The following is a 49,620-nucleotide window of genomic DNA, read 5'->3' as shown; positions in this document are numbered from 1 at the left end:
CACGATGGAGGCCTTGCGCGCCCTCAAACGACGCCTCGCCCGCATCGTCTTCAACCTCCTCCGACCCACCGACCAGACCGCCGCGGCCTCCCTGCCGCAGGCGGCTTGACATAGGAGCAACCCATGACAGACCTGTCCGCCCCGCTGAGCATGTCGGTGCAGGATCTCGACGACCGCACCGGTTTCGATCCGACCTTCCTCGGCATCGACGTCCCCGTGCCCGCCCTGGCGGCGGACCTCCCGACCGTGCTGCTCCCCTACCTGCACTACAGCGTCCTGTTCCGTCCGGACCGGCGCTTCGCCGCCCTGACGGCGCTGGACATGGACGGCGCACTGCTGACCTCGATCGAGCGCGCCGACGACTGGGAGCTCGACCCGCGGATCGCCGCCGAGCTGCAGGCCGGGCCGCCGGTGTACAGCCGCAACGACCTCGACCGCGGTCACCTCGTGATGCGGGCGTCCTCCACCTGGGGCGCGACGGAGGAGGAGGCGCGACGGGCGAGCATCGACACGTTCTTCTTCACGAACGCCGCGCCGCAGGCAGCGAAGTTCAACCAGGGCAAGAAGCTCTGGCTGGGCCTCGAGGAGTACGTGATGGACCATGCCGGCGATTTCGACCGGAAGCTGATCGTGTTCGCCGGCCCGGTGCTCGATCCCGCCGATCCGCCCTACCGCGGCATCCAGGTGCCGCTGCGGTTCTGGAAGGTGGTCGCGTTCGTGCAGGACGGCGCCCTGGCCGCCACCGGCTACCTGCTCGACCAGTCCCCGCAGCTGCCCGACCTCACGGCAGCCTTCGCGGAGGCCGAGGCGACCGGCCAGCCCCCGCCGCTGGGCGAGTACCGCACGTTCCAGGTGCCGATCGCCGACATCGCCACGATGGCGGGCCTCCGGCTCGACCAGCTGATCGCCGTCGACCGGCTGCCGGCCCCCGTGGCACCGATGGAGACCCCACCGGAGCCCGGCCAGGTCGCCGGCGGCTGGGTGGAGCTGGAGACGCTGGACGACGTCCGGCTCGGCTGACCTCTGGACAGGCAAGTGTCTGCTTGCCTATGGTGTCCGTCGTGGGCGACGTGTTCAAGGCCCTCGCGGACCCGACCCGGCGGGCCATCCTCGACGAACTCCAGGAGCGGAACGGCCAGACGCTGTTCGAGCTGATCAACCGGCTGGTCAGCAAGCACGGGCTCAGCTCGTCACGGCAGGCCGTCTCGCAGCACCTGGACGTCCTCGAGGCGGCCGGTCTGGTGCGCACCCGCCGCGAGGGCCGCTACAAGTTCCACGACCTCGACACGTCGCCGCTCACAGCCATCACCGACCGGTGGCGGATCCAGTCCTGAAAGGAACGGCCATGCGGATCAACCTCGCCAGCGTCCTCGTCGACGACCAGGAGAAGGCGCTGCGCTTCTACACCGACGTGCTCGGCTTCGTGAAGAAGACCGAGGTCCCGCTGGGCGAGCACCGGTGGCTCACCGTCGTCTCCCCCGAGCAGCCCGACGGCGTCGAGCTGGTCCTCGAGCCCGATGAGCACCCGGCCGCCCGACCCTTCAAGGAGGCGCTGGTCGCCGACGGCATCCCGTTCACGTCCTTCGCGGTCGACGACGTGCAGAAGGAGTACGAGCGGCTGACCGCCCTCGGCGTCACGTTCACCCAGCCGCCGACGGAGATGGGGCCGGTGACCACCGCCGTCCTCGACGACACCTGCGGCAACCTGATCCAGATCGCCGCGATGTGACCGCCTCGTAGGTCTTTGCAGGTCTTTCGGCCTCGACAACGAGGCCGGAGCCGGCCCTACCCTGCGCACATGAGCACGGCGATCTCCGTGGCGGGGCTGGTCAAGACCTTCGGCGCCACGCGCGCCCTCGACGGCCTCGACCTGGAGGTGACCACCGGTGAGGTGCACGGCTTCCTCGGGCCGAACGGTTCGGGCAAGTCGACCACCATCCGGGTGCTCCTGGGCCTGCTGCGCGCCGACTCGGGCGCCGTCTCGCTGCTCGGCGGCGACCCCTGGCGCGACGCCGTCGCCCTGCACCGCCGGGTGGCCTACGTGCCCGGCGACGTGACCCTCTGGCCGCAGATCACCGGCGGGGAGGCCATCGACCTCCTCGGCCGGCTCCAGGGCGGGCTCAACAGGGCGCGGCGCGAGGAGTTGCTCGAGCGCTTCGACCTCGACCCGCGCAAGAAGGCCCGCAGCTACTCGAAGGGGAACCGGCAGAAGGTCGCGCTGGTCGCCGCGCTGTCCTCCGACGCGGAGCTGCTGATCCTCGACGAACCGACCTCGGGGCTCGACCCGCTCATGGAGGCCGTCTTCCAGGACTACATCCGGGAGGCGCGGGCCCAGGGCCGCACGGTGCTGCTGTCCAGCCACATCCTCGCCGAGGCCGAGGCCCTGTGCGACCAGATCAGCATCATCCGCCACGGCCGCACGGTGCAGAGCGGCACGCTCACCGAGCTGCGCCACCTCACCCGGACCTCGATCACGGCCGACACCGACCGCCCGGTGACCGGGCTCGGGAGCCTCCCGGGCGTGTACGACGTGCTGTCCGAGAACCACCGGGTCCACTTCGACGTCGACAGCGACCACCTCGACGGCGCCGTCCGGCACCTGACGACGTTCGGCATCCGCTCGCTGTCCAGCGCGCCCCCCACGCTGGAGGAGCTCTTCCTCCGGCACTACGGCGACGAGCTGCCGCCCGAGGTCACCGGCGGCGAGGCCGTGCCGGCCGGAGCCCCGCAGTCATGACCACCGTCGCGGAGCGCGCGGCGGCGCCGCCGACGACGACACCCCGCGGGCTGGCGCTGGCCGGCACGGGCACGCTGGTCCGGTTCGCGCTGCGTCGCGACCGCATCCGCCTGCCGGTCTGGATCCTGACGGGCGCGGCGATGGTCGCCTTCCAGTCCCTGGGCAGCCAGACGTTCTACGACACCCCGCAGGCCCTGGCGGCCTACCGCGCCTCCGTCGGCAGCAACGCGGCCACGATCGCCCTGGCCGGCCCGCCGGTCGGCCTGGACACCGTGGCCGGCGCGGTGGCCTTCGAGATCTCGGCGTTCGTCATCCTGATCGCCGCGCTGATGGCGATGTTCACCGTCGGGCGGCACACCCGCGCCGACGAGGAGGCCGGGCGCACCGAGCTGGTCCGCTCCGCCCGCGTCGGGCGGCATGCGCCGCTGCTCGCGGCGGTGATCGTCGCGGCCCTGGCCTGCGTCGCCCTGGCGCTCGCCACCGGCCTGTGGGCGACGGCGACCGGCCTGCCCGCGGCGGGGTCGTTCATGCTCGGGGCCTCGATCGGGGCCGGGGGACTGGTGTTCACCGGCATCACCGCCGTCGTCGCGCAGGTCACGTCCACCGCCCGTGCGACGTACGGCATCGTCGGGCTGCTCTTCGGCGTCTTCTTCGTGCTGCGCGCGGTCGGTGACATCAACGGCAACTTGCTGGTCTGGACGTCGCCGATCGGCTGGGCGCAGGCCGTGCACCCGTTCTCCGACGACCGCTGGGCCCCGCTGCTGCTGTGCGCGGCGGGGACCGTGGCGCTCGTCGCTGTCGCGGTGGCCCTGCTCGACCACCGCGACCTCGGCTCGGGCATGCTCGCCGACCGCCCCGGCGCACCGCACGCGAGCCGGGGGCTGAGCTCCCCGATCGGGCTGGCGCTGCGGCTGCAGCGCGGGTCGCTCATCGGCTGGACGGTCAGCCTCGCCCTGCTCGGCCTGGTCTACGGGGGTCTGGCGGAGTCGGTCGAGACGTTGCTGGCCGACAACGAGGAGGCCACCGCGTTCTTCCCCGAGATCACCTCCGCAGGCCTGGTCGAGGGGTACCTGGCCACCACGTTCTCGATCAACGCGCTGCTGGCGGCCGCCTACGGGGTGTCCTCCGTGCTGCGCGCGCGGACCGAGGAGGCCGCCGGAAGAGCCGATCCGGTGCTGGCAACGGCGACCGGCCGGGCCACGTGGTTGGCCAGCCACGTGGTGATCGCCCTGCTCGGGTCCTTCCTGCTGCTCGCGGCCTCCGGCGCGACGACGGCCGCCATGCGGGTCGCGGCCACCGGGGACGCCGACGAGTTCGGCCGGTTGTTCGACGCGGCCCTGACCTACGCGCCGGCCGTGTGGGCGGTCGCGGCGGTCGCCGTCGCCCTCATCGGCCTCGCCCCGCGGGCGGCGGTCGCCGGCGCCTGGGCCGTCGTCGCCTACGTCGTGATCGTCGCGATGTTCGCCCGGGCGCTGGACTGGCCCGACTGGGTCGACGACGCCTCGCCCATCGGCTGGACCCCGTCGGCCCCGATCGACGGCTGGACGCTCGCGCCGGCGGTGGGCCTGGGCGCCGCCGTCCTCACGCTGCTGGCAGTCGGCTTCGTCGGCTTCCGGCAGCGCGACCTCACCACGGGGTGAGCGGAGTCAGCCGTTGCGGGTCGGCGGCTGGCCCTGGTCGAGGGCCTCCTGGGCCTGCTCCGGGTCGTAGGCGCACGCGTCGCCGACGTCGGTCAGCGGGTTCTCCTCCGCCTGCGTCGGCTCGGCCGGCTCCTCGCTGGGGGAGCTGGGCGCGGGCGTCGACGGGGCGGTGGTGTCGGGCTCCTGCTCGGCCGGGGTGGGCGCCGCGAGCGCGTCCTCGACGATCTGCCGGATCTCGTCGTAGTCCGGGTAGGCCGGATCGATCAGGTTCGCGTCGAACACCACGCTGCGGACCCCGGCGTCCTTCACCAGGAACGCCAGGTCGACGAAGTCGTCGAGGGCGCCCTGCGGGATGTCGGTGCTCACGATGTCCTGCGTCGTCGCCGCCAGCTCCTGGTACTGGGCGAGCAGCGTGACCGGGTCGCCGGCGTCGATGATCGCGTTGATCGTGCACCGCTGGCGGGCCATGCGGTCGTAGTCGGTCAGCCCGAAGCGGCCGCGGGCGAAGGCGAGCGCGGTCGGGCCGTCCATCTCCACGTCGCGGCCGGGCCGGATGTAGGCGTCGGGCAGTGCACCGGTGCCCGGATCGCCGCCGACCGGCACCCAGTAGTTGACGTTCACCGTGATGCCGCCCAGCGCGTCGACCAGCTGGCTGAAGCCGTCGAGGTTGACCAGCACGAAGTAGTCGATCGTCAGGCCCAGGGCCTCGCCGACGCCGAGCTTCAGGAAATCGGCGCCCGGGTCGTCGGTCGGGCCGAGGATGTCGGGGTACTCCGCCGGGCCGTTGCGGTACACGGCGTTGAGCAGGCTCTCGCTCTCGGTCCCGGCCCAGAACCCGTCCGGGTAGACCTCCGACAGGGGGCTGTCCTCCGGGAAGGGCAGCTCCTCCAGGTTGCGGGGCAGGCTGAACAGCGTCGTCTCACCGGTCTCGGTGGAGATGCTGGCGACGATGACGGTGTCGGTGCGGACGCCGTCGCGCCCCTCGCCGCCGTCGCCGCCCAGCAGCAGGACGTTCACCCGCTCCTGGTCGCCGAAGGGGTCCGGGGTGTCGACGACGGTCGCCGACTCCCCGTCGTCGAAGACGCCGGCGATGAGGTCGCGCTGCACCAGCACCAGCCGGCCCGCGTACGCAGCCGGCGCCACCCCGGCCACCACGACGGCGGCCACGACGAGACCGCCGACCAGCGCACGCCCGCCGGACATCCGCGCCGGCCGCAGCATCCGGTAGCCGGCGACGACCACCACGGCCCAGAGCAGCGCGAGGACGCCGAGGCCGACGACCACCCACATCAGCGAGCCGGTGTCGACCAGCGTGCGGACGGCGGTCCGCCGTCCCCCGGTCGCCAGCCAGGCTCCCCCGGCGAGCAGCAGGAGGAAGGCCGCCAGCGTGACCCCGCCGAGCACGCGCCGCCCGGCGGCGAGGAACGCCGACCCCGGGACCACGGCACCGAGCACCGTCAGGCCGAGCGCGGCGCCGAGCGAGGAGGCCCTGCGACGTCCGCGACGCGGGGAGATGCTCCGCGGGAGAGGGGTCGCGCCGTCGGTCGGCTGTGCGGCGGGGCGGGCGCTCACCCGGCGGCCGTCGCTCGGTACTCCCCGGTCATCCGGCCATGATCGCACCGATTCCTGTGGAGCCGCCCGCCGTTCGCCCCCCGGGGTGGGAGCGGGGTCACTCCGCAGCTCCCGGGACGACCTCGGGTCGACGGGTGATCACGCACCGTCCGGGGCACTCTGACAGTGTCACTGTCGTCGGTTACGGGGGCGTAGGTTACGAAGCCGTAGGTCGAGAATCCCGGAGGTCGTCATGTCCCGGACCAACCCGCAGAGCGCCGTCCTGATCGAGTTGGAGCCGGTGGTGGCGGCCAACCTCGACCGGCACCTGGGCCTGGCCCGGGAATGGCACCCGCACGACTACGTCCCCTGGTCGGAGGGGCGCGACTTCGCGTTCCTCGGCGGTGAGGACTGGGCGCCCGAGCAGTCGCGCCTCGACGAGACGGCCAAGGCCGCGATGATCACGAACCTGCTCACCGAGGACAACCTGCCCAGCTACCACCGCGAGATCGCCACCCGCTTCGGCCGCGACGGCGCCTGGGGCACCTGGGTGGGCCGGTGGACGGCCGAGGAGAACCGGCACGGCATCGCGCTGCGCGACTACCTCGTCGTCACCCGCGGCGTCGACCCCGTCGAGCTGGAGCGGGCCCGGATGGACTACATGACCACCGGCTACGACTCCGGCGACAAGACCGCGCTCGAGGCGGTCGCCTACGTGTCGTTCCAGGAGCTGGCCACCCGCGTCTCGCACCGCAACACCGGCCGCGCCACCGGCGACCCGATCGCCGACAAGCTGCTGGCCCGCATCGCGACCGACGAGAACCTGCACATGGTCTTCTACCGCAACCTCGTCGACGCGGCCTTCGACATCGACCCCGACGAGACCATGCGGGCGGTGGCGAACGAGGTCATCAACTTCCAGATGCCCGGCGCGAACATGGCGGGCTTCCGCAAGAACTCGATGCTGATCGCGAAGGCCGGCATCTACGACCTGCGGCTGCACCACGACGAGGTGGTCGCGCCGATCCTGCGCAAGTGGCGGGTGTTCGAGCGGACCGACTTCGGTCCGGCAGGGGAGCAGGCGCGCGAGGAACTGGCCGCCTTCCTCGTCGGTCTCGACGCCCAGGCCACGAAGTTCGTGGAGAGCCGCGAAAGGATGCGCGCCCGACTCACATCGTCGGCCTCCGGCCGACACCGCGACCAGGTGCCGTCCCCCTGACGCGCTGAGCCGCTGCGTCGCGCCTGCGCGGAGACCCTCCGGGCCCCCACTCGGCACGACAGGACACGATGTCCTCATGCGTCTGGCGACCTGGAACGTCAACTCGATCCGCAGCCGAGCCGACCGGGTGGCGGCCTTCCTCCAGCGCCACGACGTCGACGTGCTGGCCCTGCAGGAGACCAAGTGCCGGGACGACCAGTTCCCGGAGATGATGTTCGACGCGCTCGGCTACGAGGTGGCCCACGTCGGCCACTCGCAGTGGAACGGCGTCGCGATCCTGTCCCGGGTCGGCCTCGAAGACGTCGAGATCGACTTCCCGGGGCAGCCCTGCTGGTCGGGAGGTGGGGCGGGTGTGGCTGATCAGCAGACCGAGGCCCGGGCCCTGGGCGCCACCTGCGGCGGCGTCCGGGTGTGGAGCCTCTACGTGCCCAACGGGCGCACGCTGACCGATCCGCACTACACCTACAAGCTGGAGTGGCTGGCCGCCCTGCGGGCGACGGCCGGCGACTGGCTGGCCAAGGACCCGGAGGCCCAGGTCGCCCTCGTCGGCGACTGGAACATCGCGCCACAGGACGACGACGTGTGGGACATGAGCGCGTTCGCCCACTCCACCCACGTGTCGGCACCGGAGCGGGCCGCGTTCCGCGCGATCGTGGACGCCGGGTTCGCCGACGTGGTGCGGCCCTTCGCGCCGGGGCCGGGCGTCTACACCTACTGGGACTACGTCCGGCTCCGCTTCCCGCGGCGCGAGGGCATGCGGATCGACTTCATCCTGGGCTCCCCCGCCCTCGCCGCCCGGGCCTCCCGCGCCCTGATCGACCGCGAGGAGCGCAAGGGCAAGGGCGCCAGCGACCACGCCCCGGTGATCGTCGAGCTGGCCGACTAGCTCCGGACGCCGAACGGCCCCGCACCCGGGTGGGTGGGGGCCGCCGACGTCCCGTGTCCAGAACGGTCGGGCGCTACTCGTAGCAGTTCTGGTTCTCGTACTGCAGGGTCAGTTCGACGACCGTCGCGTCGGCGAAGGCAAGGCGGTACACGGCCTGGCTGTTCCCGGGCACGCGGGCATAGCCGCGCCCGGTCGCGCCGTTCAGCTCGAAGTCCGGATATGCCCGCTCCACAGCGGCGAGCGAACTGCCGATGGCGATGCCCTCGGGCGTCTGGACACCCGCGTATGCATCGATGGTCGCAACGCCGAGGGTCTCGGAGTGCAGGACGATCGCCTCGCCGGCGGGCGCACCCGCCAGCGCAGAACGCCAGAGGCACTGGTCGCTGTTCGGCTCGTTCCGGAACGGCTCGACCAGGCCCGTGGTCTCTGCCTGGTCCCGGTTCATGCCGAGCTTCAGCGAGCCGAGGCCGTCCGGGCCCAGTACGGGGACGGCGGGTTCGTCCTCGAGGCCGCAGTCGAGGTCGGGGTCGGAGTCGCCTGCGGGGTCGGGGTCGGAGTCGCCTCCGGTGTCGGCGCGGGGGTCACGGCCGGCGTCGGAGTGACCTCAGGCGTGACGGATGGCGTGACCTCCACCGTCGTCGGGCCGGCCGGGCCGCCGTCCGAGCGGGCGAGCAGCGACGAGCCGACCGGGATGCCGGCGGCGATGACGACCACGGCCGCGACGGCGGAGACGATCCCCGCCCGCTGACGGCGCTGGTGCTGACGGCGCTGCACGAGCTGGTCCAGCAGGTCGGGGGAGGGCGCGCCGACCAGTTCGGCGTCGCGGTGCAGGGCGGTGCGCAGGTCCTGGTCGTTCATCGTGCTCCCTCCGTGGCGAGGCTCGTCGCGCTGGGCTGGTCGAGCAGGTCGCGCAGTCGCGCCAGGCCACGGGACGCCTGGCTCTTCACCGAGCCGAGCGAGCACCCGAGGACGTCGGCGGTCTCGGCCTCGGTGAGGCCCTCGTAGCAGCGCAGCACCACGACGGCGCGCATCCGCGGCGGCAACTGCTCCAGCGCCTGGAGCGCACGGCCGACATCGATCGAGGTCGACTCGCCGACCGAGTGCTCGGGGAGCTGGTCCAGCAGCACCTCGTGCACCCGCCGCCGGCGACGCCAGCTGGTGTGCGTGGTGACCAGCACCCGGCGCACGTAGGCGTACGCCGCCGCGCGGTCGTTCAGCCGGCCCCAGTGCCGCGACGTGTTCAACAGCGCCGTCTGCAGCAGGTCCTCGGCCTCGCCTCGGTCCGACGTCAACAGGAACGCGACCCGCAGCAATGCGGGCGACGATTGTGTGACGAACTCGGCGAACTCGTCGTCGAACTCCCTGCCCACCGCAGCTCCCCCTCATCGGCGGCCCGGGCGGGCACGCTTCCACCCTCTAGACACGCTCGTCGGGGACGGCGGGGTTGAGAGGCAGACGGGAATTCTCGGAGGTCATCCGTCGGGGGGAGGCGAGGACGCGCGGACACGGGGTCGCTGAGCCGGGTGTGACGGCGCGGTCACGTAGCCTGGCGTCCCGTGCTCGTCCTGCTGCCGCCGTCGGAGACCAAGCACCCCGGTGGCGACGGCCCCCCGGTCGACCTCTCCTCCCTGACCGCCCCGGAGCTCACCCCGGTGCGCACCGAGCTGGTCGAGGCGCTGGTCAAACTCGCCGACGACGTCCCCGCCTCCCGCGCCGCCCTCGCGCTGTCCCCGAAGCAGGACGACGAGATCGAGCGCAACGCCGCGCTGTGGACCAGCCCCACCCTGCCCGCGCTGCAGCGGTACACCGGCGTCCTCTACGACGCCCTCGACGTCCGCTCTTTGACGCGGGCGCAGCGCGCCCGTGCCGACCGCCGGCTGGCCGTCGGGTCCGCACTGTTCGGCGTGGTCGGCGGCGCCGACCTCGTCCCGGCCTACCGGCTCTCCGCGGGCTCGACGCTGCCCGGCCAGCCGACCCTGCGCGCGCTGTGGAAGCCGGCGCTCTCCCCCGTGCTCGCCGCCGTCGACGGCCTCGTGGTCGACCTGCGCAGCGGCTCGTACGCGGCCCTGGCCCCCGTACCCGGCGCGGTCACCCTGCAGGTGCTCAGCGAGCGCCCCGACGGGACCCGCTCGGTGGTGAGCCACTTCAACAAGGCGCACAAGGGCCGCGTGGCCCGGCTGCTGGCCGCCTCGACCGCCGAGCCGGGCGACGTCGTGGGGCTCCGGAGGCTGCTGAGGCGCGCGGGGTTGCACGTGGAACATGACGGCGGCACGGCGCTCACGCTGGTCGTCCCCACCGCCGAGGCGTGAGCCGGAGCGCACATCACAGCTGGTTGGTTGCGCGCAACCGACGCGACGTGACATAACTGGTCGCGGGGGCTCGAACCATGCGGCCCGACGGTTCGGGCATGCCGGCTCTCGTACGCCGGCCAGAAGGGCATCGGTGGACGAGACCGCGAACCGCACGGTCGACCAGTACCGCTCGGCTCCGGGGGACGCGAGCACGGGACTGGATCGGCTGGCCACGCTCGCCGCGCGCCTGCTCGGGGCGCCCTCGGGCCAGATCTCGTTGCTCACCGACGTCCAGTTCGTCGCCGGCGGCGCGGGACTCCCGGCCGGCGCCGTGGGGAGCGAGTCGCCGCTCGCGGAGTCGTTGTGCACCGTGGCGGCGGCCGACAGCGGACCGCTCGTCGTCGGGGACGCCCGCACCGACCGCCGGGTACAGGGCCTCCCCCCGGTCACCTCGGGTCAGGTCGGCGCCTACCTGGGCCTGCCGCTGACCGGCCGCGACGGGCAGGTCATCGGCGCCCTGTGCGTGTTCGGACCGGAGCCCCGCGGCTGGTCGGACTCCGACATCGCCACCCTGGTCGAGCTCGCCGACGCCGTCGTCACCGAGCTCGAGCACACCGCCCTGCGGCGGCAGTACGAGGGCGACCGGCTGCGCTGGCAGCTGGCGATCGACTCCGCCGGTATCGGCGCCTTCGACTGGGACCTGGTCACCGGGCGGTTGACCTGGGACGACCAGCTGATCGCGATGTTCGGCTACGCCGCAGAGGACTTCGACCAGAGCATCGAGGCGTTCAACGCCCGGCTGCACCCGGACGATCTCGCGCGCGTCGGCGAGGCGCTGCAGAACTGCATCGCCACCTGCGGGGAGTACGAGGCCGAGTACCGCGTGGTCCGGCCGGACGGCGAGATCCGCTGGGTCCACGCCCGGGGGCGGGCCCTGCCCGGCCCGCACCGGCAGGCCGTCCGGCTCCTGGGCGCCGCCTACGACACCACCGGCGACCGTGCCGCCGCCGGCCGCGTCACGCGGGTGCTGGAGGCCATGCCCGCCGGCTTCTACAGCCTCGACCGCGACTGGCGCTTCACCCACGTCAACGCCGAGGCCGAGCGGCTGCTCGGTCGCTCCCGCGAGGACCTGCTCGGCCGGGTGCTGTGGGACGAGTGGCCCGCGGCGATCAACAGCATCTTCGAGGACAGCTACCGCACCGCCGCCCGGACCGGGGAGCCGGTCGCCTTCGACGCCTACTACCCCGCGCCGCTGGACGGCTGGTACGAGCTGCGGGCCTGGCCGAGTCCCGACGGCCTCTCCGTCTACTTCCTCGAGGTCACCGAGCGTCGCCGGATGCAGCAACAGGCCGAGGACGCCGCCCAGCGGCTGGCCCTGCTCGCCCGGGTCAGCGCCGAGCTCGCCGGCACGCTGGACGCGACGACGGCGACGTCGCACCTGCCGCGCCTGGTCGTGCCGGCCCTGGCCGACTTCTGCATCGTCACCGTGATCGACCCCGACGGACGTCCGCGCGACGTCGGTTCCTGGCACGCCGACCCGAACGCCCGCCCGGTCCTCGAGCGCTACGCCGAGCTCCGGCTCGACGCGGCACCCGTGACCTCGCCGCTCGTGCGCGCCCTGTCGACGGGTGCCGCGGTGCACGAGCAGCTGCCGGCCCTGGTCGACATGCTGGCGCCGGGCGAGGCGCGCGAGCTGCTGCAGCTGCTGGCACCGGCGTCCGCGGCCGTGCTGCCGCTGCGCGGGCGGGGCCGCACGGTCGGCCTGCTCACCCTCTACTTCGGCCCGGGCAACGTCGCCCACGCCGCCGACCTCTCCACCGCTCAGGACGTCGCCGACCGGGCCGGGCTGGCACTGGACAACGCCCGCCTCTACAGCGCCCAGCAGCAGCTGGCCGAGGGGCTGCAGCGCAGCCTGCTGACCGAGCCACCGGAGCCCGACCACGCCGAGATCGTGGTCCGCTACGTGCCGGCCGCCGAGGCCGCCCGCGTCGGCGGCGACTGGTACGACGCGTTCCTGCAGCCCGGTGGGGCGACGGTGCTCGTGATCGGCGACGTGGTGGGTCACGACACCGAGGCCGCGGCCGCCATGGGCCAGCTGCGCGGGCTGCTGCGCGGCATCGCCACGTACAGCGACGCGGCCCCGGCCGAGGTGCTGCGCGGGCTCGACGCGTCGATGACCACGCTGCAGATGCGCACCCTGGCGACCGCCGCCGTGGCCCGCTTCGAGCAGACCCCCGACGAGCTCGAGCGGGGGGTCACGCGGATGCGCTGGGCCAACGCGGGCCACCTCCCCCCGCTGGTGATCAATCCCGACGGCACCGTCGCCGAGCTGGCGTCCTGGACCGGGGACCTGCTGCTCGGGGTCGACCCCGACACCCGGCGTCGCGAATCGGTGGTCACGCTGGACCGCGGCTCGACCGTCCTGCTCTACACCGACGGGCTCATCGAGCGCCGGGACGCCGACCTCGACACCGGCCTCGTCCGGCTCCGCGACACCCTCGTCGAACTGGCCGACCGGCCGCTGCAGGAATTGCTGGACACGCTGCTCGACCGGCTGGTCGACGGCCGCCCCGAGGACGACGTCGCGCTGGTCGCCGTCCGCCTGCATCCGCAGGACCGGCCGCGTCCGCCCGAGGCCGGCCCGATCAGCGTGCCCCCGACGGTTCCGCCGGACCCGGCGAACTAGGAGCGGTCGCGGCGGATCGTCGCCTTCCGGCCCTTGATCATCGTCGCGCGCAGCGCCCGGACCACCTCGTCGGCCGCCCCCTCGGGCACCTCGACCAGCGCGAACCGCTGGTGGATCTCGATCGCCCCGACGTCCCGCCCGGTCAGCCCGGTCTCCCCCGTGATCGCTCCGACCAGGTCGCCCGGGCGCACTCCCGCCTCCCGGCCGAGCCCGACGAACAGCCGCGCGCGGGGGCCGTCGGCGCGCCCGCGGGCCGGCCGCTCGGCGCCGCGGCCGGCCGGCTTCCCGCCCGGCTTGTCCGGCCGGAAGGAGACCTGCGGGATCTCCTCGTCGTCGTCGGTGCCGCCACCGGCCTCGTGCGCGAGCTTGACGGCGGCGAGGGCGACCTCGACGAGGTCGAACTCGTCGGTGAGCGTCTCGACGACCACCCGGAACCGGTCGAGATCGTCGGTGAGGAGGCTCTCCCGCAGGGCGGCGCGGGTCAGGTCGAGCCGGCGGGTGCGCAGGTCGGCGACCGTGGGCACCTGCTCGATGGTGATCGGGGCGCCGGCGACCTTCTCGATTGTCTTGAGCATCCGGTGCTCGCGCGGCTCGGCGAGGGTCACCGCGACCCCCTCGCGGCCGGCCCGCCCGACGCGGCCGATCCGGTGCACGTAGGACTCGGGCGCCGACGGGACGTCGTAGTTGACTACGTGGGTGAGCTGCTCGATGTCCAGGCCGCGCGCGGCGACGTCGGTGGCGACCAGGAGGTCCGCCGTCCCACCGCGCAGGCGGCCCATGACGCGGTCGCGCTGCTCCTGACTCATCCCGCCGTGCAGTGCCTCGGCCCGGTAGCCCCGCCCGTTGAGTGTCTCGGTGAGGGTGTCGACCTCCTCGCGCGTGCGGCAGAAGACGATGGCGGCCGCCGGCGCCTCGATGTCGAGGATCCGGCCCAGCGCCGCGGGCTTGGCCGCGCGCGGGACGACGTAGGCCGTCTGCCGCACGCGCGGTGCCTGCCCCGGGGCGGCCTTCTCGCGACCGATCGTGATCCGCACCGGGTCGCGCAGGTGGCGCCGCGCCAGGCTGTCCAGCCGGCGGGGCATGGTGGCCGAGAACAGCACGGTCTGCCGGCCGGCGGGCGTCTCGTCGAGGATCGCCTCGAGGTCCTCGGCGAAGCCCATGTCGAGCATCTCGTCGGCCTCGTCGAGCACGACGGTCGCCACGTCGCCCAGGTGCAGACTGCCGCGCTGCAGCAGGTCGAGGGCGCGACCCGGCGTCGCGACGACGACGTCGACACCAGTCTCCAGCGCGCGCAGCTGCCGGCCGATGGGCGCGCCGCCGTAGACCGGCAGCACCCGCGCGCCGAGCTCCCGCCCGTAGCGGTGCAGCGCCTCGGACACCTGGACGGCGAGCTCGCGCGTGGGCACCAGCACCAGCGCGGCGGGGGCTTTCTCGCGGCGGTGGGCCGCGAGCCGCTGCAGGACCGGCAGGGCGAACGCCGCCGTCTTCCCGGTGCCGGTGGCCGCCTGGCCGAGCAGGTCCCGGCCCTCGACCAGCGGGGGCACCGCCTCCTGCTGGATCGGTGTGGGTTCCTCGTAGCCCAGGGACGTCAGGGCCGCCAGCAGCTCGGGCCGCAGCCCCAGATCCTCGAAGGTGGTGCCCGCGCCGGTGTCTCGTTCGCCGTCCATCGGCGCCCATCGTTCCCTCGCCGCCCGTCGGGCGCTCGGGCGGGGGCTGCGCCGGCGCATGGGAGGCTCGGGGACGTGACCACCGCCGACGACGACGTCTGCTTCCGCCCCGCCACCGAGCTGGCCGCGATGCTGCGCGCCCGGGAGATCTCGGCCCGCGAGCTGCTCGATGCCCACCTCGACCGGATCGACCGGTGGAACCCGGCGGTGAACGCCGTCGTCACGCTCGACGTCGAGGGGGCGCGGGCGGCTGCCGACGCCGCGGACGCCGCGCTCGCCGCCGGCGAGCCGGTCGGCCCGCTGCACGGGCTGCCGGTGGCGCACAAGGACACCCACGCCACCGGAGGCATGCGCACGACCTGGGGCTCGCCCCTGCACACCGACACCGTGCCGCTGCGCGACGAACTGGTGGTCGCGCGGCTGAAGGCGGCCGGGGCGGTCCGCGTCGGCAAGACCAACGTGCCCGAGTTCGCGGCCGGCTCGCACACGTTCAACCCCGTCTTCGGCGCGACCCACAACCCCTACCGGCACGGGCTGTCGGCGGGTGGCTCGTCCGGCGGTGCTGCGGCGGCCCTCGCCGCCGGGTTCGTGCCGGTGGCCGAGGGCAGCGACATGGGCGGCTCGCTGCGCAACCCGGCCGGCTTCTGCAACGTCGTCGGGCTGCGACCGACGCCGGGCCGCGTGCCCACGTGGCCGGCGGCGATCGGCTGGTCGCAGCTGTCGGTGCAGGGCCCCATGGGGCGGACGGTCGCCGACGTGGCCCTGCAGCTGTCGGTCCTGGCCGGTCCGGACCGCCGGGTGCCGATCGCGCTGGACGACGACCCGTCCGCGTTCGCCGCCCCCCTGCCCGAGCGTCTCGACGGCCTGCGCGTGGCCTGGGCGCCCGACCTCGGCGGCCGGGTGACCGTCGACCCGACGATCGTCTCGGTGCTGGCCGCGTCGGTGCCGGTGTTCGAGGAGCTGGGCGCGACCGTCGACGACGCCTGCCCCGACCTGTCCGGCGCCGACGAGGTGTTCGGCACCCTGCGCGCCTGGCTGTTCGAGGCGACGTTCGGCGACCTGGCGCGCCGGCACCCCGACAAGGTGAAGGAGTCGATCCGCTGGAACGCTGAGATGGGCGCCACACTCAGCGGCCCCGACCTCGCCCGCGCGGAGACGGCGCACACGAAGCTCTACGAGCGGATGGTCGCGTTCTTCGAGCGCTACGACGTGCTGCTGGCGCCCACCACGCAGGTGCTGCCGTTCCCCGTGGAGATGGAGTACCCGACGGAGATCGCCGGCGTGCACCAGGACAACTACCTGGAGTGGATGCGCTCCTGCACCCTCATCTCGGCCACCGGCTGCCCGGCACTCTCGGTGCCCGGCGGTTTCACCCGCGACGGCCTGCCCGTGGGCCTGCAGGTCATCGGTCCGCCGCGCGCCGACCGCCGCGTCCTCGAGACCGGCCATGCCTTCGAGCAGGCGACGGGGTTCGGCCGCCGCCGTCCCGCCCTCTGAGAAAGGACCCCGTGCCCCCCACTACTCGCAGGCTCGCGGCGGGTCCCTGCACGGGGCCTCACACAGAATTCTTGCCGGATCTACCGTTGTCTAGCGATGGAACTAGAGCGCCCTAGCTGCGACTAGGCGCGGCGGCGGAGGCCGCGCAGCGTCCGGACGGCGACCAGCAGCTCGGCCAGCTCCTGGCGGTCCCCCGTCGTGATGTCGGCCAGCTGCGCCGCCGCCCGCTGCTGGGCGCCGTCCCACTTCCCGACCCACGCGTCGACCAGGGCCGGGGCCTTGTCGCTGTCCTTGCGGCGGAGCGTGAGGACGTCGGCGGTCAGCGCGGCGTGCTCGGCGGCGAGGTCGTCCCGCAGGGTGGCCCGGGCCATCGACGGCCAGCGCCGGTCGCGCGGCAGCGCGATGACCAGCTCCCGCAGCGGCACCAGGCCCAGCCGCTCGGCCAGGCACTGCATGACGTGCCCGGCCAGCGCGATCGGGGCGCCGGTCTGCTCGGCGACGACGGCCAGGTCCAGCGCGGCCGGCATCAGCGGTGCCGCCGCCGCGTCGGCGGCCAGGTCGGCGGGCACGCCCGCGGCCTCGAGCCGGCCCGCGCGCTCGGCGTAGGCCGCGGCCTCGGCGCCCAGCAGCCAGCCGGGCAGGCCGCTGCGCACGGCGGCCACCGCCGTGGCGAACCGATCCGTCACCTCGCCGACCGGGGCCGGCGGGTCCGCGACAACCGACGGCAGGCGCAGCAGCCAGCGGGCGGTGCGCTCGGCCAGCCGGGTCGCCTCGGTCCGCAGCTCCACCTGGACCGCCGCCGACACCTGGTTGTCCAGCGGGCGGACGGCGTCCCACATCCGGTCGATCCCGAAGACCTCGCGCGCCACGGCATGCGCGCGGACGACGGTCTCCAGCGGGACACCGGTCTCCTCCGCGAGCCGGAACAGCCCGGTGACGCCGGCGATGTTGACCGCGCGGTTGGTCAGCGCGGTCGCGATGATCTCGCGCCGGAGCGGGTGCCCGGTGATCGCGGCGGGGAAGCGTTCGCGCAGCCGGGCGGGGAAGTAGTCGACGAGCAGCCGCTCCAGCGCCGGGTCGTCGGGCAACGTCGACTTCAGCACGGCCGCATCGGTTTGCAGCTTCGCGTAGGCCAGCAGCACGGAGAGCTCCGGGCCGGTGAGCGCATGCCCGTCGCGCCGCCGCTCGGCCAGCTGCCGGTCGTCCGGGAGCGCCTCGACGCTGCGCACCAGCCGACCGGAGCGCTCCAGCGCCCGCAGGAAACGCTCGTGGGCGTCGAGCAGGCTGCGCGCGGACGTGACCTCGGCGGCCAGCGTCGCGTTCTGCGCGTGGTTGTTGGTCAGGACGGCGGCCGCGACGTCGTCGGCCATCTCCTTGAGCAGCTCCGCGCGCCCGGCCGGATCGAGCGTGCCGTCGTCGACCACGCGGTTGAGCGCGATCTTGATGTTGACCTCGTGGTCGGAGGTGTCGACGCCTGCGGAGTTGTCGATCGCGTCGGTGTTCACCCGGCCGCCGTGCAGCGCGTACTCGACGCGGCCGCGCTGGGTCAGCCCGAGGTTGCCGCCCTCGCCGACGACCCGCACCCGCAGCTGCTCGCCGTCCACCCGCACCGCGTCGTTGGCCTTGTCGCCGACCTCGAGGTGGCTCTCGACGGCAGCCTTCACGTAGGTGCCGATCCCGCCGTTGAACAGCAGGTCGACCGGGGCCAGCAGGATCGCCCGGATCAGCTCCACCGGCGACAGCGCCACGACGTCGTCGGCCAGGCCGAGCGCGGCGCGCATGGCGTCGGACACCGGCACCGCCTTGGCCGTCCGCGGCCAGACGCCGCCCCCGGCGCTGATCAGCGAGCGGTTGTAGTCGGCCCACGACGAGCGCTGGAGCCGGAACAGGCGGCGGCGCTCGGCGAAGGAGGTGGCGGCGTCGGGGGTCGGGTCGACGAACACGTGCCGGTGGTCGAAGGCGGCGACCAGCCGGATGTGCGGGGAGAGGAGCATGCCGTTGCCGAACACGTCGCCGGACATGTCGCCGACGCCGACGACGGTGAACTCCTCGCGAGCGACGTCGACACCCATGGCCCGGAAGTGGCGGGTGACCGACTCCCAGGCGCCGCGGGCGGTGATGCCCATCGCCTTGTGGTCGTAGCCGACCGAGCCGCCGGAGGCGAAGGCGTCGCCCAGCCAGAATCCGCGCTCCAGGGCGACGGAGTTGGCCAGGTCGGAGAACGTCGCCGTCCCCTTGTCGGCCGCGACGACGAGATAGGTGTCGTCGCCGTCGTGCCGGACCACCCGCGGCGGCGCCACCACGGCGCCGTCGACCAGGTTGTCGGTCAGCGACAGCAGGGCGCCGATGAACTCCTTGTAGCACTCCTGCCCCTGCGCGAGCACGGCGTCGCGCGATGCCCCGTCGGGCAGGGGCTGCTTGACGACGAACCCGCCCTTGGCCCCGGTCGGCACGATGACGGTGTTCTTCACCATCTGCGCCTTGACCAGGCCGAGCACCTCGGTGCGCAGGTCCTCGCGCCGGTCGGACCAGCGCAGCCCGCCGCGCGCGACCGCACCGAAGCGCAGGTGCACGCCCATCACCCGCGGGGAGCTCACCCACACCTCGCGGGCCGGCCGCGGCTCGGGCAGGTCGGGCACCGCCTTCGGGTCGAGCTTGAGGGCCAGCGGGGTGGGCCGGGGGCCGTTCACGGCCGGTCCGTTCATGGCGTAGTACGTCGTCCGCTGGGTGGCGGTGACGGCCGACAGCAGCGCGGTCAGCACCCGGTCGGCGTCCAGCGACTCGACCTCGCCGATCGTGCGGCGCAGCGACTCGACCAGCTCGGCCTCCCGGCCGGCCCGGCCGGCGGAGCGCTCGGGGGAGAACCGGGTCTCGAACAGCAGCACCAGCCGCGCGACGACGTCGGGATGCGCGGCCAGCGTCTGCTCGACGTAGCGCTGCCCGAACGGCAGGCCCGCCTGCCGGAGCCACTGCACGTACGCGCGGATCACGGTGACCTGGCGCCAGTTGAGGCCGGCCAGCAGCACCAGCGCACCGAGGCCGTCACCCTCGGCCTCCCCGCGCCAGACGGCGCCGACGGCGTCGGTGAACCGCTCGGGCAGCGAGCGCAGCAACGGCAGCTCCACCGCGGGGACGGCGACGCCGAAGTCGTAGATCCAGGTCGGCGGGGCGCCGATCCGCTCGATCTCGTAGGGCCGCTCGTCGACCACGGAGACGCCCATGTCCTGCAGGACCGGCAGCACCTCGGACAGCAGCAGCCGCTGACCCACCCGGTAGACGCTCAGCCGGCGCTCGCCGGGCGCCGCGCCCGGCGGCGTCCACAGCCGCAGCGACAGCTCGCCCTCGCCCAGTCCGTCGAGCCGCTCGAGGTCGGCGACGGCCTGCTCGGCGGAGAAGTCCTCCTGGTAGGCGGCCGGGAAGGCGTCGGCGACGCGCGCGAACATCTTCTCCGCGTCGGCGCCGTGCCGGGCGACGAGCGCATCGGAGAGGTCGTCGGTCCAGCTGCGGGCGGCGGCCGCGAGCTCGGCCTGCAGCGCCTCCCCGTCGACCGACACCGGCTCCGGGGTGCCCCGCCGGGTGACCGGCACCCGGACGACGAAGTGCAGGCGGGCGAGCACCGACTCGGTGGACCGCGCGGTGTACTCGACGCTCGTGCCGCCCAGGCGCTCGAGCAGCAGCTGCTGCATCGCCAGTCGCACCTCGGTGGTGTACCGGTCGCGCGGCAGGTAGACCAGCGCCGACCAGAACCGGCCCGTGGGGTCGCGGCGGAGGAAGAGCCGGGTCTGCCGCCGCTCCTGCAGGTGCAGGACGCCGAACGCGACCGGGAGCAGCTCGTCGGCGCCGACCTGCAGCAGCTCGTCGCGCGGATAGGTCTCGAGGACCTCCAGCAGCTCTTTGCCGGTGTGGCTGTCGGCCGGCACGCCGGAGCGGGTGACCACCTCCTCCACCCGCCGCCGCACGAGCGGCACGTCGAGGACGCTGCTCGTGTACGCCGCCGACGGGAACAGCCCGACGAATCGGTACTGCCGTTCGCCGCCACCGTGGGGCAGGCTGACCGCGACGAGGTCCAGCCATGCCCGGCGGTGCACGGGGGAGCGGGCGTCGGCCTTGGTGACCGTGAGCAGGTGGTGGCGCGGGGTGCGGGCGGCCTCGGGCAGCCGGACCACCGAGGCGGTCATGTCGGTGTCGCTGCGCAGCACCCCCAGGCCGGTGCCGGCGACGGCACGCGACGACGGCTTCCCGCGGCTCTGCACGAGGTCGACATCGCGGGCGCCGAGGAACACGAAGTTGCCGTCGGCGAGCCAGCGCAGCAGCGCGGCGGCCTCGGCGGGGTCGTCGGCGGGGTCGCTGCCCGGGGCCGGTGTGGTGTCGGCGGCCATGGTGTCCAGCCGGCCGGCGATCTCGAGGATCCGGGCGCGCATGCGGGCGGCGTCCTCGTCGACCGCGCGCACGTCGTCGAGCACCGTGCGCAGGCCCGAGACCAGGTCGGCGGCGGCCTCCTCGTCGACCGGCCCGTCGAGGACGACGGCCATCCAGGACTCGGTGAGCGCGTCGGCCCCGCAGTCGGCGGCGTCGGAGCTGTCGCAGAAGGCCTTCATCCGACCGGTGACGTCCCGCCGGACCACCACGACCGGGTGCACGACGTGCGCCAGCGCGGCACCCTGCCGCACGACCTCGGCGGTCACCGAGTCGACGAGGTAGGGCATGTCGTCGGTGACCAGCCGGATCACCGCTCCGCCGCCACCCGCCGGACCGCCCCGGCCGTCGGTGAGCAGGTGGACGTCGACGGTCGCCTTGCCGGGCGGACGGACCTCGGCGAGCTTCAGGTGGCCCAACGCCAGCCCGGCGAGCTCGGCGGGATCGTGCCCGAGCACCTCGGCGGCGGGCTCGCTCCAGTAGTAGCGCTGGAGCAGCGCCGGCAGGTCACCCGGGACGCAGCCGCCGGGCAGCGTCGACTTCGGACCGAGCTCGGAGACCGCGACGGACGCCGCTCGGTCGAGGAGTTCACGCTTCTCGCTGCGGGCGGCCTCCAGTGCGGCGAGCTCGGTGGGAGCGCCGTCCACGGAGCCGCCGTCCGGCTGCACCGGGGTCTCCGGAGCGACACCGGTGATGGTGGCCATGACCGGCCACGCTACTGCCCGCTGAGACCGCCGTCACGGCGGCGCGGCGGGGTGTCAGATCAGCGGTCGAGCACCTGGTCGAAGATCCAGCCGGCGACGGCCAGGATCAGCCCGCCGAGCACGGCGGTGCCGAAGCCGTCGATGGTCAGGCGCTCGGTGAGCGCGGCCGTCAGACCGAGCAGCGCCGCGTTGATGATCAGCAGGAACAGGCCCAGCGTGATCACCACGAACGGCAAAGACAGCAGCCGGAGGACCGGGCCCACGATGGCGTTCACGACGCCGAAGATCAGCCCGATCCACAGGTAGGTGCCGAACTCGCCGAGCGGCCCCTCCGGGTTCGGGACGATGTCCAGCCCGGGCAGGACGTCGTACCGCGTCAGGCCGTAGAACACCGCGGCCAGCAGGACGACCTTGATCGCGAACTTGATCACGCGTGAACGCTAGCGGTGGACGGTCCGCCGTAGGGGGATCTCCCGGCTTCTCGCGCCGTCTAGCGTCGGAACTAGACAGCGACAGATCACTCTCGACGCGACACGCGCTAGGCCGTTCTACCGATGTCTACGGATCCGGCTAGAGAACGCCATACGGTCCTCGACATGGATCCCGTGCGGAACCCCTACGCCCCCGGCGCCGGGCAGCGGCCGCCCGAGCTGGCCGGCCGGGACACCGAGCTGTCGGCCTTCGACGTCGTGCTGGAGCGGATCGCGCACGGCCGGCCCGAGCGCTCGCTCGTGCTCACCGGCCTGCGCGGCGTCGGCAAGACGGTGCTGCTCAACCAGTTGCGGTCGGCGGCGATCAGCCGCGGCTGGGGCACCGGCAAGATCGAGGCGCGGCCCGAGCAGTCGCTGCGCCGCCCGGTCTCCTCCGCGCTGCACATGGCGCTGCGCGAGCTGGGGCCCCGGCACAAGGACCCGGAGTCGATCGAGGAGGTCCTCGGCGTCCTCAAGGCCTTCGCCCTGCGGGAGTCGGCCGACTCGAAGGTGCGCGACCGCTGGCAGCCGGGCATCGACGTCCCCGCCGCGACCGGGCGGGCCGACTCCGGCGACATGGAGATCGACCTGGTCGAGCTGCTCAGCGACGCCGCGGGCGTGGCCGCCGACATCGGCAGCGGCATCGCCCTGTTCATCGACGAGATGCAGGACGTGCAGCCCGACGACGTCTCGGCGATCTGCGCGGCGTGCCACGAGCTGTCCCAGCAGGGCGCGCCGCTGATCGTCGTCGGCGCGGGCCTCCCCCACCTGCCCGCCGTCCTCAGCGCCTCCAAGAGCTACTCCGAGCGGCTGTTCCGCTACCTGCGCATCGACCGCCTCGACCGCGAGGCCGCCGACCGCGCGCTGCTCGCGCCCGCCGCGCGCGAGGACGTCGACTTCGAGCCGGCCGCGCTCGACGCCCTCTACGACGCCGCCGACGGCTACCCGTACTTCGTGCAGGCCTACGGCAAGGTCACCTGGGACGTCGCCGCCTCCTCCCCCATCACCGCCGGCGACGTCGCGATGGCGTCCCCCGTCGCCGAGGCCGAGCTCGCGGTCGGTTTCTTCGGGTCGCGCTACGACCGCGCCACGCCGGCCGAGCGCGAGTACATGCACGCGATGGCCGAGCTGGGCGGCCCGAACGGCGCGGCGGTGGCGACGTCGGAGGTGGCTGTCTCGCTGGGGCGCAAGCCCGCGTCGCTCTCCCCCGCGCGGGACTCGCTGATCAAGAAGGGCCTGGTCTACTCCGCCGAGCGCGGCCAGATCGCCTTCACCGTCCCCCACTTCGGTCGCTACCTGCTGCGCCACCCCGACTGAACGAGGTAGGGCAGCACGGCCACGACACGGGCAGCACCTCCTTGGCAGCCGGTTGCGGGATGACCACAATCGCTCTCGTCCTCGACGGCGGCGGCAGCCTCCCGAGCGGGCCGCTCCAACAGCGGGGCCCAGCAGCGGGCGGCCGGGGGAGGGCACCAGCGTGGACGACAGGAACGACCTGCTCCCGGAGATCCGGGACCCCTGCCCGGTCGCGGACCCGTTCCCGCACCGCCACGTGGGGGAGCGGGACGTCCACGCGGTCGCGCCCGTGCTCGGGCCGTTCCTGGACGCGATGCCCGCCGCGTTCTGCCTCCTCGACGAGGACTGGCGGTTCCGCTACCTGAACGAGGCCGCCGAGCGCCTGCTGCAGCGCTCCCGGGCCGTGCTGCACGCGACGTCGATGTGGGACGCGTTCCCCGGCATGCGCGGCGGCGTGTTCGAGGCCAGCTACCGGTCCGCCGTGGCCTCCGGCGAGCCGGTGACGTTCGAGGCCGCCCATCCCGGCACCGGGCACGGCTCGTTCGAGGTCCGCGCCTGGCCGGGGCCGGGCGGGGTGGCCGTGTACCTGCTCGACGTCACCGACCGCCGCCGCGCGCAGGACACCGCCCGGCAGGTGGTGGAGCGCGCGGCGCTGCTCGCCGAGGTGCGCGCCGAACTCGCGATCGCCCAGGACACCGAGTCGGCCCTCGCCCGCCTGGCCCGACTGGTCGTGCCGACGCTCGCCGACGGCTGCATCGTGACCGTCGTCGACCGGGAGGGCCGCGTCCACGACATCGGCTCGTGGCACGCCGACCCGGGCCGGCGCCCGCTCATGGAGCAGTACGCGCAGGTCCGCCTCGACACGCTGCCCAGCGCCTCGCCGGTGGCCCGCGCGCTCGACGCCGGGACGCCGGTGACCGAGTCGGTCGCCGCCGTGCTCGACCTGATGGTGCCGGGCCCGGCCCGTGACCTGCTCGTCCGTCTCGGCCCCTCGTCGGCGACGGTGCTGCCCCTGACCGCGGACGAGCGCACCGTCGGCGTCCTCACCCTCTACCAGGACGCCGGTCGCACCGTGCCGGCCGAGGACCTCGCCACCGCCCGGCAGGTCGCCTCGGCCGCAGCCCGGGCCATCGCGCGCGTCCACCGCCAGAGCCAGCAGGCACTGCTGGCCGAGGCGCTGCAACGCAGCCTGCTCACCGAGCCCCCGGACCTCGGCAGCACCGCGGTGTGCGCGCGATACGTGCCGGCCGCCGAGGCGGCCCAGGTGGGCGGCGACTGGTACGACGCGTTCCTCCAGCGCGGCGGCGACCCCGTCGTCGTCATCGGTGACGTGGTCGGCCACGACACGGAGGCCGCCGCGGCGATGGGGCAGCTGCGGGGTCTGCTGCGCGGGATCGCGCACTACAGCGGGGCCGGCCCGGCCGAGGTGCTGCGCGGCCTGGACGAGGCGATCGCGGACATGCACACCGACACGCTGGCCACGGCCGCGATCGCCCGCTTCGAGCGGACCGGTGACGGGGAGCCGGGGTGGGGCCGGGTCCGCTGGGCCAACGCCGGACACCCGCCGCCGATGCTGGTCGCGCCCGACGGGGCGGTGCAGGTGCTGGGCGGCCCGGACGGTGACCTGCTGCTCGGCGTCGACCCCGGCAGCATCCGGGCCGAGCCGGTCGTCGCGGTCGAGCCGGGATCGACCCTCTTCCTCTACACCGACGGGCTGATCGAGCGCCGCGACCGCACCATCGACGACGGGATGGACCGGCTGGCGGGGCTGCTCCGGGCACTGGCCGGCGGCCCCCTGGAGGAGATGTGCGACGCCGTCCTGGCGCGCATGCTGCCCGCCACACCGCAGGACGACGTCGCCCTCGTCGCCGTCCGTCTCAGCGCGGGCCCGGGCTGACCGCGGCCAGGATCACACCGTCGCGGCCGAGGAATCTCTGCTGCGCGACGGTTGGACCCCCGCCCGGCGGGGCAACCCGGAACTGCGTCGGACCGCTGACCTGAGGGGGAGGCCATGGGACGGCTCACGTGGCCGTTGCGAGCGTTGCCCGACGGACGGGGCGATGTGTGGCGCTGGGACCTGGGTGCGGTGGCCGAACTGCCGTCGGCCCGTGCCTCCCTGCGCGACCGCCTCGGCTGCGTCGGGTTCCCGGACGACGAGGAGGACCCCTCCGGTGAGCGACTGGTGCTCGCCTTCGACGAACTGGCGTCCAACGCCCTGCGACACGGCGCCTCGCCCGTCGTCGCGACGGTGATCGCCGGCAGCGGCGGCTGGCTGCTCGACGTGAGCGACCGTGCGCCCGACTCGATGCCGGCCCCGGCGGTCGACCGCGACCCCGCCCAGGGCGGGATGGGGCTGCACCTGGTGGCGCGGCTCTCGGTGGCCCACGGCTGGTACGTCGACGACGGCTGCAAGCACGTCTGGGCCTGCCTGCCCAGCACCGTCGAGGACCGCGAAGCCGCGTACGTCTGACCCCTGAACGCCGCGACCCCCGATGCCTGCGCATCGGGGGTCGCTGAGCGTCTAGCGGTGGATCAGTACGGGAGGACCAGGGAGAGCGCGCCCTTGCCGTAGCCCTGCACCTCGAGGGCGACGTCGAGCCGGTTGAAGCCGGCCAGCATCCCCTCGATGTCGCCCGGCAGGTCGTCGCCGGGTGCGTAGAGCTTGTGCAGCTTCGAGTGCGGTGCGCCCGGGGTGTTGAACAGCGCCGAGAGCACGTTGACGACCTCGTGGAGGGCCTCGACCAGCATCCCGCTCAGTTCGCCGTCCTCCTCGACGGCGTCCTGACAGCCACCGGGCGGCAGCAGTGCCAGGGCGCCACCGGTGTAGGCCGACGCCCCGAGGTCCATCACGCAGATCGCGTTGACGGCCATGTGCGGGTCGACGTAGACCGCCACCGAGACCGGACGGTCGGGGGCCGGGGTGACCGGCGCCCCCGTCGCGACGGTCACGGACCGGCCCACGAGGCCCTCGAGCATCTCTCGGACGTCCTTGGCGGCGGGCAGCAGCACGGTGCCGTTGCTCATGCGATCACCCCGTCCAGGTGCTCCTTGAAGGTGTCCTCGGTGAACGGCTTCGCGATCAGGAACAGCGCGCCGGCGTTCGCCGCCTTCTCGCGCATCTCGGGGGAGCCCTCCGAGGTCACGAAGCCGAACGGCACGGCCGAGCCGGACGAGCGCAGCGCCTGCAGGCACTCCAGGCCGGTCATGTTCGGCATGTTCCAGTCGGACAGGACGAGGTCCGGCTTCTCCGAGGCGACCTTGTCCAGGGCATCGCGCCCGTCCTCGGCCTCGACGATGTCGTGGTCGTCGTATCCGGCCTGGCGCAGCGTGCGGATGACGATCTGCCGCATGACGCGGCTGTCGTCGGCGACCAGGATCTTCACAGTGACGCTCCGTTCTCGGGGAGGGCGGGGATGGCGCCCTCGTTGTGCGGTTGTGCTCCCGGCAGCGGCGGCAGAGCGCCCTGCACGGAGATGGTGAGCGGCTGGCCACGCCACAGGACGTCCAGCCGGCAGACGTCGGCCGGGTTGCGGACCGCGGGGGCGTCCCCGACGTCCGGCAGGCTCAGCCCGGACGGCCCGGGCAGGGCCGCCTTGACGTTGCCGCCGACGACGTTGGCGATCTCGCCGAAGGCGTCGGCGACGTCCTCGTCCTCGAGCTCGTCGGGGGCGTGGTCGCCGAGCAGCGCCCGGGTGAGGTCCGCGGCGGTCTCGCGGGCGGTGGTGAGGACGACGCTGCCGGTCCACGGACCCACGACGTCGACCCAGCTGGACAGGGCGTCGGCGGGCAGCTCACCGGGGACGGGCACGAGGAACTCGTCCTCGCCGACCAGGGCGGTCCACGCGTCCTCGGCGATCGACTGGACGGTGGCCTCGTCGATCAGCTCGGTGATGACGGGGCGGCCGTCGGCGGCGCGACGGCGCTCCCCGGTGTCGACGGTGCTCACAGTGCAGCCTCCTGCGGGAGCAGGCCGAGCAGCGCGAGCTTGTCGCGCAGTGCGTCGGCGGTGAACGGCTTGATCACGTACTCGTGGGCGCCGGCGGCCAGGGCGCGCACGATCTGGGTGTGCTCGCTCTCGGAGGTCACCATCATGATCGTCATGGCCCGGTAGGCGGGGTTGGCGCGGACGGCGGAGACGAACTGCAGCCCGTCCATCACCGGCATGTTCCAGTCGACGGTGACCAGGTCGGGCACCCAGCCGTCGGCGAGCACGTCGAGGCCCTCGCGGCCGTCCCCGGCCTGGTTCACCTCGAACCCGAGGTTCTCGAGAGTTCCGGAGACGATCCGGCGCATCGCGCGCGAATCGTCGATCACCAGAGCACGCACGTCAGGCCCCCTTCAGTGGGCGGTAGGCAGAGCTGCGGCCGATGACGACCCGTTCCCATGAGTCGTCCACCCCGAGCGTCGTCTCTGCCGCACCGAGGAACAGCCACCCGTCGGGGCGCATGAGGTCGCGCACCCGGCGGAGGATCGCCTGCTTGGTCGGCAGGTCGAAGTAGATGAGCACGTTGCGCAGGTAGACCACGTCGAACGGGCCGAGGCGGGGGAGGGGAGCGGCGAGGTTGCACTCGCTGGCGCTCACCATCCGCCGCAGGGTGGGGGAGACCTCCCACTCGGTCCCGGCCCGCGTGAAGTGCCGGACGAGCATCGGCGCGGGCAGGCCGCGGTTGACCTCGAGCTGGCTGAAGCGGCCGGCCTTGGTGCGCTCGACCATCTCGCGGGACAGGTCGGTCGCGGTGATGGCGACCCGGGTGGCCGCGTTGGGCAACGAGTCCTCGAGCAGCATCGCGATCGTGTACGGCTCCTGGCCGCTGGAGCAGGCCGCCGACCAGATCTGCAAGCGCTCGTTGGGGCCGCGGGCGGCCAGCAGCGCCGGCATGACCGTGGAGGTGAGCGCGGTGAACGGGTCGCCGTCGCGGAACCAGGACGTCTCGTTGGTGGTGAGCGCCTCGACGATCTGCCGGGTCTTGTCGGGGTCGGGGCGGGTGCGCACCGACTCGACGAACTGGCTGACGTCGGGCATGCCGAGCTGCCGGGCGATCGGCAGCAGCCGGGCCTCCACCAGGTACTCCTTGCCCGGCTGCAGCACGATCGCGCTCTCCTTGTGGACGAGCGCGCGCACCCAGTCGAAGCTGGTGGCGGTCAGGGTCATCGGGCTCCTCCGGCGAGCACTGCGCCACTTCGGCCCGGCGTGACGCCGGCCAGGTGACGGGTGATGGCTTCTGCGATGCGGTCGAGGGGCAGGATCTCGTCGGCGAAACCGGCCTGGCTGACCGCGCCGGGCATGCCCCAGACCACCGACGTCGCCTGGTCCTGCACGATCACGGTCCCGCCGGCGGCGCGGACCTCGCCCGCGCCGTTGCGCCCGTCGGCGCCCATGCCGGTGAGGACGACCGCCAGGACGGCGCCGTCGTACGCGGCCACCGCGGAGCGGAACAGCGGGTCGACGGCCGGGCGGCAGAAGTTCTCCGGCGGGCCCTGGTTGAGCCCGGTCTGCAGACGTTGCGCCCCTGGCCGCCCGACCTCGCGGACGACGAGGTGGTGGTCGCCCGGCGCGAGGTGCACGACCCCTGGCACCAGCGGGCTGCCGTCGGAGGCCTCCACGATGCGCAGCGCGCAGAGGCGGTCCAGCCGCTGGGCGAACTGCCGGGTGAAGACGGGGGGCATGTGCTGCACCAGGAGCACGGGCACGGGGAGGTTCGCAGGCAGCTGCGGCAGCACCTTGGCCAGCGCCTCGGGGCCGCCGGTGGAGGAGCCGATGACCAGCACGGCGGGCTTCTTGCCGGGGCCGGTGCGCGGCGCCGCCGGGCGCGGCGGCGCCACGGGGGCGGCGGCCCGCGCCGGGCCGGGGGTCACGGGACGACCGGTGAGAACCTTGATGCGGGGGATGAGCTGCTCGCGCACGCTCTCCATCGACTGGCCGACGCTGCCGACGTTCGCCGGCTTCGTGACGTAGTCGTTGGCGCCGGCGGCGAGCGCGTCGAGGGTCGCCGAGGCACCGCGCTCGGTGAGCGTGCTGAACATGACGATCGGGACGCGATTGCGGGTGGCGCGGATCTCCCGGACCGCCTCGATGCCGTTCATCTCCGGCATCTCGATGTCCATCGTGATCAGGTCGGGCTTGAGCTGGTCCAGCTTGGCCAGCGCCACCTTGCCGTTCACGGCGGTGCCCACGACCTCGATACCCGGGTCGGCGGACAGCACGTCGGTCACGATCTTCCGGACGACGACGGAATCGTCGACGACCATCACCCGGATCGGGTTCACGCGGTGTCCTCCTGCTCCCTGCTGGGCCAGCCCAGCAAGGCTGTCGTTTCTGTATCGGCAGCCGCCGGCTTCGCTTGAGCGCAGCAGGGCAGACGGCCGGAACTCTCGACAGAGAACATCGGCGGCGCACAACCGGTCTTCACGTCAACGGCGGCCCTCCCCCCGGAAGAGGGGCGGCGGCCGGGCGGCTGTGCGGGGTGGGCCGGGTCAGGCCGTGCCGGCGACCCGGCGCGCGGGGGCGAGGAGCACCCCGAGGGATCCCTCGTCGAGCAGGTCGGCCATCACGGTCCCCTGCACGCACCCGGCGACGGCGTTCCAACAGCCCGACGCTCCGTCGGAGACGCTGAAGCCGCCGTCGAGGAACGCCTGGACGGCGAGCAGCTGCGCCGTGGCCAGGGCGCGGGTGCGGCCCGAGACGTGCGCGGCCCACGAGGCCTCGTGCATGGCGGTCGCCCACGGCCGGTGCTCGGCGCGGCCCTCGTCGACGGCGTCCCGCCAGTCGGCCCGACCGGGGGAATCCAGGCGGGCGAGCCCGCCCAGGAGCGCCTCGACGTCGGCGGTGGCCGGGCCGAGGTCGGCCGCACGGTCGGTCACGGCACCGGCATCGATCACCCGGTCGAACGCCGCGGTGAGCTCGCGCCGGACCAGCGGGGGCAGGACACCGGCCGCCCAGTAGCCGACGGCCGCGTCGGCGAGCACGTCGGCGGCCTCCTCGGCGGCGCGGGTGGGCAGGACGGCGACGTCCTGGTGCTCGGGGCCCAGCACGTCCTCGCGCACCAGGCGCTCCAGCGTGGGGGCGTCACCGATGGTGCCCTGCTCGAGCTGGGCGACCAGGACCGCGGCGCGGTCGGCGCCGGCGGAGGCCGTGCGCACGGAGGGGACGCCGGCGGCCAGCTCGCGGGCCCGCCGGGAGCGCACCGCCAGCACGCCACGCTGCTCGGCCTGCATCCCGCGGGCGGGGTGGGCGTCGGCGACGCGGGCGAGGTCGGCGGCGTCGGCGAGCAGCCCGGTGAGGAGCACCTCGGCGACCGCGCGACCGCCGGGGAGGCGGACCAGATCGAAGCCCAGCGTGGCGGCACTGACCAGCGAGTACGGCATGGCAGCGCCTCCAGCAGGCATCCGGCAACGGGCCAGATCATGCTGACGGACGCCGCCCGGGTGCGCCATGCGGCCGTCACCCCAACGCAGGAGAGCGCTGGGGTGACGGCCGCGTGTCCGGGCTATCCGCGTGAGCGGGCGACTGCGCTCAGTAACTGAACCGGGACACCGCGGTCCGTAGCTCGGCGGCCATGCGGGAGAGCTCGTCGACCGCCGTCCGGGTCTGCCCGAGCGCCTGATTGGTCGAGTCGGCCGCCTCCGAGACCCCGCTGATGTTCTCCGCGATCTGTCCGGAGCCCTGCGCGGCCTCGGCGACCGAGCGGGACATCTCGGTCGTCGTCGCCGTCTGCTCCTCGACCGCGCTGGCGATGGTCAGCTGGTAGTCGTTGATCTGACCGATGACCTCGCTGATCCGGCCGATGGCGGCGACCGCCCCGGAGGTGTCGCCCTGGATGGCCTCCACGCGCCGGGCGATGTCCTCGGTCGCCTTGGCGGTCTCCTGCGCCAGCTCCTTGACCTCGTTGGCGACCACGGCGAAGCCCTTGCCCGCCTCGCCGGCGCGGGCGGCCTCGATGGTGGCGTTGAGCGCCAGCAGGTTGGTCTGCTCGGCGATCGAGGTGATGACCTTGACGACGTCGCCGATCTCGCGCGACGAGTCGCCCAACCGGCTCACGGTCGCGGTCGTCGTCTCGGCCTCGGCGACGGCGGCCGCGGCCACGCGCGCCGCCTCGTTGGCGTTCTGGGCGATCTCGCGAATGGACGCACCCATCTCGTCGGCTCCGGCGGCCACCGTCTGCACGTTGCGGCTCACCTCGCCGGCAGCACCGGCGACGACCCCCGACTGCGCCGAGGTCTCCCCGGCCGAGGCCGAGATCTGCGCGGACGAGGCCGACAGCTCCTCCGAGGAGGCGGCGACGGCGTCGGCGGACGCGGCCACCATCGTGACGACGTCCCGCAGCGACACCATCGCCTCGTCGAGGGCGGCCGCGGTGCGGCCCACGTCGTCCCGGTGGTCCAGCCCGGTCGGCCGGGTCAGGTCACCGGCGGCCAGCCGCTGCACCGAGGTCCGCACGCGGTCGAGGCTCCGGCGGATCCCCAGGGCGACGGACATCCCGCTGAGCACGGACAGCACCGCCCCGGCGACCAGGACGACGAGGAGGAGGGTCGCCATCCGCGACTCGGCGTCGGCGGCGGCCGTGGCGCCGTCCTGCGCGGCCGCCTGGGCCGCGGTCGAGAGCGCGGCGAGGCCGTCGACGACCTGGCCGCTCAACGGGCCGACCTGGCTCTCGCGCAGCTGGTTGAACTCGACGACCCGACCCTCGGCGGCCAGGACGTCCAGCTGGGCGGCCAGGTCGAAGTAGGTGGTGACGTCGGCCTGGACCTGGTCCAGTCCGGCCAGCAGCGCCCCGGTGGGCGAGGTGCGGGTGCGCAGCCCCTCCAGCGACGCGACCAGGGCGGCCTCGGCCGCGTCACGCTGCCCCTGGTACTGCTCCTTGAGCTCCGGCGTGGGCGCCGACGTCCGGTTCAGGCTGGCGAACCGGAAGGAGATGTACTGGTAGCGCGCCTCCTGCGCGAGCTGCACGCCGACCGTGTTCTGCTCGAACATCGCCTGCGTGCGGTCGGCCTCCGACGAGAGCGCGACCAGCCCCAGGACCCCGACGAGCAGCGCCACCACCACCGCGAGGCCGACGGCCAGGTTGATCTTGAGCAGCACGCTGAGGTCGCGGAAACGGCGACCGATCGCGCGGGGGACGGCGCGGACGAGGCTCATGGGCTTGATCTCCGGACTGCGGGGGTGCGGAGGCGCGAAGATGCGCCTGACACCGCTATCGGCAGTTCTCCGGGCGATCGTGCTACTGGGCGACGTCGCGGCGATCGACGTGATGTGGATCGCACGTCAGCCGAGAACGGGGCCCCCGCCGTCGGGATCGCCCATGACCGCGTGGATCCGCGCCGCGTCCACGAAGTCGGCCAGCTCCTCGGAGAACTGCTCGCACCGCAGCATCAGGTTCGGCAGGAACTGTCCTGCCGTCGGCAGGTCGTCCACGGCCGCCGCTGTCGCGAGGGCTGCGCAGGCTCCGACCACCGCCGTGGCCCCGAGACTCTCGCTGGAGGTGCGCAGGGACTCGGCGGCAGCAACCACGGCACGGGCGTCCCCCCGGCGCAGTGACGCATGGATGCGCAGGCGTCGCCCCGGCAACTCGCCCAGGTACGTCGAGATCAGCTCGGCAGCTGCCTGCACGTCGCCGTCGGTCCGACGAAGGATCGTGCCGAGCGCCGCGGGTTGCCGCACGCGGGCGTCGTCCCCCGGGTGGGCCGATCCTGCTGGTGCGGCATCGCCCTGGGGCCGGTCGATCATCTCGGCCGCCCGGTCGAGTGCGGCGGCCAGGCGCGCCAGATCCACCGGCTTGGTGAGCACCTCGTCCATGCCTGCCTCCGTGCACGCCTCCCGCGCCTCGGGGGTCGCGTCCGCCGTGACGGCGATGATCGGCAGGTAGGCACGACCGTCGGGAACACCGGCTCTGATGCGCCGGGTCGCCTCGCACCCGTCGAGGTCCGGGAGATGCCGGTCCATCAGGACCACGTCGAAGGCCTCGGCCCCGCCGTCGACGAGAGCTGCTCGAACTCCTGCCTCGCCGCTCGCGACGGAGGTGAGGACGTGTCCCAGGCGCGCCAGCTGGCGCTCCGTGAGCAACCTGTTGGTCGCGTTGTCCTCCACGAGCAGCACCCGCAGCGAGCGGGCCGGCTCGGCCCCTCTGGTGGTCGCGGGGGTGGAGACCGGCCGGAGTTCGCCGGGGCCGCTGCTCAGCGGGAGCGTCAGGCACACGTGGGCACCGACGTTCGTCGGGAGCACCTGCACGGTGCCGCCGAGGAGGTCCGCGAGCCGGCGCACCAGCTGGAAGCCCAGGCCGCCGCCCGGGGACGAGCCGTCGACATCCGCGGCGAGCGCTCGACGGGCCGCAGGGAGCAGGCCGGCACCACCGTCGCTGACGGTGATGCGGACGGTGTCGCTCCGATCGGTCGACGGGGAGACGGCGAGGACCACCGGAGCGGAGCCGTGCCGCACCGCGTTCGCGACGAGCTCGGTCACGATCTGGTGGAGCGCGGCCAGGTCGGTGTGCAGGTGCGGCGGCGCGCCCGGTACGACCACCGCGGACACGGCACCGTCGCTGGCGGCCGCCACCTCGGCTGCGAACGCGGACAGGTGCACGCGCGCCGGCCGCGGTTCGTAGTGCTCGCCCAGCAGGCGCACGAGCCAGAGAACGCGGTCGCTTCCGGTGAGCAGGTCCTCGGCGCTGCGCTCCAGCTGCCGGTGCAGCCGCCACTGGTCGGGATCCAGGTCGCTCATGGCCAGCAGCTCGAGGAAGCCCAGCAGTGAGTGCAGCGGCGTCCTGACGGCCTGGCTGAGCGCCTGCTCCAGGGAACGGCTGAAGGTCGGGGCCACGGGATGGTCCCCTCCGGGGGGCGGCGTCGTCATGACTGGGGGAGGTGGTCGTCGACGACGCTCAGCAGCTGGTGCACGTCGATCGGCTTGGGGAGGAAGAGCGTTGCACCGGCATCGATCATGCGGCGCTCGTTGCCGGTGGTGAGGTCGGCGGTGACGACGACGATCGGCAGCTTGCTCAACCGTGGGTCGTCCGAGCTCCGCAACGCCGCGAGGATGCCCGCCCCGTGCATCCCGGGGAGGTGGAGGTCGAGCAGCAGCAGGTCCGGCAGCAGCTCCCGAGCCGCCTCGACCGCCTCGGCGCCGTCCTGGACCACCATCAGGCGGACATGCGGTCGACGGGCGAGGACGCGGCGCACCAGCGTGATGTTGGACGGGTTGTCCTCCACGTACAGCACCGTGTGGCTCAGGCCCGGGTCGGCGGCCGCGTCTGCGGGCTCCGCCGGCGATCGCGGGGCCGCGGGTAGGTCGACCCAGAACGTGCTGCCACGCCCGACCTCGCTCTCCAGGCCGATCCGCCCACCGAGCGCCTCGACGAGGGTGCGGGTGAGGGACAGGCCGACGCCGGTGCCCTCCACATCGGTCCCCTCCGCGCCCAGCCGGTCGAAGGGCGTGAAGACGTCGTCGAGGCGGTCGGCGGGGATGCCGCGGCCGGTGTCCCGCACCGAGACCCTCAGCCAGTCGCCGTCCCCGGCGTCCGCCGTCGACGAGCTCTCGGGGGCCGCCCAGGAGAGGAGCACCTCACCGCCGTCCCGGTTGTACTTCACGGCGTTGGACAGCAGGTTGACCAGCACCTGCTTGAGGCGCTGCCGGTCGGCGACGACGCGGGCGCCGTTGAGCCGGTCGGGTGCGCGCAGCGTGATCCCGCGCCGGGTGGCCGCGGTCCGGACGAGGTCGAGGCTCTCCGTGACCACCTCGCCGACGTCGACGGGCTCGAGCGAGAGGCTCAGGACACCGGCCTCGATGCGCACGACGTCGAGCACCTCGTTGATGAGGTCGAGGAGATGCCGGCCGGCACGACTGATGTGCTCGACGTTCTCGGCGTCCTCGCCGGACAGATCGCCGAGCTCCAGCAGCTGGCTGAACCCCAGGATGGCGTTGAGCGGGGTACGCAGCTCGTGCGACATCCGCGAGAGGAACTCCGACTTCGCCGAGGAGGCGCGCTCGGCCTCGTCGCGGGCGGCCTCCGCCTCGGAGAGGGCGTCGCGGACCGCCTGCTCGGCCTCCACCCGGGCGGTCACGTCGTGGAGGATGCCGAGGAAGCCGGCCAGCTGGCCGTCGTCGCCGAACACGGCGCGGCCACGGACCGACATCCACCGGAGGCTGCCGTCGGCGGCGAGGAAGCGGACCTCCCTGGCGGCATCCGGGCGCACGGTGTCCGCCCCGGACAGCACCTCCGCCATGTGCTCCGCGGCCAGCATGCGGTCGTCGGGATGGACGTGCTCCATCATGTCCTTGCCGACCATCTCCTCGATGGAGAGGCCGCTGAGCTTCGACCAGGCCGCGTTCACGTAGGTGATCTGACCGGTGGGCCCGATCTCCACGACGATGTCGCCGAGGTCGTCGACGAGCGAGCGGTAGCGCCCGTCGGATGCCTCCAGCTCGGCCGCTCGCGACGCCTCCCGCGCGCGGACCTGGTCCAGTCGCTGCTCGCGGCTCAGCAGGCCGCCGAGCAGTTCGAGGACCGCGAGCTCCTCCTCGCCGAACTCGCGCGGCCGACGGTCGAGGACCGACAACGTGCCGGTGGCCTTGCCGTCACCGCTCCACAAGGGGCTCATGGCGTAGCTCCGGAGCCCGGCGGCGCGCGGCCACGCGAGGTCCGCGTAGGGCCCTCCCTCGAGGTCGGATGCGCTCTGCGGACCCGACCCGTGGAGGGCCCGGCGGCAGAACGTCGCGTCCTGCGGAAGGCGCGCCCCGGGCAGCAGGCCGGTGTCGAGGGCGTCGTCGACGGCGACGATCTCGACCTCGTCCCCGTCGAGACACGAGACGTAGACCAGGTCGGCGCCGAGAGCGGCGCGGACGAGATGGCAGATCTCCGCCGCGGCCTCGGCGGCGGAACCGAACGACCGCGACACCAGCTCCCGCAGCATGGACCGGTTCCCGGCCGACAGCGTCGTCTCCATGTCTTCCGTTCTCGGCATGCCTGAGGCGTTGCTCAACTGGAGCGACGCAAGAGACCCCGAACCGGATCGCCTCCATCGTGATCACGCGGTGCCATGACACGGTCACGATGCGCAGTCGCGGCGGGCGATGGGACGCGCCGATCCGATGACACGGGAGTACCAACGATGGCCACATCCGACGACCTGCTGGACGCCGTCGACGACGTCCTCTCGGACGGCGTCCGGCGGGGCATGCTGCAGAACCATGCCGAGGACACCGAGCTCGACGGTCGGCACATCACGATCGACGGTCGACGCATGGTCAATTTCGGCTCCTGCTCCTACCTCGGTCTGGAGACCCACGCCGCGCTGAAGGCAGGCGTCCGCGACGCCCTCGACCGGTTCGGCACCCAGTTCTCGTCCTCCCGGGGCTACACGTCCTCCCCGCTCTACCGCGAGGCCGAGGCCGAGCTCTCCGACCTCCTCGGCCGGCCGTCGGTGATCACGCCGTCCACGTCCATGGGTCACATCGCGGCCATGCCGACCCTGATCGGCAGCCGCGACGTCCTCCTGCTCGACCACCAGGTGCACCATTCGGTGCAGACGGCCGCGAAGCTGGTTCAGGCGGCGGGCGCGCGGGTGGAGCTGATCCCGCACAACGACCTGCGCACCCTGGAACGGCGGCTCGAGGGCTACCGCCGCACGCACCGACGGGTCTGGTACGCCGCCGACGGCCTGTACTCCATGTACGCCGACTTCCTGCCGACGGAGGCGCTCGACGAGCTCGCCGCCCGGCACGACAACCTCTGGCTCTACGTCGACGACGCCCACGCCGCCTCGTGGACCGGTACGCACGGTCGTGGCCACGCCCTCGAGCACCTCGGACCGGCCACGCTCGAGCGCACCGTCGTCGCCGTCTCGCTGAACAAGTCCTTCGCCGCTGCGGGCGGAGCCATCGCGCTGCCCGACGACGAGACCCGCCGACGGGTGATGACCGTCGGCGGACCGCTGATCTTCTCCGGGCCCGTGCAGCCGCCGATGCTCGGCGGGATCCTCGCGTCGGTGCGACTGCACCGGACGCCCGAGGTCGCCGAGCGCCAGGACCTGCTGCGTTCCCGGATCCGGCTGTTCAACCGTCTGGCCGCCGAGGCCGGGCTGCCGGTGGTGTCGATGTCCGAGGCGCCCATCCGCTGCGTCGGCGCCGGTGTCACGGCCGTCGCCTACCGGGTGGCCGAGCGGCTGCGCGCTGCGGGCTACTACATCAACTCCGCGGTCTTCCCGGCCGTGCCGGCCAAGCGGTCGGGGGCGCGCGTGACCCTCACGGCACATCACACGGAGGACGACGTCGCGGGCGTGGTCGCCGCCCTGGCCGAGCACCTGCCCGGGGCGCTGGCGGACGAGGGGGCGAGCGTCGACGACCTGACCCGCGCCTTCGCGCGCCAGTTGCGCGGTCGATCGCAGGTCCTGCCCGGCCGGGCGCCGGTCGCAGAGCGGCGGGCGCCGCTGCGGCTGGAGCACACCCGCTCGGCCGCGGACCTCGACGCCGACGAGTGGGACTCGCTGCTCGGCGGCCGCGGCGCCTTCGACGTCGCCGCGTTGCGCACCCTCGAGGCCGTCTTCGGCAGCGGCGGCACCGGCGCCGCAGGGCAGACGGAGGACGCGTGGGACTTCCACTACATGATCGTCCGGGACTGGGACGACACCCCCGTGGCGGCCACGTTCTTCACGACGGCGCTGTGGAAGGACGACATGCTCTCCCCGGAGCACGTGTCCCGCGAGGTGGAACGCCGGCGCACCGAGACGGCGGACCCGCACTTCCTCACCTCTCCGATGGTCGCGATGGGATCCCTGCTCAGCGAGGGTGAGCACCTCTACCTCGACCGCTCGCGGGACTGGCGCGGCGCGTTGCGGCTGATCCTGCAGGCGGCACGGGTCGAGGAGGACGCGATCGGCGCGGCGGGCGTGGTGCTCAGGGACCTTCCGGACGGCGACGACGAGCTGCACACCTTCCTGCTCGGGGAGGGGCTGCTGCGGATCCCGGTGCTCGACACCTGGGTCCGCGACGTCGACTTCGTCGACGACGAGGGCTTCCTCGCCCAGCTCAACGCGAAGAAGCGTCTGCACCAGCGGCAGAACGTGCTCGCGTGGGAGCCGCGATTCCGGGTCGAGGTGCTCGAGGGCGGCACTGCATCGGCCGCCGCCGTGCCCGAGGCGAGACGCGAGGCGCTCTACCAGCTGTACCGCAACGTGCACGCTCGGGCCCTCGAGCTCAACGTGTTCCCCCTGCCGCGCCGCGTCATCGACGCCGTGCTGGCGTCTCCCGGCTGGGAGGTCGTCGTCCTCCACCTGCCGGACCGGCCCGATGACCCGGTGGCCGTGATCGTCCACTTCATCGGCGCGCGCGACGTGACGCCGGTGTTCCTGGGCCTGGACTACGACTACGTGTCCAGCCACCGCACCTACCAGCAGCTGCTCTTCCAGGCACTGCGGTCCGCTCAGCGCTGCGGCGCCGAGCGGGTGCACTACGGCATGAGCGCGGAGCTGCAGAAGTCGCGCTTCGGGGCTCGGCCGGAGAAGCGGTGGGCCTACGTCCAGGCCACCGAGACGTTCAACTCCGACGTCCTGGCTCAGCTGGCCGAGACGCTGCCGACCGCCTGACCGACGCATGCGACCCCCGACCGCGGGCGCGGTCGGGGGTCGCATGCGGACAGCGACTCAGGCGCTGACGGCCTTCTGGACGTCCAGGGCCAACAGCAGCTGGCCGTCGAGCTTGTAGGCCCCGCGGATCAGGTCCCGGGCCTGGCCCTCGAGCGTGTCCGGCGGCGCCTCGAAGTCGCTCGCGTCGACGTCGACGACGTCGGCGATCGAGTCGACGAGCAGGCTGACGGCCTCGCCGTGCAGCCGGACGACGATCACGACGGCGTCGGTGCCCTCGGGCCGCGGCGGCCGGCCGAGCCGCTCGCGCAGCTCGATCGCGGTCACCACCTGGCCGCGCAGGTTGATCAGGCCGGCGACCGCGGTCGGCGCCAGGGGCACGCGCGTCAGCTGCTGCGTGCGCAGCACCTCCTGCACGTGCTCCACCTCGACGCCGTACAGGTCGCCGTCCAGGCGGAACGTGGCCAGCTGCCCGCTGGTGGCGGGTGCGGTGGGAGCGGTCACGTCAGACCTCCAGCAGAGCGGTGGGGGTGCTCTCGGGCACCGTGGAGAGGGGGGTGGAGTAGAACGCCGGGTCGGCAGCGAGGATCGCGGCCCGGACGTCGAGGAGTTCGGTCACCTTGTCGCCCAGGACGGCGGAACCGAGCAGGCCGAGGTCGTCGATGTCGCTGCGCACCGCGGCCTCGCCGTCGACGATGTCGAGGATCTCCTCCACGACGATCGCGACGCTGCGCCCGTGATCGGCGTAGACGATGACCTCGAGCACCTCGCGGTCGGTCTCGCCGTAGGCGCCCAGGTGCCGGTCGAGGCGGACGATCGGGAGGATCGCGCCGCGGTACTGGACGACCTCGCGGTTGCCGACCTTCTCGACCGAGTCCGCGCGGACCTGCTCGAGCCGGGTGACCGTGTCGAGCGGGATGGCCACCCGCCGGCCGCCGCCGATGGCCGCGAGCAGCATCCGCTGCCGCTCGGTCTCGCTGGCGGCGGCCGCGTGCGCCGCGGCCTTCTGCGAGTCCTGGCGCTCGGTGGTCTCGGTGCGCAGGGCGCGGCGGGCGAGGGCCTGCACGTCCAGGATGAGGGCGACGGTGCCGTCACCGAGCACGGTCGCACCGGAGTAGAGGCCGATCGCCTTCATCTGGCCGCCGACCGCCTTCACGACGATCTCCTCGGTGTTGATGACCCGGTCGACCACGAGCCCGAAGCGCCGGCCCTCGGAGCGCAGCACGGCGATCACGACGTGGCCGTCGTGGCGCTCGGAGGTCAGGCCCAGGACGTCGGTGAGGCGGACCAGGGGCAGCAGCTCGCCGCGCAGGCGGTAGACCTGGGCGCCACCGACCTCCTCGACGGAGTTGGCGGCCTTCTCGGCGTCCAGGCTGACGAGCTCCTGGAGGCTGATCTGCGGGATGGCGTACCGGTCGCCGGCGCACTCGACGGTCAGCGCCGGGACGATCGCCAGCGTCAGCGGGATGCGCAGCCGGCAGACGGTGCCGCGACCGGCCTCGGACTCGACCTCGATGGTGCCGCCGATGGACTCGATGTTGGTCTTGACCACGTCCATGCCGACTCCGCGGCCGGACACGTTGGTGACGGCGGCCGCCGTCGAGAAGCCGGGCAGGAAGATCAGCTGCAGGATGTCGGCCGGGCTCATCTTGTCGAGCTGGGCGACGGTGATCAGGCCGCGCTCGACGGCCTTCCTGCCGAGCTTGGCCGGGTCGATGCCCGCACCGTCGTCGGCGACCTCGACGACGACCTGACCGCTCTCGTGGCGGGCGCGCAGGGTGAGCACGCCCTCGGCCGGCTTGCCGGCGGCCTTGCGGCCCTCCGGCATCTCGATGCCGTGGTCCACGGAGTTGCGGACGAGGTGGGTCAACGGGTCCTTGACCGCCTCGAGGAGGGTCTTGTCGAGCTCGGTCTCCCGGCCCTCCATGTCCAGCCGGATCGACTTCTTGAGCTGCATGCCGAGATCGCGGACGACGCGGGGCAGCTTCGACCAGATGTGGTCGATGGGCTGCATGCGCGTCTTCATGACGCCCTCCTGCAGCTCGCTCGCGATCAGGTTGAGCCGCTGGGAAGCGCGGATCAGGTCCGTGTCGGTCTGGCGGGCGACGTTCTGCACGATCTGGTTGCGGGTGAGCACGAGCTCACCGACCAGGAGCATGAGCTCGTCGAGCAGGTCGACGTCGACGCGGATCGTGCTGTCGGCGACGGCGCGGCGGACCTGGCCGTCGGCGCCCACGGTCGGCGTGGGCTCGCCCTCGCCGTGTTCGCCGTCGACGGCGGACTCGGGGGCGGCCGGCACGGACTCCGGGGGAGCCGCGACGGCGGACTCGGGGGCGGCCGGCACGGACTCCGGGGGAGCCGCGACGGCGGACTCGGGGGCAGCGGCCTCGACGACCTCGATCACATCGACCACCTCTTCGACCTCGACGGGATGGGGCGCCGCGGTGGCGGCCGGACGGGCGGGGGCCTTCCTGGCGGGGGCCTTCCTGGCGGGGGCCTTCCGGGCGGGAGCCTTGGCCGCGGGGGCCTTCGCCGCCGCCTTGGCAGGGGCCTTGGCGGGAGCCTTCCTCGCTGCGGGCGCCTTCTTCGCCGCGGGCGCCTGCTCGGCAGCCTCGCGCGGTGCCGGCACGGCGGCCGCGGCGGGGGTGTCCTCCATCGCCGCGGTGATGGAGGCGACCACGCCGGAGACGTCGACCGGTCCCTCGCCCCCGGAGGCCTCGATCGAGGTCAGCAGCGACCGGACGGTGTCGACCATCTGGAGGAGCACGCTCGTGCGGGTGGGGGTGAGCTCGAGCTCGCCGTCCCGGAGCCGGGAGAGCATGTTCTCGCCGACGTGGGTGACCTCTTCCAGGCGGTTGAACGCCAGGAAGCCGCTGGTGCCCTTGATCGTGTGGATCGTCCGGAAGATACTGGACAGCCGCTCCCGCGAGTTCGGCTCCTGCTCCAGCGCGACCAGGTCCGTGTCCAGCTGGTCGAGGTTCTCGTGGCTCTCGACCAGGAACTCCTCGACGATGTCGTCCAGACCGTCCACCGTTGCTGCCTTCTCTCTCACGTCTGCGACCGGGCGCACAGCCCGCCCGGTTGGGTCTTCGGCCCACCGCCGGCGGAGTCAAGGTGAACCCCGCCGGCGACAGCCGTCTCCTGCTTTATCGGCACCCGTTCGGCGGGACCGACATGGATGACGCGACTCAGTAGGTGAAGCGCCCGACGCTGGTGCGGAGGTCGGCCGCCATCCGGGACAGCTCGTCCACGGCGGTCCGCGTCTGGCCGAGGGCCTGCGTGGTCGCGTCGGCCGCGGCCGAGACGCCGGTGATGTTCCCGGCGATGTCCGTGGAACCACCGGCCGCTTCCTGCACCGACCGTGACATCTCGTTGGTGGTGGCCGTCTGCTCCTCCACCGCGGACGCGATGGTGGTCTGCCGGTCGGAGATCTGCGCGACGATCGCGCTGATCTCCTCGATCGCCGCGACGGCAGCGGTCGTGTCGCCCTGGATGGACTGCACCCGGCGGGCGATGTCCTCGGTGGCCTTCGCCGTCTCCTGCGCCAGCTCCTTGACCTCGTTGGCCACGACGGCGAAGCCCTTGCCCGCCTCGCCGGCCCGCGCCGCCTCGATGGTGGCGTTGAGCGCCAGCAGGTTGGTCTGCTCGGCGATGCTGGTGATCACCTTGACCACGTTGCCGATCTCGGCCGACGACTCGCCCAGCTTGGCCACGGTGGCCGTGGTGGTCTCGGCCGCGGTGACGGCGCGAGCGGCCACCTCGCTGGCCTCCGCCGCGTTAGAGGCGATCTCCCGGATCGAGGCACCCATCTGCTCGGCACCCGCGGCCACGGTCGCCACACTGCGCGACACCTCCTCCGCGGCACCCGCGACGACGCCCGACTGCGCGCTGGTCTCCTCCGCCGACGCCGAGATCTGCGCCGACGACGCCGAGAGTTCCTCCGAGGACGCCGCGACCGCGTCCGCCGAGCCGGCGACGTCGGCCAGCACCGCGCGCAGGTTGTTCTGGGCGACGGCGAGCGCCTGCGCCATCCGGCCCAGCTCGTCCTCGCTGTGCACGTCGGGGTCCACCGTCAGGTCACCGGCCGCGAGCGCGTCCACCGAGCGCTGCACCGAGCGGACCGTGCGCACGATCTGCCGCACCACCAGCAGGGCCAGCGCGATCCCGACGGCGACGCTCGCGCCGAGGATCGCCCACAGCAACGTCTTCGCCTCCGAGGCGGTCTGCTCACCCTCGGCTGCCTGCTGGTCGCCGCCCGCTCGGATGACCTCCCGCAGCGCCGTGAAGTCCGCCGTCACGGCGTTCTGCGCGTCCACGAGGGGGCCGGCGGCGATCGCTCCCGCGGTGGCCATGTCACCGGCGTCGAGCGCGGCCACGAGCTGACCGTCGCTGATCCCGAAGTACCCGTCGATGGCGTCGCTCAGCGTTCCGAAGAGGTCGTCGTTCTCGGTGATCCCGGCGTACGCGTCGACCTGCGCGGCGAGGGCGGTCCGCCCCTCGGCGATCTGCCCCTGCAGGGCGAGCCGCGTCTGCGGGTCGGCCAGGTAGTAGGCCGTGTAGCCCTGGCGGATGCCCTCGTAGGTGTTCTGGATGGCGTCGAGATCGGAGAACGCCACGACGTGGCCCTCGTAGAGATCGCGTTCAGCGGCGGCGAGCGCGTCGATCCGGCCCACGGCGACGACGCAGAGCAGCACGCCCACGGACGCGCTGAACGTGATCATCGAGAGGATCTTGAAGGCGATGGAGCGGTTGGCGAACCAGCCCGCCCGGCGACGGGCCGGCGACGCGGCGGACTCGGACATGCGAAGGACTCCTGCGAGGAATGGATGGAACTGTGGCGACGGGGGCTTCCGCGCGCCTCGTGGTGCGGGTGTGACAGGAGAAACGTAGACGGCACTCGCCGCCATTTCGGATCGCTTTCCCGCGTGTCGGACGGGTCGGCCGAGATTGATCGTCAACCGTTCCGCACGTGTCGACTTGACGTCATTCTTGCCATTCCCAGTGGCGTGCTGATCGGACCGGAAATGCAGAACGGGGTGGCGACCGGAATCGGTCGCCACCCCGTCCGGGGCGGACTGGCTGGGACGGCCTCCTGCAGGGTCCCGCTCCGAGCGTGCGAGGAGTGGGGGGCAGGGGTCCTTTCAGTAGGTGAACCTCCCGACCGTGGTGCGGAGGTCCGCGGCCATCCGGGACAGCTCGTCCACGGCGGTGCGGGTCTGGGTGAGCGCCTGCGTGGTCGACTCCGCCGCCGTCGAGACGCCGATGATGTTCGCGGCGATCTCGGTCGAGCCGCCGGCGGCCTCGGTGACCGACCGCGACATCTCCTGCGTCGTCGCGGTCTGCTCCTCCACGGCGCTGGCGATGGTCGTCTGCCGGTCGCTGATCTGCGCCACGATCTGCGAGATCTCCTCGATCGCCGCGACTGCGGCGGTCGTGTCGCCCTGGATCGCCTGCACCCGCCGCGCGATGTCCTCGGTGGCCTTCGCCGTCTCCTGCGCCAGTTCCTTGACCTCGTTGGCGACCACCGCGAAGCCCTTGCCCGCCTCACCGGCGCGCGCCGCCTCGATGGTCGCGTTCAACGCGAGGAGGTTGGTCTGCTCGGCGATGCCCGTGATCACCTTGACCACGTTGCCGATCTCGGCCGAGGACTCCCCCAGCTTCGCGATCGTCGCAGTCGTGCCCTCGGCTGCCGTCACCGCACGGGCGGCCACGACGCTGGCCTCGGCCGCGTTCCCGGCGATCTCCAGGATCGAGGCACCCATCTGCTCGGCCCCGGCGGCGACGGTCGCCACGTGCCGCGACACCTGCTCGGCCGCCCCCGCGACCACCCCCGACTGGACGCTGGTCTCCCCCGCGGACGCCGCGATCTGCGCCGCCGACGCCGACAGCTCCTCCGACGAGGCCGCCACCGCATCCGCCGAGGCCCCCGCCGAGGACAGCACTGCGCGCATGTTCCGCTGGGCGGTGGTCAACGCGTCCACCATCCGCCCCATCTCGTCGGCCGTCCGGGAGCGCGCGGGCACCGTGAGGTCACCGTCGGCCAGTGCTTCCAGCGACACCCGCACGGACCCGATCGTCACGAGCAGCCGGACGATGAGCACCAGCAGGAATCCCGCACCCGAGACGGCGAGCACCGCCGTCACCACGAGCGTGACGATCGCGTCGCCGGCCGTGCCGACCGCCTCGTCGCTGCGCTCGGTGACCTGTGCTGCTCCGGCCCGTTCCTCCGTCGCCAGCGCGTCGTCGATGCGGCTCAGGAGCGGGCCGGCCGCATCCCGGTAGACCCGGTCGACGACAGCGAGGTCGCCCCGGTCGGCGGCCGGCAGCAGCTCCGTCCCCAGCAGTCCGAGGAATTCGTCGCGCGCGTCGATGTACCGCTCGAGCGCCGCGGGGTCGGCGGCGGACGCGCGGTAACCGCCGATCGCCTCGTCCAGCTCCGCGTTCCGCTGCTGCATGTCCGCCAGGAGCTCGACCCGGTCCCCGGTGCCGGCGAGTGCATACTCGAGGACCAGTTCACGGTGCGCCGCGGTGTCGCGCTGGATCTCGGACAGCAGGTGCTGCGACCGGGCGTCGGCACCGGAGTGTTCCGCGCCGTCGCGCAGGTCGAGGAAGCTCAGCACGGCCAGCACGTTCGCCGTCAGGACGGCGAGCGCCAGGAATGCGATGACGACCCCGAGCTTGAGGACGATCGGCTGGCGGTCGAGCCAGCCGACCCGCGCTGCCGGTGGCGTCGAGTCGGCCATCGTCTCTCCAGAGGTCATGTCTCAGGTCGCAGCTGCGACCGCGGTGCCGGAAGGAACCGTGAGTGCGGGGGAATCTTTCGCCGTCGGCGGCCTCGGAACGGTTTCCGTCCCGGCGTGTCGCGAAAACGCCGCGAGAATGGTCGGTGACCGTGTACGGAGAATGTCTTTGTCGACATTCGCACGGCCACACAGCGCATCGCCGGCCAGTGCAAACGGGAATGGGAGCGCGCGGCATTGTTTGCGCCGCGCGCTCCCATTCCTCCGCGGTCAGCCGCGGGTTCCGGAGCCGGTCGTCAGTACGTGAACCTGCCGACCGTGGTGCGCAGGTCGGCCGCCATCCGGGAGAGCTCGTCGACGGCGGTGCGGGTCTGGGTCAGCGCCTGCGTGGTGGAGTCGGCCGCCGCCGACACGCCGGTGATGTTCCCGGCGATCTCGGTGGTACCGCTCGCGGCCTCCTGCACCGAGCGGGACATCTCGTTGGTGGTGGCGGTCTGCTCCTCCACGGCGCTGGCGATGGTGGTCTGCCGGTCGGAGATCTGGGCGACGATCGCGCTGATCTCCTCGATCGCCGCGACGGCAGCGGTCGTGTCACCCTGGATCGACAGCACCCGTCGGGCGATGTCCTCGGTGGCCTTCGCCGTCTCCTGCGCCAGCTCCTTCACCTCGTTCGCGACCACCGCGAAGCCCTTGCCCGCCTCGCCGGCACGCGCGGCCTCGATCGTGGCATTGAGCGCCAGCAGGTTGGTCTGCTCGGCGATGCTCGTGATCACCTTGACCACGTTGCCGATCTCGGCCGACGACTCGCCGAGCTTCGCCACGGTGGCCGTGGTGGTCTCGGCCGCGGTGACGGCGCGGGCGGCCACCTCGCTGGCCTCGGCGGCGTTGCTGGCGATCTCGCGGATCGAGGCGCCCATCTGCTCGGCACCGGCGGCCACGGTCTGCACGCTGCGGCTGACCTCCTCCGCGGCGCCGGACACCACGCCGGACTGGGCGGAGGTCTCCTCCGCCGAAGCGGAGATCTGCGCCGACGACGCCGAGAGCTCCTCCGAGGACGCCGCCACCGCGTCGGCCGAGGACACGACACCGGCCAGCACCTCGCGCAGGGCCTCCTGGGCCCGCGTCAGAGCGGACGCCATCTGCCCGATCTCGTCGCGGCTGGTGATGCCGACGGCCACGGTCAGGTCGCCCTCGGCCACGGCGTCCAGGGATCGCTGGACCCGGTGGAGCGGGCGGACGACGGAGCGGGAGACGCCCACTGCCAGCAACGCAGCCAGCACGACGGCGAGCGCGCCGACGACGCCGAGGAGGATCGTCGCGCGTCCCTGTGCCTGCTCCTGGTCCTCGCGCAACTGCTGGGCCCGCTCGCCGGCCGAGGCCTCGAGCCGGTCGGCGATGTCGAGGATGATGCCGTAGCCCTCCCCGGCCTCCCCACCGTTGATGCTCTCGACCGCGGTCCGGAAGCCGTCGGCCGAGCCGTCCTCGACCCAGGCGACGACCTGATCGTCCATCTCGAAGTAGAAATCCCACGCCGGCTCGAGCTCGGCCCAGGCCGCTCGCTCGTCTGTGTCCATCGTGGCGGTGTCGACGTCCGCCATCCAGGCGTAGACGGCCTCCTTGCTCTCCAGCAGCCCGGCGCGGTTGTAAGCGTCCGGAGCCAGGGCCACCGCTGGGCCGAAGGCGGCGACGTCGGCCATGACCAGGCCCTGCCACCCGCTGACGTCGGCGATCTGGAAGCGGGCTGTCTCCGCCTCCTGGACGACGCCGTCGGCGGCGCTGAGGTCCTCGGCGAGGTCGCGCTGCTCCGCGACGGCCGACAGGCCTGCGCCGGCACTGACCAGGACCAGAGCCCCGACCGCGCCGAAGGCGAGCCCGAGCCTCCGGCCGACGCGCAGATTGGACGGGTGGTGCTTCATCACGAGCTCTCCTGGTGCGGGGGAAGACATTCGCCGACGGGCCGACCGATTCGGCCACGGCTGTCACTGCTGTTTCATCGGAAAGATATTTCGCGGACCTGGTGTCGAATATCTTCCTCGGCGCGTGTCGCACCAGCGTTGGAAACAGTCACTCCACCGTTTCTCGAACGTCGACATAGCGCCATTGCGAAGCGGCTGCGACGCTCGCCGAAACGGCCACGGGGCGGCAGCCGGGTGCACCGGCTGCCGCCCCGTGGGCGTGGAACGACGGGTCAGTAGGTGAACCGCCCGACGGTGGTGCGCAGGTCGGCCGCCATCCGCGAGAGCTCGTCGACGGCGGTGCGGGTCTGGGTGAGCGCCTGGGTCGTGGACTCCGCCGCCGTCGAGACGCCGGTGATGTTCCCGGCGATCTCGGTGGTCCCGCTCGCGGCCTCCTGCACCGAGCGCGACATCTCGTTGGTCGTGGCGGTCTGCTCCTCCACCGCGCTGGCGATCGTGGTCTGCCGGTCGGAGATCTGGGCGACGATCGCGCTGATCTCCTCGATCGCCGCAACGGCAGCGGTCGTGTCGCCCTGGATGGACTGCACCCGGCGGGCGATGTCCTCGGTGGCCTTCGCCGTCTCCTGCGCCAGCTCCTTGACCTCGTTGGCCACGACGGCGAAGCCCTTGCCCGCCTCGCCGGCCCGCGCCGCCTCGATCGTGGCGTTCAGGGCCAGCAGGTTGGTCTGCTCGGCGATGCTCGTGATCACCTTGACCACGTTGCCGATCTCCGCGCTCGACTCGCCCAGCTTGGCCACGGTGGCCGTGGTGGTCTCGGCCGCGGTGACGGCGCGGGCGGCCACCTCGCTGGCCTCCGCCGCGTTAGAGGCGATCTCCCGGATCGAGGCACCCATCTGCTCGGCACCCGCGGCCACGGTCGCCACACTGCGCGACACCTCCTCCGCGGCACCCGCGACGACGCCCGACTGCGCGCTGGTCTCCTCCGCCGACGCGGAGATCTGCGCCGAGGACGCCGACAGCTCCTCCGACGAGGCAGCGACCGCGTCCGCGGACGAGACGACGCCGGACAAGACCCCACGAAGATTGGCCTGTGCCGTCGCCAGCGAGGCGGCCATCCGGCCGAGCTCGTCGCCCGTGCGGATCTCCGGGGTCACGGTGAGGTCGCCATCGGCGAGAGCATCGACCGACCGCTGCACCGAACGCACCGTGCCGACGATCTGCCGGACGACCCAGACGGCGAGCAGGCCCGCAGCCGCGATGCCGGCGGCCAGGGCGATCCACAGGGTGTACGTGGCGTTGGTCGCCACGGTCTCACCCGCGGCGGCGTCAGTCTCCGCGTCCGCCGCCTGGCGCATCAGCTCGAGCTCGAAGGCGTCGGAGACGCCGGAGCCGAGCTCGGCCAGCGGGCCTTCCGCCATGGCTGCCGCCGTGGCCGTGTCACCGGCCTCGATGGTGGGGACGAGTTGCCCGTCGACGAATGCTTCGTAGGCGGTGATGGAGTCCTGGACGGGTGCGAAGTCGGCCGCGTCCTGGAGCGTGCCGACGTAGGCCTCCACCTGGCCCGTGAACATCTCCCGGCGCTCGGTGATCTCGTCGTTCAGCATGGTGCGGGTGTCTGCGTCGGCAAAAGCGAACAGGATGTAACGGGTTCGGAGACCCTGGAAGGTCTTGTTGGCTTCGCCGAGCTCCACCATCGGCACGATGGAGTCGCTGTAGAGCACCTGCCCGGAGTCGGCGAGCGCACCGATCCGCTGGACGGCGAGGGTGGTCAGCCCGATGGAGACCACGGCCAGCAGGAGCAGCGCCGCTCCGATCTTCATGCCGACGGGGCGGTTGGTGAACCAGCCGGCCCGCCCGGTACGGGCGGCTGCAACGGGAACGGTCATGACGATTCTCCTGGAAACGCGTGGGTGCGGGACAGGGCTTTGTCCCGACTCGGCACCGGCGAGGGCGGAGGCTTCTTTCCGCCTTTCGAAGGGGTGCGCGCGAAATGATGACTGCCTGTCGAACCGCATCAGGCGCCACTAAACGGCGTGTTGCACGATCGCGTAAGAATGGTCGGCGATCGCCTCGTCGGAATTGTCTTGTCGACAATCTCGGCGAACCTATCGCGGGATATCGCCGGGGGCGGCAACTGGCGCCTCGGTCGCCGCCGCTGTGCGGGTCGCGCACGCGTCAGTCTCAGCAGTGGCGCGCGCATCTCCTCGATCTGGACTTGCCCCGATCGGGCGGACATCGTTCACAGCGGCGTGATCGCCGCGGGAGGGTGTCGTCGTGGGTCGGATCTATCCCCAGGAGTTCCGCGACCAAGTCGTCGTCTTGCACCGGCGCGATGGT

37 protein-coding genes are annotated in these 49,620 nt (G+C 73.0%); 14 read left to right on the top strand and 23 right to left on the bottom strand.

Features of this window, described 5'->3' with window-relative positions; genetic code table 11:
- Nucleotides 1–123: 123 nt before the first annotated feature.
- The 5 genes from ABD644_RS22295 (at nucleotide 124) to ABD644_RS22275 (ending at nucleotide 4,377) form a co-directional block, all read left to right on the top strand.
- Complete coding sequence (locus ABD644_RS22295) at nucleotides 124–1,020, top strand: DNA/RNA non-specific endonuclease (RefSeq protein WP_344691498.1); 897 nt, start codon at nucleotides 124–126, stop codon at nucleotides 1,018–1,020.
- A gap of 41 nt (nucleotides 1,021–1,061) precedes the next feature.
- Nucleotides 1,062–1,334 carry an ArsR/SmtB family transcription factor gene (locus ABD644_RS22290; protein WP_344691496.1) on the top strand — a complete coding sequence of 91 codons (273 nt, stop codon included), beginning with the start codon at nucleotides 1,062–1,064 and terminating at the stop codon, nucleotides 1,332–1,334.
- Nucleotides 1,335–1,345: 11 nt separating this feature from the next.
- On the top strand, nucleotides 1,346–1,729 hold the full coding sequence (locus tag ABD644_RS22285; RefSeq protein WP_344691494.1) for a VOC family protein: 384 nt from the start codon (nucleotides 1,346–1,348) through the stop codon (nucleotides 1,727–1,729).
- Nucleotides 1,730–1,798: 69 nt separating this feature from the next.
- Nucleotides 1,799–2,737, top strand: a complete 939-nt coding sequence (locus ABD644_RS22280; protein WP_344691492.1) for an ABC transporter ATP-binding protein — start codon at nucleotides 1,799–1,801, stop codon at nucleotides 2,735–2,737.
- On the top strand, nucleotides 2,734–4,377 hold the full coding sequence (locus ABD644_RS22275; RefSeq protein ID WP_344691490.1) for an ABC transporter permease: 1,644 nt from the start codon (nucleotides 2,734–2,736) through the stop codon (nucleotides 4,375–4,377). The genes ABD644_RS22280 and ABD644_RS22275 overlap by 4 nt, the downstream gene beginning before the upstream one ends.
- 6 nt (nucleotides 4,378–4,383) lie before the next feature.
- Here ABD644_RS22275 and ABD644_RS22270 read toward each other — a convergent pair whose 3' ends face one another.
- A complete protein-coding gene (locus tag ABD644_RS22270) occupies nucleotides 4,384–5,949 on the bottom strand; it encodes an LCP family protein (RefSeq protein WP_344691488.1) in 1,566 nt (521 codons plus the stop codon).
- A gap of 232 nt (nucleotides 5,950–6,181) precedes the next feature.
- Here ABD644_RS22270 and ABD644_RS22265 point away from each other — a divergent pair, with 232 nt between their 5' ends.
- Together ABD644_RS22265 and ABD644_RS22260 are read left to right on the top strand one after the other, a co-directional pair.
- Nucleotides 6,182–7,147: an acyl-ACP desaturase gene (locus ABD644_RS22265; protein ID WP_344691486.1), complete on the top strand. Its 966-nt coding sequence runs from the start codon at nucleotides 6,182–6,184 to the stop codon at nucleotides 7,145–7,147.
- 76 nt (nucleotides 7,148–7,223) lie between these two features.
- Nucleotides 7,224–8,033: an exodeoxyribonuclease III gene (locus ABD644_RS22260; protein WP_344691484.1), complete on the top strand. Its 810-nt coding sequence runs from the start codon at nucleotides 7,224–7,226 to the stop codon at nucleotides 8,031–8,033.
- Nucleotides 8,034–8,106: 73 nt separating this feature from the next.
- Here ABD644_RS22260 and ABD644_RS22255 read toward each other — a convergent pair whose 3' ends face one another.
- The 3 genes from ABD644_RS22255 to ABD644_RS22245 are packed head-to-tail and all read right to left on the bottom strand — an operon-like array spanning nucleotide 8,107 to nucleotide 9,403.
- Nucleotides 8,107–8,478, bottom strand: coding sequence for a hypothetical protein (locus ABD644_RS22255; RefSeq protein WP_344691482.1), 372 nt, complete (start codon nucleotides 8,476–8,478; stop codon nucleotides 8,107–8,109).
- An 8-nt stretch (nucleotides 8,479–8,486) separates the two neighbouring features.
- Nucleotides 8,487–8,891, bottom strand: a complete 405-nt coding sequence (locus ABD644_RS22250) for a hypothetical protein (RefSeq protein WP_344691480.1) — start codon at nucleotides 8,889–8,891, stop codon at nucleotides 8,487–8,489.
- Entirely contained in the window at nucleotides 8,888–9,403 is a 516-nt protein-coding gene (locus ABD644_RS22245; RefSeq protein ID WP_344691478.1) for a SigE family RNA polymerase sigma factor, read from the bottom strand. Before ABD644_RS22245 ends, ABD644_RS22250 begins: the two co-directional genes overlap by 4 nt.
- 186 nt (nucleotides 9,404–9,589) lie before the next feature.
- On the opposite strand from ABD644_RS22245, the gene yaaA reads away from it, so the two are divergent.
- Together yaaA and ABD644_RS22235 are read left to right on the top strand one after the other, a co-directional pair.
- Complete coding sequence (gene yaaA, locus ABD644_RS22240; RefSeq protein WP_344691475.1) at nucleotides 9,590–10,342, top strand: peroxide stress protein YaaA; 753 nt, start codon at nucleotides 9,590–9,592, stop codon at nucleotides 10,340–10,342.
- Nucleotides 10,343–10,475: 133 nt separating this feature from the next.
- Nucleotides 10,476–13,010 carry a SpoIIE family protein phosphatase gene (locus ABD644_RS22235; RefSeq protein ID WP_344691473.1) on the top strand — a complete coding sequence of 845 codons (2,535 nt, stop codon included), beginning with the start codon at nucleotides 10,476–10,478 and terminating at the stop codon, nucleotides 13,008–13,010.
- On the opposite strand, the gene ABD644_RS22230 is transcribed toward ABD644_RS22235, so the two are convergent.
- A complete protein-coding gene (locus ABD644_RS22230; RefSeq protein ID WP_344691471.1) occupies nucleotides 13,007–14,677 on the bottom strand; it encodes a DEAD/DEAH box helicase in 1,671 nt (556 codons plus the stop codon). The two genes, ABD644_RS22235 and ABD644_RS22230, sit on opposite strands and share 4 nt — an antisense overlap.
- Nucleotides 14,678–14,752: 75 nt before the next feature.
- Here ABD644_RS22230 and ABD644_RS22225 point away from each other — a divergent pair, with 75 nt between their 5' ends.
- Nucleotides 14,753–16,174, top strand: coding sequence for an amidase (locus tag ABD644_RS22225; protein ID WP_344691469.1), 1,422 nt, complete (start codon nucleotides 14,753–14,755; stop codon nucleotides 16,172–16,174).
- A gap of 122 nt (nucleotides 16,175–16,296) precedes the next feature.
- Here the strand turns inward: ABD644_RS22225 and ABD644_RS22220 are convergent, their stop codons facing one another.
- A complete protein-coding gene (locus ABD644_RS22220) occupies nucleotides 16,297–21,294 on the bottom strand; it encodes an NAD-glutamate dehydrogenase (protein WP_344691467.1) in 4,998 nt (1,665 codons plus the stop codon).
- 59 nt (nucleotides 21,295–21,353) lie between these two features.
- A complete protein-coding gene (locus tag ABD644_RS22215; protein ID WP_344691465.1) occupies nucleotides 21,354–21,725 on the bottom strand; it encodes a phage holin family protein in 372 nt (123 codons plus the stop codon).
- A gap of 165 nt (nucleotides 21,726–21,890) precedes the next feature.
- Here ABD644_RS22215 and ABD644_RS22210 point away from each other — a divergent pair, with 165 nt between their 5' ends.
- From ABD644_RS22210 to ABD644_RS22200, 3 genes are all read left to right on the top strand, one after another.
- Nucleotides 21,891–23,081: an AAA family ATPase gene (locus ABD644_RS22210; RefSeq protein WP_344691463.1), complete on the top strand. Its 1,191-nt coding sequence runs from the start codon at nucleotides 21,891–21,893 to the stop codon at nucleotides 23,079–23,081.
- 160 nt (nucleotides 23,082–23,241) lie between these two features.
- Complete coding sequence (locus tag ABD644_RS22205) at nucleotides 23,242–24,957, top strand: SpoIIE family protein phosphatase (RefSeq protein WP_344691461.1); 1,716 nt, start codon at nucleotides 23,242–23,244, stop codon at nucleotides 24,955–24,957.
- Between the two features lie 114 nt (nucleotides 24,958–25,071).
- Nucleotides 25,072–25,530 (top strand): ATP-binding protein, encoded by a 459-nt coding sequence (locus tag ABD644_RS22200; protein ID WP_344691459.1) that lies wholly within the window; start codon nucleotides 25,072–25,074, stop codon nucleotides 25,528–25,530.
- A gap of 62 nt (nucleotides 25,531–25,592) precedes the next feature.
- On the opposite strand, the gene ABD644_RS22195 is transcribed toward ABD644_RS22200, so the two are convergent.
- The 10 genes from ABD644_RS22195 to ABD644_RS22150 form a co-directional block, all read right to left on the bottom strand.
- Entirely contained in the window at nucleotides 25,593–26,084 is a 492-nt protein-coding gene (locus ABD644_RS22195) for a hypothetical protein (RefSeq protein ID WP_344691457.1), read from the bottom strand.
- Nucleotides 26,081–26,443, bottom strand: coding sequence for a response regulator (locus ABD644_RS22190; RefSeq protein ID WP_344691455.1), 363 nt, complete (start codon nucleotides 26,441–26,443; stop codon nucleotides 26,081–26,083). Before ABD644_RS22190 ends, ABD644_RS22195 begins: the two co-directional genes overlap by 4 nt.
- Nucleotides 26,440–27,006 (bottom strand): chemotaxis protein CheX, encoded by a 567-nt coding sequence (locus ABD644_RS22185; protein ID WP_344691453.1) that lies wholly within the window; start codon nucleotides 27,004–27,006, stop codon nucleotides 26,440–26,442. Before ABD644_RS22185 ends, ABD644_RS22190 begins: the two co-directional genes overlap by 4 nt.
- Nucleotides 27,003–27,386 (bottom strand): response regulator, encoded by a 384-nt coding sequence (locus ABD644_RS22180; RefSeq protein ID WP_344691451.1) that lies wholly within the window; start codon nucleotides 27,384–27,386, stop codon nucleotides 27,003–27,005. Before ABD644_RS22180 ends, ABD644_RS22185 begins: the two co-directional genes overlap by 4 nt.
- A 1-nt stretch (nucleotide 27,387) precedes the next feature.
- Nucleotides 27,388–28,212, bottom strand: a complete 825-nt coding sequence (locus ABD644_RS22175; RefSeq protein ID WP_344691449.1) for a CheR family methyltransferase — start codon at nucleotides 28,210–28,212, stop codon at nucleotides 27,388–27,390.
- On the bottom strand, nucleotides 28,209–29,327 hold the full coding sequence (locus ABD644_RS22170; RefSeq protein WP_344691447.1) for a protein-glutamate methylesterase/protein-glutamine glutaminase: 1,119 nt from the start codon (nucleotides 29,325–29,327) through the stop codon (nucleotides 28,209–28,211). Before ABD644_RS22170 ends, ABD644_RS22175 begins: the two co-directional genes overlap by 4 nt.
- A gap of 207 nt (nucleotides 29,328–29,534) precedes the next feature.
- Entirely contained in the window at nucleotides 29,535–30,425 is an 891-nt protein-coding gene (locus ABD644_RS22165) for a hypothetical protein (protein ID WP_344691444.1), read from the bottom strand.
- 148 nt (nucleotides 30,426–30,573) lie between these two features.
- Nucleotides 30,574–32,196 carry a methyl-accepting chemotaxis protein gene (locus tag ABD644_RS22160; RefSeq protein ID WP_344691442.1) on the bottom strand — a complete coding sequence of 541 codons (1,623 nt, stop codon included), beginning with the start codon at nucleotides 32,194–32,196 and terminating at the stop codon, nucleotides 30,574–30,576.
- Nucleotides 32,197–32,322: 126 nt separating this feature from the next.
- On the bottom strand, nucleotides 32,323–33,870 hold the full coding sequence (locus ABD644_RS22155; protein ID WP_344691440.1) for a response regulator: 1,548 nt from the start codon (nucleotides 33,868–33,870) through the stop codon (nucleotides 32,323–32,325).
- Between the two features lie 29 nt (nucleotides 33,871–33,899).
- Nucleotides 33,900–35,993 carry a hybrid sensor histidine kinase/response regulator gene (locus ABD644_RS22150; protein WP_344691438.1) on the bottom strand — a complete coding sequence of 698 codons (2,094 nt, stop codon included), beginning with the start codon at nucleotides 35,991–35,993 and terminating at the stop codon, nucleotides 33,900–33,902.
- Nucleotides 35,994–36,158: 165 nt separating this feature from the next.
- On the opposite strand from ABD644_RS22150, the gene ABD644_RS22145 reads away from it, so the two are divergent.
- Nucleotides 36,159–38,630 (top strand): aminotransferase class I/II-fold pyridoxal phosphate-dependent enzyme, encoded by a 2,472-nt coding sequence (locus ABD644_RS22145; RefSeq protein ID WP_344691436.1) that lies wholly within the window; start codon nucleotides 36,159–36,161, stop codon nucleotides 38,628–38,630.
- Between the two features lie 57 nt (nucleotides 38,631–38,687).
- Here ABD644_RS22145 and ABD644_RS22140 read toward each other — a convergent pair whose 3' ends face one another.
- From ABD644_RS22140 to ABD644_RS22115, 6 genes are all read right to left on the bottom strand, one after another.
- A complete protein-coding gene (locus ABD644_RS22140) occupies nucleotides 38,688–39,131 on the bottom strand; it encodes a chemotaxis protein CheW (protein WP_344691435.1) in 444 nt (147 codons plus the stop codon).
- Between the two features lies 1 nt (nucleotide 39,132).
- On the bottom strand, nucleotides 39,133–41,658 hold the full coding sequence (locus ABD644_RS22135; RefSeq protein WP_344691433.1) for a chemotaxis protein CheA: 2,526 nt from the start codon (nucleotides 41,656–41,658) through the stop codon (nucleotides 39,133–39,135).
- A 157-nt stretch (nucleotides 41,659–41,815) separates the two neighbouring features.
- Entirely contained in the window at nucleotides 41,816–43,429 is a 1,614-nt protein-coding gene (locus tag ABD644_RS22130) for a methyl-accepting chemotaxis protein (RefSeq protein WP_344691432.1), read from the bottom strand.
- A 339-nt stretch (nucleotides 43,430–43,768) separates the two neighbouring features.
- Nucleotides 43,769–45,388, bottom strand: coding sequence for a methyl-accepting chemotaxis protein (locus tag ABD644_RS22125; protein WP_344691430.1), 1,620 nt, complete (start codon nucleotides 45,386–45,388; stop codon nucleotides 43,769–43,771).
- A 275-nt stretch (nucleotides 45,389–45,663) separates the two neighbouring features.
- Nucleotides 45,664–47,283: a methyl-accepting chemotaxis protein gene (locus tag ABD644_RS22120; RefSeq protein ID WP_344691428.1), complete on the bottom strand. Its 1,620-nt coding sequence runs from the start codon at nucleotides 47,281–47,283 to the stop codon at nucleotides 45,664–45,666.
- A gap of 272 nt (nucleotides 47,284–47,555) precedes the next feature.
- On the bottom strand, nucleotides 47,556–49,169 hold the full coding sequence (locus ABD644_RS22115) for a methyl-accepting chemotaxis protein (RefSeq protein ID WP_344691427.1): 1,614 nt from the start codon (nucleotides 49,167–49,169) through the stop codon (nucleotides 47,556–47,558).
- Nucleotides 49,170–49,620: the final 451 nt, after the last annotated feature.

This window comes from Blastococcus jejuensis (genome assembly GCF_039534705.1).
Lineage (GTDB): Bacteria > Actinomycetota > Actinomycetes > Mycobacteriales > Geodermatophilaceae > Blastococcus_B > Blastococcus_B jejuensis.
The sequence above is the reverse complement of the archived record's forward strand: the minus strand, read 5'-3'. Positions and strand labels throughout refer to the sequence as shown.

Bases quoted from the DNA above. Each gene is read 5' to 3' on its own strand.
- ABD644_RS22255 (WP_344691482.1), bottom strand. From the start codon at position 8,478: ATGAACCGGGACCAGGCAGAGACCACGGGCCTGGTCGAGCCGTTCCGG.
- ABD644_RS22165 (WP_344691444.1), bottom strand. From the start codon at position 30,425: ATGCCGTACTCGCTGGTCAGTGCCGCCACGCTGGGCTTCGATCTGGTC.
- ABD644_RS22220 (WP_344691467.1), bottom strand. From the start codon at position 21,294: ATGGCCACCATCACCGGTGTCGCTCCGGAGACCCCGGTGCAGCCGGAC.
- ABD644_RS22120 (WP_344691428.1), bottom strand. From the start codon at position 47,283: ATGAAGCACCACCCGTCCAATCTGCGCGTCGGCCGGAGGCTCGGGCTC.
- ABD644_RS22275 (WP_344691490.1), top strand. From the start codon at position 2,734: ATGACCACCGTCGCGGAGCGCGCGGCGGCGCCGCCGACGACGACACCC.
- ABD644_RS22175 (WP_344691449.1), bottom strand. From the start codon at position 28,212: ATGACCCTGACCGCCACCAGCTTCGACTGGGTGCGCGCGCTCGTCCAC.
- ABD644_RS22150 (WP_344691438.1), bottom strand. From the start codon at position 35,993: ATGGAGACGACGCTGTCGGCCGGGAACCGGTCCATGCTGCGGGAGCTG.
- ABD644_RS22285 (WP_344691494.1), top strand. From the start codon at position 1,346: ATGCGGATCAACCTCGCCAGCGTCCTCGTCGACGACCAGGAGAAGGCG.
- ABD644_RS22145 (WP_344691436.1), top strand. From the start codon at position 36,159: ATGGCCACATCCGACGACCTGCTGGACGCCGTCGACGACGTCCTCTCG.
- ABD644_RS22125 (WP_344691430.1), bottom strand. From the start codon at position 45,388: ATGACCTCTGGAGAGACGATGGCCGACTCGACGCCACCGGCAGCGCGG.
- ABD644_RS22210 (WP_344691463.1), top strand. From the start codon at position 21,891: ATGGATCCCGTGCGGAACCCCTACGCCCCCGGCGCCGGGCAGCGGCCG.
- ABD644_RS22260 (WP_344691484.1), top strand. From the start codon at position 7,224: ATGCGTCTGGCGACCTGGAACGTCAACTCGATCCGCAGCCGAGCCGAC.
- ABD644_RS22280 (WP_344691492.1), top strand. From the start codon at position 1,799: ATGAGCACGGCGATCTCCGTGGCGGGGCTGGTCAAGACCTTCGGCGCC.
- ABD644_RS22295 (WP_344691498.1), top strand. From the start codon at position 124: ATGACAGACCTGTCCGCCCCGCTGAGCATGTCGGTGCAGGATCTCGAC.
- ABD644_RS22115 (WP_344691427.1), bottom strand. From the start codon at position 49,169: ATGACCGTTCCCGTTGCAGCCGCCCGTACCGGGCGGGCCGGCTGGTTC.
- ABD644_RS22200 (WP_344691459.1), top strand. From the start codon at position 25,072: ATGGGACGGCTCACGTGGCCGTTGCGAGCGTTGCCCGACGGACGGGGC.
- ABD644_RS22130 (WP_344691432.1), bottom strand. From the start codon at position 43,429: ATGTCCGAGTCCGCCGCGTCGCCGGCCCGTCGCCGGGCGGGCTGGTTC.
- ABD644_RS22265 (WP_344691486.1), top strand. From the start codon at position 6,182: ATGTCCCGGACCAACCCGCAGAGCGCCGTCCTGATCGAGTTGGAGCCG.
- ABD644_RS22250 (WP_344691480.1), bottom strand. From the start codon at position 8,891: ATGAACGACCAGGACCTGCGCACCGCCCTGCACCGCGACGCCGAACTG.
- ABD644_RS22230 (WP_344691471.1), bottom strand. From the start codon at position 14,677: ATGGACGGCGAACGAGACACCGGCGCGGGCACCACCTTCGAGGATCTG.
- ABD644_RS22160 (WP_344691442.1), bottom strand. From the start codon at position 32,196: ATGAGCCTCGTCCGCGCCGTCCCCCGCGCGATCGGTCGCCGTTTCCGC.
- ABD644_RS22195 (WP_344691457.1), bottom strand. From the start codon at position 26,084: ATGAGCAACGGCACCGTGCTGCTGCCCGCCGCCAAGGACGTCCGAGAG.